The organism is Marinomonas sp. PE14-40 (assembly GCF_051623805.1).
Taxonomy (GTDB): Bacteria; Pseudomonadota; Gammaproteobacteria; order Pseudomonadales; family Marinomonadaceae; genus Marinomonas.
Genome location: NZ_CP130700.1, coordinates 3,945,686 through 4,003,356, shown reverse-complemented (window position 1 = coordinate 4,003,356; position 57,671 = coordinate 3,945,686). Strand labels below are relative to the sequence as shown.

Sequence of the window (57,671 nt, the reverse complement as noted above, 5' to 3'; positions counted from 1 at the left end):
ATTTATGGCGGCTTTTTTGGTGCAGGCATGGGCATTATCATGTTTTCGTTATTACGCATTATGGGTTATAGCGATTTCCACCAAGCCAATGCCATTAAGAACTTGATGATTACACTCATGTCCTTGATCAGTGTGGCTATCTTCATAGTCGGCGACTTAATTGCCTGGCCCGAAGCGTTAATCATAATGTTAGGCTCAGGCATTGGCGGCTATCAAATGGTGAAATATGCCCATAAAGTCCCTCAGAAATTGCTGAGTTATTTCATCATTATGCTAGGGCTAAGCTTCTCTTTATATTATTTTTTACAGCCTCTTTAACATGCAAAAAAAGTAAGAGGGTTAGAATAACAACCCGCTTACTTTCATTTGCCACGTTAAATAAAATTGCTCTGACTCAGCTTATTTCCAAGGCTTATCAGGGTCTATTTTAAATAGATACTCCATAAAGATACGTGTGACTGGCGCAACGGTCTCAGAGCGAGCATGATCCCTTTGTAATTCAGCAGGTACCACATTCCAAGTAATACGTTCAACACCCGCTCTTTCCATACGTTTCATACCATTTTCATGGCTAAGTTCGGTAATGCTCCCCACGGCATCTTCAGGTACATATACATCATAACCATTGTTTTCCGCTTCAATAGCAGGGTAAGCCAAACAGACATCTGTCCATAGGCCGCCCATAATTAACTTCTTACGACCCGTCGCTTCGACAGCTTTTACAAACTCGGGTTCTTCCCAAGCATTAACATTGGTTCTATCAACAAACACGGCATTAGGAGCAAGCTTTATCAGCGCTTCCATCATAGGCTTAGAATCATTCAAACCCACACCCACATGAGAGAAAATGATAGGTAGATCGTACATAACAGCCGTTTTAATTAAGCCAGTTAAGTTATTCATTAAATCTTTATGATCAATATTACGCACTCCCATAAGAATGTGTGGCTGATAATCAATCAAGATAAGTGCTGAATTTTCTGGAGATAAAAATGGATCTTCGCCAACCGCTCTTTTCGGTGTGCCTTGATAGCCAGCTGGGTAGTTTGCAACACCATTGACTGTGTTAATTTCTGGAAGTGACTGACTGGCAAAAGACAAGTTTGCCAGAAGCGAAAACGCAATAGGAAAAAGCAATTTCATGGGTTTCATAGTAGCCTCGATATCATCATATTATGAGCGTTCAGGAGTTTGGTTGATCGACAATATAAAGCTTAAATTGTTTCCAAAATTAAATTAATAAGGCAAAAGGAAAGAAATTAGTTCTATATCGATAGGTAATAATAAGATCTAAAATACGTTATTTTTATCGGACTACCCTGATTAAAAACGGGCTAATTAGGGTTATATTCACCCTAATTAGCCCATTTAAAGCAGATTAAAACCTATGAGTACCTTGCTCTATTTCTGCCTGTAACTCTTGTGTCAAAGGCACATAAGCTTCTGTATTTGGTAAGCGAACATACAAAGGTTCTTGGACTTTATTAAGACAAAAACCATCTTCTTTAAGAGGGACTTTTTTATGCTTAAAGGTGCCTGTCATTTCCACCCCTTTACTAATACGAAGGAACAGAGGAATGGCATAATTTGGCATGTCTTTTTTCAGTTCATTCAACATGTTATTGAAGTCAAATTCCTCTAACTGACAATCAAGGCGAATAGATGCCATGCCAGCACGGCCATTAGTATTAGGTATTTCAACTCCGTAAACGACTGTCTCACTGACATTATCAACCGCATCAATGAGCATCTCTACTTCGGTAGTCGAGACATTCTCCCCCTTCCAGCGGAAAGTATCCCCAGTGCGATCCACAAATTGGGCGTGACGAAAACCAATATCACGCATTAAATCGCCTGTATTAAACCAAGCATCTCCCTCTTTGAAGACATTACGCATGATACATTTTTCGCTTTTCTCAGTATCTGTGTAGCCATGAAAAGGGCTTTTGGCAGTGATTTCGCCGATCAATAAACCCACTTCGCCTCGCTTCACTTTTCGTAACTTGCCATTGGCATCGGTCAAGGCTTTATCATTTTCTTTATCGTACTCAACAAGGGCGTAAGGGTAAGGCGAGAAACCCACTGTACGATCAAAGTTCAGTACATTGGTAAAACCAATATTACCTTCACTTGAAGCGTAGAATTCCATGATTTTTGGGATATCAAAGCGCTGTTTAAATTCATCCCAGATAGAGGCTCGCATACCGTTACCAACAATAATTCGTATGCTATTTTCTGCTTCGTGGGGCATAGGCGCTTGCTCCACTAAATAACGACATAACTCTCCCACATAACCAAAGGAGGTTGCCTGATACTTTTTCACATCAGACCAAAAGCCACTGGCACTGAATTTCTTAGTCATCACCAAACAGGCATTACCGGCAAGCACTGAGCTCCAGCAAATCGCCATGGCGGTGGCATGATAAAAAGGTAAAGGCACATACATACGGTCCGACGCTTTTAAACGCACAGAAGCAAAGCCAAATGAGCCATAGGCTTTCATGTAACGGCCATGGTTAAAAACAACCGCTTTTGGCATCCCAGTGGTACCTGAGGTATAGATATAAAAGCAGGGATCATCTGGGTAAATAGACTGGCACTGACTGGGGTTATTATCGCTCTGACCTTGAACCAATTCAGCCAGATTCTGCCAACCTTCTGGTGCTTGGCTTGGCGTCGTTAAGGTATTTTGATCGGCAAGGTAATAATGTTTATCTTCAGGAACATGGCTCTCTTCCCTAATAGCTTGATATGCCTCTAAACACTCTTGTCCCACCAGCATCATCTTAGGTTCAACCAAGTTAATGCTATAGGATAAAACCTTACCCTTTTGAGCCGTATTCACCATAGCCGCAATCGCACCAATTTTGGCACAGGCTCCAACGGCTGCAAGTAACTCAGGACGGTTATCTATCATGATCGCAATACAATCCCCTTTTTGGATTCCTTGCGCCAAGAAGTAATGAGCTAAACGATTAATCCAGCGATTGAATTCTAAATAAGTAAGCTGCCTGTCTTGGTATAAAATGGCCAAACCATCAGGGTTCTCGTTAACACATTTTTCAATGCAGAGCCCTAACCCTACACTTTTCGATTTGTCAGAGGTGTTGGCAATTTTTAATCCTTTAACCAAACTAGGTAAACCCGCCAAAATACTTGGGACCTTGCTAATCATGTTCCTTTTGCTGATCAGTGTCTGTGTACTCATTACCGACTCCTAAGCTTTTTACGCACTTTTTATTGTTATTTTCTAACGAGACCCAGCTAAACCTCAGGCCCGCTTTATCAGGAATTATCATTACTTAGAGTATAAAAATTGCTCAGCATGACTTATGTCATTATGTTGCAAGATACTGGCAATTTGTCTCACTGCGCTTGCAGAGATGGCAAAAAGTAACAAAAGCCGGAAGAGAATCTAGGGCGAATTCTAGGTTCCCAAAGGCTTAATATTTGAAAGTTAAAGAAGAGATAAGATGAAAAGAGGCAAGAGGGTTTTAACTTAACGCTTCCCTAACCCCGAAAAGAAAGAGAAGAAATAAGCGAGCGCTGTTTCATCAATTGACGGTATTTATTTGGTGTCATATTAAACCAAGATTTGAAGGCGCGATAAAAAGCACTGGGTTCTTTAAAACCTAATGCCTCACTAATTTCATCGAACACATGTTGGTCAGAAATGAGAAAGTGCACCACCTTTTCCTTTCTCACTTCTGCTAAAATCGCTCTAAAATTCGTGCCTTCCTGTGCCAGTTTTCTATGCAAAGTCTGTCTGCTCATATTAAGTTTAATTGCCACTTCATGAGAGTTAAAACGGCCAGTCTTAATGCCTTCAGCGATAAGGTGCTTTACTTGACTGTGTAAACTGGATTCCGTTTGGTTTACGCCATCCATATTCCTATCTATATAACCTAACAGAGCATCTTTAATAAATTCATTCGCCGTTTTTATCGGCAGCGCTAGCATGTCATTGGCGATATCAATAAAGGCAAACTCTTGATCAAAATTAACTTGAGGACCAAAAATCTCATGATATTGCATCGCATAATCAGGCTTGGCGTAGGGAAAGCCCACCCGTATAGGCAGAACTTTTGTATCAGACAAACGGCTTGCCCAAGTAATGGCAGCACTTAAGCTTCGCTCTATTTCGCTAACCCTTATGCCCTTTGGATAGGTATTTTTATACAGAAGACGGCAACCCCATTTATAGGTTTGTAACTGTACTTTTTCACACTGATTCATCAATGCGATGTTATCAACAAAGTTTTGCAGAGCTTCTCTTAAGTTTGCAGAGTGTATTAATAACTGAGACAAAACACCCACTAACTTAGTATTGATTTGAGTGCCAACTATCAAGCCAATATTAGGTTTCACCCCATCTGTCATCGCCAAATCCCAAAGCCTTTCTTGTAGCTGAACAGGCACACGCAATGACACGTCATTTAGCTGTTCTCGGCTATAACCTAATAAGGATTCAATATCAGATGAGACTATGCCCTCTTTATTGAGCACTTCATAAAGGTCTAATAAGGCGGCTGATGATGTGGTGGCTTGCAACTAAATTCTCCCTGATCAAGCTGTCATAAATCTGGCAGCCCATCTAGTAAAGCAAAAATAAGAAGCTTAAAAGTACCCTACAAACCAAGGAATGTTAACGGTCAGAAAAAGTGTCATGACTGTAAGACATATGAGGAGAATCAAAATTTAAGCTAAAACAGCACTTTCAAACACCTTCACGCCCAAGATTACAATCAGAAAAGAACCCAGCATTAGCTCCACACTCACTCCACATAGGGGCTAGTTTTTAACATTTAGCTGATACAAAGCCTCACATAAGCCCAAGGATTGAGGAATTTTCTGCGCTTTCAATAAAAGAATGAAATAAGACTGATAGGGTAAATAGCATAGTAAGTAAGTTCGATTTCAAACCTTCAATTAATAACGTTTTATTAAGGATGATACTCCATGATTATTTCTGCCGAAAAATTTAAAGCACATGTGAAAAGAGGTAAATGGCATACTAAAAGTAGTCGCCTTAATACTGTGATTACCAAGCTAACAACTTACCATACAAGCAAAAGTGACCTTAACTTAAGAGCCTTGCAAGCCAGTGTCGTTGACTGGGCTAAACAAGACCCTAAAGAGTTTCTCGCCACTAATTTAAACTCAAAAAATGCCGTTTATGACTTTTATGCCGAAGTAAATTGCCAGTTTTATTTAAAGAAACTTGGCCCCTTTCAAGGCAAGGCTCAGCCTAAAGGCTTAGTCTTTATTCCCTTTACAGGGCAAAACTCAAAAGAGTTTAAAGTAAAATCAGAACAGTGGAATGAAGCTGAAACAGTAAACCTTTCAGGTGGTATAGATGCTAAAAAATATCGCCAATTTGATATCGTGATTTGGGAAGATAAAATTGTCAGTGACGAGATTAAAGACCTACCAACGACAAACTCAGAAATTTTTATCCGAGCACACGGCTCTATTGGTGCCACTCATGTCAGCACACGTAATACACCAGTAGAGAACGAAGCAAGCATCACCACGGCAGTTAGTGTGACAGAAGTGTGTGATAGGTTAATCAGCAGTGGCTTGAAAACCAGTTACGCCGGTAATATTCATTTCTACTCTTGTTACAGTGGCGTCGATATCATCCCTCAAAAAATGAAAGAGACCCAAGCAAAGCAAAAAACAAAAACCGAAAATGGCCAAACAGTCAAAAAAGAGCACCTAGTAGGGCCAGATTGCATCGCCCGTATTGGTGCTAAGTACTTAAAGTCTAAGGGGTATGTCAACGCTAAATTCTTTGGCTACTTGGGTCCCTTAAAATCTGAATACTCTAAGCCTGAGTTCGAAGAGGACAATATCAGAACCCCAGTTATCAAAGAGGAGATTGATGATTTCATGCACAGATATGTCCAGATTTGCCCCCAAGGTTATAACATCTTAGGCGCTACTGGGGTGTATATGGGTTCAGGCGATGTGGCAAAAACCTATCGAGCAAGAGCCGGAAGACGGGAGTTTTAATCCGTTACCCTACTCACATTGATCAAGCGTTTTAAGCAACCTTAAAACGTTTCACCAAGGCTAATAACTCATCAGACAAACTTAACAGGCCATCACCTTGAGCGCTGGCCTGTTCTGCGCCTTCTTTGCTTTCCAGCATGATGAGATTGATCTGACTAAGGCTCTGGCTGATATCAGCCACTGTGAGTTTCTGCTCATCGGTCGCATTGGCCACCTGAGCATTCATGTCTCGCATCTGGCTAACAGACGTTAAAACCTGTACCAACTGTTGCGTATTCTGTGACAGGTTCTGGCTGCAGGATTGCGACTGTTCGGTACAGAACACCATGCTTTTTGCTGTTTTTTCTGCCCCTAATTGCAAACTTGCCACCCGAGCTTCGATATCACTAATCGAACCTTGGGTGCGGTTAGCGAGGCTTCTTACTTCATCGGCAACCACAGAGAAACCTCGTCCACTTTCTCCCGCTCGTGCCGCTTCTATGGCAGCATTTAAGGCTAACAAGTTAGTTTGTTCGGCTATTTCTTTAATCACATGAATAATATTACTAATGGCATCACTGTTTTGTTTTAGGCTGGTCACCTCTGCCATCGCCATATCCACTTGATTCGCTAAGGTCTGAATTTGTTCACTGTTTGCAATCAAGCTTTGATGGCTATTTTGCAAAATTGATTGGGCTTTTTCGGCTTCTTCTAAGGTAGTTTTAGCATGCTGAGCCACATCTAAAGCACTGGCTTCCATCTGTGTTGCCGTAGCAGCTAATCGCGCACTTTGCATACTCTGTTGCTCTACACCTGTCAGGCTTGTATGGCTTATATCACGACTAGTATTGGCACTGGTATGAACGGCGGTAACTGTATCTAGAATCTGCTTAACAAGGCTACGCCATTCACGGGACAAGGCATTACTACTTTGCGTTAACTGGGTTAGCTCATCATGGCCTTTTTCTTCTACCTGACTGACTAGATCCCCTTCACGCATATGAGACATACCTAAAACCACACGCTTTAGCGAAGTTTGTATATAACGCACTAAGGTAAAACCAAGTAACAAGGATAACACCGCCGCCAGTACAGCCCCTAAAATGAGTAAAAGTTTACCTTGGCTGACACTGGTTGCTGTCTCATTCGCTAAGGTATCCGCATGGATAGCTGCGCCATTAGAGAAATCTGCTATTTTCACACTATTCTGCGCAACCAGACCTTCTATTTTTACTAACAGTGAACTTGATTCTGCCAAGGCTTGCTGGGCTTTAAGCTGCGACATTAGGGTTAAATTTGGTTCAAAAAGCTGGGCTTCAAACGGCTGCCAAATTTCAATCACAGACTCATAAGCGTCAGTGTCCAGCGCCTTTAATTCTTGGATTTTGGCATTAATGCGTTCGGCATATTTTTTCACCTCTGCCATACGCTCAACATCCGTCAGCTCAGACTCAAGCACTGCCATGACTTTATTGATCAAAAACGCCATATCATTATGTATCGGCTTTAGTAGCTGTAAATAATTAAGGCGGTATTCTTCATGCAGTAAGTCTTCTATGGTGAAAGGCAGTTCATCCACTAAATAGCGAAACTCTTCATCCTGTTCCGCCATGATGGCTTTGGCCTGATTAAATTTTTGACGCTCATTTATCATGCTCTGAGCATGTTGGAACATGGTATGAGTTAAGGCTTTAATCTCATTGATCTGCTCCCCATCGGTTAGGTTTGCCAAGCTGTCAAAATTAGCGGTGAACTTGTCGTTTAAATTCTGCAGTTGCTGAGCCACATTCTGCGTTTCGTCCGTTTCGGTATCCTGATGCAAAAAGGCCAATAATAAGTACTTGGTTTGGGCTAAATTGGTTTCTAGATTGGCACTCATATACATGCGTGGCGAACTGTCATTCACCACGGCATTCACCGTTTCACTCACTTGATTGAAGCTTTTAAATGACACAAAAGACGTCACGAGAAATAAAAATAGGACACTTCCCATAGTGATAATAATGCGCTGGCTGACACTCATTTTCATCTGTGACTCCTGCCTTTTTGGGCATTTTAAGCGGCCGTATCCCTAACCAAGGAAATACTGGTCCTAATTAAGCTGAAGGTTTATCTGGGGATTGGTACGAGAGTCAGACTAAATAGATGAGTTAAGCTATTTAGTCTGTTGGTTTATACGGCTAGCTCGCTCGCAGTCGTAAAAAGTCAGCCATCCAATGGGCAATCATGACGGAGTCCGTTGCGGCCCCTTTCTCACGAACTTGGGTCAAACCGACTTCACACACGTCTAGCGGAATGACGTCACCTTTTCTTAGGTCGATCAGCTCATCTTCATACTCAAGGTTGAATTCTGGATGAGCTTGAAACGTTAAGATTTGATCATCATAGACGAGACCCGCATAAGGACAGAATTCGGACTCAGCGAAGACCTTGGCATTTTTAGGCAACGCTAAAACTTGATCCTGATGCATGGCGCTAATGGCAAAAGACTCTGGCGCACCTTGAATAAAGTCAGCCCCAGACGTTAATTGATAAGCATGTAAGCCAACACCCCAACCATCAGGGTGTTTATCAACCACGCCACCAAACGCATCGGCAATGATTTGATGACCGAAACAGATACCAACCATAGGGCGACCTGTCACTGAGATTTCAAGAATCAAACTCTTAAGACGCAACATCCATGGGGTGTTTTGATAAACATTAAACTTAGAGCCAGTAATCACCCAAGCATCACATTGCATAGCATCATCCGGGAAATGATCTTCTCGAACATCAAATACCTGATACTCAAAATCAGTCGCCACTTGATCAAATAAAGCCACAAACATGTCTGCATAAGAACCATGTTTTTCTAATAACTCATCCGGTGTGATGCCTGTTGCCAAAATACCGATTTTTATTTGCTTAACCATTTGGGAAGTACCTGTCTTAAAACCTATTTTTCATTACTTTTTCGCACTGGGTTAACCTAACCCTATGCTATTTTTCATCTAGCTTAACGGTGAGTGTTGCCTGTCGACGCATCTGGTAAATCGCACCTAATACACCAATGGCCACAACCGCTATCATCAAGGTCGCTAACGCATTAACCTCAGGTGTTACCCCTAATCTCACTTTCGAGAAGATAACCATAGGCAAGGTGCTGTTACCTGGACCTGATACGAAGCTAGCGATAACCAGATCGTCCAAAGACAAGGTAAAAGACAACAGCCAACCTGAAATAATGGCAGGCATGATCAAAGGCAAGGTCACCAAGAAAAAGAGTGAACCAGGTTTCGCCCCTAAGTCCATCGCCGCTTCTTCTAAGGTTTCATCCATAGAAGCTAAACGTGACTGCACTATCACAGCCACATAGGCTAAACAGAAAGTCGTGTGGGCAATAATGATGGTCAGCGTGCCACGACCTGATGGCCAGCCAAACAAACCTTCCATTGCCACAAATAATAAGAGTAATGATAAACCTGTGATGACCTCAGGCATGACCAAAGGCGCGGTTACCCAACCAGAAAGAATCATCTTGCCTTTAAAAGGACCAAAGCGGCTTAAAACAAAACCAGCCATGGTGCCAAGTACTACCGCCAAGGTAGCGCTGATAAAGGCGATTTTCAGGCTTAATAGAGCCGCATTAATGATCTGTTCATTTTCAAACAGCTCGCTATACCATTTTAATGACCAGCCACCCCAGACAGTTACCAGCTTAGATTTGTTAAAGCTGTAGATAATCAAAGAGAAGATAGGTGCATATAAAAACAGATAACCTAAACCTGCCGTTACGGTTAAAAAGCGTGATTTAGTTTGCATTAGACTGCCTCCCCTTTGCCCTGAGAATTACGAATCAACATTATGGGTAAGACCAAGACCACCAGCATCACAATGGCAACTGCCGACGCCATAGGCCAATCACGGTTGAGGAAGAACTCATCCCAAAGCACACGACCTATCATCAAGGTATCCGCACCACCAAGCAGTGCAGGAATAACAAACTCACCCACCGCAGGGATAAAGACCAAGACACAGCCGGCAATCACACCTGGCATCGCCAAAGGTAAGGTGACTAAGAAGAAGCTTTGAGTCGGCTTACTTCCCAAATCTTGCGCGGCTTCTAACAAGGTGCCATCCATTTTTTCCAAGGCGCTGTATAAGGGCAGAACCATGAAAGGCAGGTAGGTATAAACAATACCGATATAAACAGCAAAGTCAGTCTGCAACATGATAAGTGGTTCATCTATGATGCCGATTGTCAGTAAGAATTCGTTCACTATGCCGTTCTTTTTCAAGAACTCCATCCAGGCGTAAACCCTTAAAAGGAAAGAGGTCCAAAAAGGCAAAATCACTAAAGCCAATAACAAAACACGTGTAGAGCCATCTGATTTTGCGATGGCATACGCAATAGGAAAAGCCACTAACAAGGTAAAGAAAGTCGATAACACAGCGATTTTTACCGAACTTAAATACGCATCAAGATAAAAGTCATCCTCGAATAAAAACAGGTAATTACCTAAGTTTATCTTGATGGAGATATAGGCTTCTTCCAGATCCCAATCTAATAATTCGGAGTAAGGCGGAATCGCAATCGCCGCTTCTGTTAGCGAGATTTTAAAGACGACAAGAAAAGGCACAAAGAAGAAGAGACCTAGCCAAAAAGTCGGGATACCAGCAACAACGACTCGCCCCCAGTTCACCTTCTTCACGAAGTTATATTTTTGCAACTTGGCTGCCATGCGGTCCATCACAGCCGAACCTAAGGACATGCTCATGATGTAAGTACCACGCTGCTATCTTCATCCCAGTGTAAAAAGACTGCATCATTCCAAGTAAATCTGTCGCCCATACTGCGAGTGAAGTTAGGCTGAGTCACCCTGACTTCTTTACCTGATGCTAATCGCACTCTAAAGACAGAAAGGCTGCCCATATAAGCGATTTCTTCTATGATACCTTGTATGCAATTTACACCTTCTTCTGGCTCTTTCTTCGTAATTCGAATCTTTTCAGGACGAATCGCCACATTAACAATCTGATCAGGTGCACAGCTAATACCGTGATTCACAAACAAGGTAGTGCCCGCTTCTTTCGAATCTATCTGCACGCTGTCTGGCTCGTCTTGAATCACCTTACCTTCAAACATGTTAACCGAACCGATAAAGTCCGCCACAAACTTACTGTTTGGATACTCATACACATCATGCGGTTCATCGGTTTGAACTATGATGCCCTGATTCATTACGCCAATGCGGGTCGCAAGCGTCATGGCTTCTTCTTGGTCGTGGGTTACCACCACAAAGGTGACGCCTAACTCTTCTTGTATATTGATTAACTCAAACTGCGTTTCTTCTCTCAGCTTTTTATCCAAGGCACCAAGGGGTTCATCAAGCAATAAAAGCTTAGGGCGTTTTATCAAAGCTCGGGCAAGTGCCACACGTTGTCTTTGACCACCCGATAACTGATGCGGTTTACGCTTACCAAGGTGGCCAAGCTGGACCATGCCTAGCATTTCTTCCACACGTTTTTTGATTTCTGCTTTTGCAACGCCTTCACGCTTAAGACCAAAGGCCACATTGTCAGCAACAGAAAGGTGAGGGAATAACGCATAGGATTGGAACATCATGTTAACGGGACGCTCCCATGGCTGAATACCTGCCATGTCCACACCATCAATCAGGATACGACCACTTGTCGGCGTTTCGAACCCAGCCAACATACGTAATAAAGTACTCTTTCCAGAACCTGAGCCGCCTAATAAACAAAAAAGCTCTTTTTTATAGATATCCAGTGAAATATTATCCACTGCTTTGAACTCACCAAAGTTTTTGGTGATATTTTCTATCCGTAAAAATGGCTCAGCACCCTCTTGTTTCCAAAGTGGTAGCTGTTCAGCTGACGTTGAACTGGGCACAATCTGCTCAGAGAAAGACATGGCAAACCCTCGATTAATCTTTTTATATTTATGGCTCTAACAGCATTCACACTGGCTTGAACAACAGCCTGTCGAAGATGAAATACTGCTTACGGAATCTCTAACTAAATATTTACGGATAAACACTTAGCTAGTCATTCAGTGACGCTTGCTCGTTATAAAGTTAACAAACTTTTTATTTCCAAGACAATTAGTTATCTCAATGTTTAGGAAAAATAAGGGAGGCTATTTCGCCTCCCTCCTGATTTACTAATTACGTGCTGTTTTAATGTTAGTCCAAGCACGAGTTAATAAACGGTCAAACTTCACAGAGTGTGCTTTTTGAGTGAAAAGCTTTTCTTTAACTTCATCCGTTGGGTAGATGGATGGGTCATTTTTCACTTCTTCTAATAAGTAAGGCTCAACCTTGTTATTAGGTACCGCATAGAAAGCATAGTTAGACACGCCTGCTGCGTTTTCTGGCTGCAGGATAAAATCAATAAACTTATGGGCTGCTTCTTTATGTGGTGCATCCGCTGGAATCGCCATCAAGTCAAACCATACCAAAGAGCCTTCTTTTGGGATGATGTAGCTAATATTAATACCTTGGTCAGCTTCAACCGCACGGCTTTGAGATTGCAGCACATCACCGTTGTAGCCCATAGAGACACACAGTTCGCCATTAGCTAGATCAGAAATATATTGTGAAGAAGAGAACTTGGTGAAGCTTCCGCGCGATGCTGCGATTAGCTTAGACGCTTTTTTAAGATCAGATTTTTTCTCAGAGTTCGGATCAAGCCCTAGATAATTTAATGCGACTGAAACCACTTCAGCAGGTGAATCTAAAACACTGATACCACAATCAGACAGTTTTGCTGCAATAGTAGGGTCAAACACTAGGTCCCAGCTATTCACTGGCATGTCACCTAAACGTGCCTTAACCATATCGACATTGTAACCAAGACCAATCGTCCCCCAAGTGTAAGGCACATTATGCTTGTTACCTGCATCGTGTAATGCCACTTTGCCCGCCATTTCGACATCTAGGTTGCCAATGTTTTTTAACTGGCTTCGATCAATTTCAGCATATACGCCAGCAAGTGCTTGGCGCTCTAAAAAAGATCCTGTTGGCATAACAACATCATAACCTGTCGAACCAGACATCAACTTAGCTTCAAGCACTTCGTTAGAGTCATACACATCATAGTTAATTTTGATGCCGGTTTGAGTTTCGAATTTTTCTAGAATGGCTGGGTCAATATAATCAGACCAGTTGTAGATGTTCACAACCGTATCTTTAGCCATTGTCATTGGCGCTGTCAGCGTTAAAGTAAGAGCGGCAGCTAAGCCAAGTTTCTTATGATGCATGTTAATTTCTCCAATTAGTGTAGCCTTAGCTACGCAATTTATATGATGATTTAAAAGCAACAATGAGGCCAAGAAAGGCTCAGGCTTCTCCTTCCATATCTAGCTCATCAAAACATCGATTTTTTTTATTTTTTTATAAGAAGAGAAACTTTATTGCCTCTCTTCTTTAACACTCTTCATCTGCAGTATTAAATTTACGCCAGCCCTATCTGTATCTATATACCCCTTTAAGGGTATTTTGAAAAGCCATTATATTTCAACAAGTTAAATAGAATAAATAGCTATTCAGGGCGTTTTTTATAAATATCCTAGGTAAGACTCGTACTCGATATCTGAAATCTGTTCATGTAGTTTTCTCTGCTCCTGACGTTTAGCAGCCGTAAAAACACGGACAAACTCTTCACCTAAATATTCTCTTAGTACATCACTCTTAAAGAAGCTCTCTGTGGCATCGTCCCACTTATTAGGCAGCACCAGCGCTGGGTTCACTTCGGTGTAGGCATCACCCGTGATAGGAGAAGGTGGCATCAGCTTATTCTCGATACCATAAAGAGCACCAGCAAGAATGGTTGCCAGCACAAGGTAAGGGTTAGCATCCGCACCTGACACCCTGTGTTCGATACGACGAGCCACATTTGGGCTATCTGGAATACGAATCGCGACAGTGCGGTTTTCATAACCCCAGCTGGCACATGTTGGTGCATGAGCACCTACCATAAAGCGACGATATGAGTTCATATGGGGCGCAAACGCTAGCATGCTATCAGCCATGGTATGCATCAAACCTGCAACAGCATGCTTAAGAACATCAGTGCCCTCTTCGCCACCATTATCAAACACATTATCACCGGCTTCATTTAACAGACTGAAATGCACATGGAAGCCGTTACCACTCTTCTTGGCATAAGGTTTCGCCATAAAGGTAGCAAGATGGCCATGTTTACGCGCTAGGCCTTTGACAAGACGTTTAAACATAATCGCCTGATCACCTGCTAGCATAGGATTATCAACATGCTCTAGATTAATCTCAAACTGACCCGGTCCAAGTTCAGATATGATGGTGTCAGCCGGTACGCCTTGCTCTTCACAGACTTTTCTTACTTCAGTAAAGAAAGAGGATAAGCCATCCATTTCATCAATAGAGTAGCAGTCAGTTTCGATTAAACGACGGCCATGACCTTCTACGAGAACCGGAGGCTGAGGGCGTTGAGTTTCTTCGGATTTTGCATCCATCAAATAAAATTCAAGCTCAGTCGCCACCACTGGCGTTAAACCAAGCGCTTTAAACTTATCAACAACACCTGCTAATACCTGCCTTGGATCAGCGCCAAAAGGGGTTCCATCTGGGTTAAACATGGTGGCCAGTATTTGTGCTCGCGGGGACTCTGCCCAAGAAACAGGAATAGGCTCTTCATGAACTGGCATACAAATACCATCACTGTCACCGGTTTCAAATACCAAACCATTGTCCAGCACATCATCGCCCCAAAAATCAAAACCGATCACAGATCGAGGTAGCTTAACCCCCTCTTCCATCACCTTATTGATTGAATTGGCAGGCATGCGCTTACCACGTAAGTTACCGTTTAAATCAGTAATAAACAGATCGAATTCTTTTTCGCTATGAACAGGCATTTTAGATTCTCTCTAATAATCTTTGTCGCAGCATGAGTGCGCAAATTTATGTCATTTTGTAATGTTATAATTCACACTACTACTTTCGTGATCACAAATACACTAAGCAAAAGCTTTTATGTAATATTGGACATCATCTGTTATTTATTCAAAATAAAGATTCAACCAATAGCATGATCGTTTTAGAATATGATGAAATTTAGCCAGAAATATAAAAACCATGGATAAGAAATCACCGATAAAATTTACCTTAACTGAACGAGATGAGAGTGTAACTATCTCTAAATGGGTATATGAAACATTACGCCATGCCGTAATGAATGGGCAGATCTTACCTGGGCGTGCACTCACCATCCGAGAACTCGCTGGCATATTAGGGGTTAGCCCTATGCCTGTACGTGAAGCACTGCGTCAATTAGCAACGGAGAATGCATTAGAGATAAAAGATAATCGTCGTGTCATGGTACCTAACATGACGGCAATGAAGTTCACTGAACTTTGTGAAGCCAGAATGGCACTCGAATCTCATGCAGCTTCTCGCGCCTTACCTTATATAGACAGCCCTAAATTAAAGGAATTGAGAGAATTAGATCGACTTATTGATGCGGCTCAAGAAGAAGGTAACTTAGAAAGGATCAACCTATTAAACCAAGACTTTCATCGTGCGCTTTACACTGCTAACCCACATCAAATTAGCATGCCTCTCATCGAGAGCCTTTGGTTACAGCTTGGACCATTTTTAAGTTTGGCTAGCCGTCATCTAGAGGAGCACTATGTGATAGACCGCCATGACGAAGCAATGAAAGCCATAGAAAACAAAGATGCCGTTGCATTACAGCTCGCTATCAATGCCGATATTCGTGAAGGGATTGCCTTTGTTTCCACCCCAGAAAGGCTTCACCACTTTATTGAAGAATGTGCCTACGCAGGCCGTAATTAACGCCTCTTTTACGGCTTTGTTTTCTTTATTTTCATCTACCTAAACCCTCCCTCTATTCTCCACTTCCTCTCTTTATTTAGTGTAAAAACAGCATGAGACCGATTCAGTTTTTCTATATTTTTGTTTGACTTTTAAATATTGTGATCACAAAATGAAAATGGATTAGATTAAATAATCATCAAAAATTTTCAATAGTTACCAAGCACCAGACTGACTTTTGCCTGATAACAGAATAAAACAACAACAGCCTTTGTGCGGCTTTGCCCAAGGAGTAAGTGATGCTAGACCTCAATGATCAAACAACTTTTAGCAGACAAGATGTGCAGGAAATGGATGCCACACACCACCTTCACCCCTTTACCAATAGCCAAGCACTCAATGACAAGGGCGCTCGTGTTATCGATAAAGCCCAAGGCATTTATGTGTGGGATCAAGATGGCAATAAGATGCTAGATGGTATGGCTGGACTTTGGTGCGTCAACATGGGTTATGGTCGCCAAGAGTTAGTGGATGCTGCCACTAAGCAAATGCAGCAACTACCTTTTTACAATACCTTCTTCCAAACTACCCACTTACCTGTTGCGAAACTAGCGAAAGAAATTGCCAGCATTACACCTGAAGGCTTGGATCACATCTTTTTTGCCAACTCAGGTTCAGAAGCGATCGATACCATTTTACGCCTAGTAAGGCACCATTGGGTGCTAAAAGAACAGCCTGAAAAAAGCATTATCATCAGCCGTGAAAATGCCTATCACGGCAGTACACTCGCTGGCACAAGCTTAGGCGGCATGAGTGGCATGCATAAACAAGGTGCGCCTTTAGTACCTGATATCGAACGTATCTGCCAACCTTACTGGTATGGCGAAGCGGGCGATATGAGCCCAGAAGAGTTTGGCCTTGTCTGTGCTCAAGCACTAGAAGAAAAGATTATCGCCCTTGGCGTCAATCGCGTTGCCGCTTTTATTGCAGAACCTATCCAAGGGGCTGGCGGAGTCATAGTACCACCAGCAAGTTACTGGCCTGAGATTCAAAGAATTTGTCAAAAGTACGATATTTTATTGGCAGTCGATGAAGTTATCTGTGGTTTTGGCCGCACCGGCGGTTGGTTTGGTAGCGATACCTTTAATATCAAGCCAGACATTATTTCCATGGCAAAAGGCCTGTCTTCTGGCTATCTTCCGATTGCGGCTGTGGCAGTAGGAAAACGTATTAGCCAAACACTGCTCGCCCATGATGATGATTTCAACCATGGTTATACTTATTCAGGCCACCCTGTTGCTGCGGCTGTCGCATTGGAAAATATCCGCCTGATGAAGCAAGAGAATATCGTGCAATATGTGAAAGACGACATAGGCCCTTACTTTCAAAAGCAGCTTAGAAATGTCTTAGAAAACCACCCGCTTGTTGGTCATATTGAAGGGGTTGGGCTCGTTGCAGGTATTGCCCTAGTAAAAGATAAAGACAGTAAAACCTTCTTCGGCGATGATGTGGATGTTGGCTTAATTTGCCGTGATCACTGCTTTGAAAACGGCTTAATTATGCGTGCCGTAGGCAGCCGTATGGTGCTATCACCACCCCTTGTCATTAGCCATGAAGAAGTCGACGAGTTATGCGAAAAAGCACGCCATTGCTTTAACCTAACCTTGTCGGATGTAAGAGATCGCTAAACTTACTCGTTATCAGAAGTATCATAGAAGATGAATGGCAGGACGCCATTCACGGAGAACACCCATTTTGTAAAAAGCCGTTATAGTAAAGGGAGGACTTAACGGCTTATACACTCAAAGTCATAACGAGAAACTTGCCATGCATAACAGATACGCTCAAGACAATGACTCCCTACATAAGGATCTTGCCGCACTCATTGACCATATCCGCCTGCGTAGTTTCCCTAAAGCCCTAGCCGATTTTTTAGAGACCCAATGCCACTTTAACAGTGCCCTCATGGTGACTTATAAAAAGTCTTTTAAGCCGATTATGCTCTTCCCTACTGACCCGGCTGAGCAAAGCCCAACCTTGCACCAATATATTAATAAAGCCTTTATCTTGGACCCGCTTTTCAACAAGATACAAAGCGGTGCGAATGAAGGCGTGAGCCGACTGGCCGAAATCGCCCCAGACTCCTTTGATCAAACAGAGTATTACCAAACCTGTTATAAGAATTTTGACCTAGTGGATGAGGTCAATCTCATCATACATCTCGACGAAAAAGTCACCTTTGCTATCTCCCTAAATCGCAAAACCAGCCTAGGCACAATTACACGTAATGAGATGCACCACCTACAGGATATCTTCCCTGTTATTGCCTCCCTAGTGAGACAATTCTGGTTATCTCAATCCCATGAATATGTGCAGTACGAAAAGTCCGACAGCGTCATGAAACAAGCCCTCAGCAGCTTTGGTCGAGGCATACTCACAAAGCGCGAACAAGAGATATCAGGCCTTATATTACAAGGCCACTCATCGAAAGTGATCGCTAACCAACTAAATATTAGTTTAGGCACAGTTAAAGTACATAGGAAGAATATACATACTCGACTCGATACCTCGACGCAGTCGGAGATCTTTACCCTCTTCCTCGCACATCTTAACGAGCTTGACTCTCATTGATTTGGGGGAAAACGCCTGATCATCGGCCATGCTGCGTTAAGTTACTTCTCAAAATGCTCACTTATCACGATAAGCTCCGCTTTTTCGTCGCAACTTGCCTTGCCTGACCTTCGCTCAGATCGCTTTTGGAAGCACCGAGGAAAAGAACAAAGAAAACAACCTCAAAAATCACCGCGAATTCAACTCATAAGATACGACAAGCTTTTCAGCCAAACATACGTACCTCAAGAAGATAGTCTATTAAAACTCTAGCCCTAGCCGGAACCTGTCGCCTGGACGGATAAACTAGGGTAAAAACAGCACTAAAAGCACTCATCCCCAATCCAATCGGCACAAGTAGCCCCGCCTTACATTCTTCCTTCACTGTCAGAGGTAAAAGCACACCTATACCATGGCCAGCCAGTGTCATGCTTTGGGCGACTAAAGGTGAGTTAGTTTGATGATAATGGCTTGGGGTGAAGTGATAATGCTGCTCTTCATGTTGTAAGTTTTGCTCGCCGTTTTGGCTCATTTGAGTCAAAGATATCCATTTATGCTGAGCAAGTTCCTCTATGCTTTTAGGCATACCATGCTCTTTAAGATAAGTAGGGCTTGCATATAAGGTAGAGCGTTCTTCATACATGACGCGGCCAATCAAGGAATCGTCATTCGGCAAGCCAATACGTATCGCCATGTCGATTTGTTCGGCGATAAGGTCCATCTTCTGATCCGAAATAATCAGATCAACTTGTACTTTAGGATAGCGTCGCTGAAATTCATTCAACACAGGGATCAGATGCTTAATCGCAATATCATGGGTAGTACTAATCGCCACGCGGCCGCTTGGCTCGGCGGGGGACGCAACGGCTTCTATTTCATGGATAAGTTGAGGCAGCATTTTCGCCTTGGCATACACCTTCTCCCCTTCTGAGGTTAAAGCCAGTTGGCGTGTTGACCTATGTAATAAGCGCATACCAGCAGCGGCTTCAAACTGAGCAACCTGTTCGCTCACTCTAGATCGGCTGGAATGAAGCTTACGAGCGGCTGCAGCAAAGCTGCCTGCTTCGACTACTGTGACAAAGATCGCCATATGCTTAAGATGTGAAAAATCAATTGTACTCAAAACCCGAACACTCCATTAGGTTTTAACCCTCTATTCGACACAATCATTATTCCCCATACTTTGCTGCATTACTAGGGCGAGCCCAAAAGCATCAGCCTTAACACTTTAAATAAAATATTGCGGAGAAAATTATGATTGCTGTAACAGGTGCAAATGGACAACTAGGCCAATTGGTTATTGCTGAACTACTTAAGCGCGTTTCTGCGGATCAGGTTATTGCGTTAGTACGTAGCCCAGAAAAAGCAGAGGCACTTAAAGCACAAGGGGTTCAGGTACGTAAAGCGGATTATAACCAAGCTGATACGCTAGCAACTGCGTTACAAGGCGTAGACAAGCTATTATTGATTTCTGGCAGTGAAGTAGGCCAAAGAGCGCCGCAACACCAAGCAGTTATCGATGCAGCAAAAGAAGCGAAAGTGAGCTTTTTGGCTTACACCAGCCTGCTAAAAGCCGACACATCAAAAATGATTTTAGCTCAAGAGCACAAGGTCACAGAGCAAGCGATTACAGACTCAGGTATCCCTGCGACTGTTCTGCGCAATGGCTGGTACAACGAGAACTACACAGGCAACATTGCGGCTGTGCTAGAGCACAAAGCCGTTGTGGGTGCCGGTGGTGAAGGTAAAATCACCCCAGCATCTCGCCTTGATTATGCCGAAGCCGCTGCAGTTGTACTCACCGACTCACAAACTCATATTGGCAAGGTATATGAACTAGCAGGTGATCAAGCCTTTACTCAAGCAGACTACGCCGCTGAGATTGCTAAGCAGACAGGTCAAGCTATTGCTTATCAAGGTTTAAGTGAAGCAGACTATACCGCTATGTTAGTAGAAATTGGTTTACCTGAAGGCTTTGCAGCGGTATTGGCAGACTCTGATGCGCTAATGCTAGAAGGGGCTTTGTTCGACGATAGCCACACTCTAAGCCAGCTAATTGGCCGTCCAACCATCATGATTCAGGATTCGATTAAAGCCGCTCTTTAAAGACTCTTAAGGCTTTTATCCTAAAAAAACGCCACGCTTTTGGGTAAAAAAGCGTGGCGTAAACCTAACTAAAATTCATTAGGATGCTTAACCTAAATTCAAATAAATTTGTTCTCTACTATCTCGCTTTCCCATTGCTTAATAATGTCCCTTGGGCGAGTTGATCCATAGAGAGCTTCTTCTTTGCCTGTTCGATAGGCCCATAACTGATTACCAAAATCATAATGCCACCATTCACTGGGCAGGTTAGTAAACCCCACCTCTAACATGGCGTGATACAGGATGCGTCGATTTTCTTTTGCCCTGCTTTTATCACCCTCTTCGGTTTCAAGGGCATCAGTCCAAGAGCGTTCATTGGCTTCATCGAAATGAGTGCCCATCTCTAAAAAACGCCCCATTTCATCACACAAGGTCACATCTACCGAACCTCCCGTAAGGTGGGGGCTAGGTGATTTAACATCTGCACTGGGTGGCGAAACGAGCCGCTTTGCTTTTTCATGCAAATGGCTTTCAGAGTGATCTGGGAAACTCTTCTTCAGAATATTCATCAGGGTGTCATACAAGTACTGCTGTACCGAATAAGGACGCCAGCCATCTAACACCACTATCTTAACGTTCGACGGGATAAGCTTGGTTGCCTGATGTAACTTTTCGAATACCCCTTCTCGCACAAAGCATTCTGGCATGGCGGTGGCTATGCCCATTTTTGCGTAAAAAGGATAAGTCACGAGTCGATCCGATGTGCTTAAGGGGATTAAATCCTCTCCCGTATCAAGTATCGGAATCTCTTTATAAAGCTCCCAAGAAAACTCTGAGGTACTCGGGATTGGCGTCTCTATTAAATGCTTCATATCAATTAAAAACACCTGGTAAGAACAAGGTTAAACTAGGTAAAGATATCACCAGAATTTGGGCACAAATTGCCACTAACACAAAGGGCCAAATACTCTTAAACATTTCAAGAATATCCAGTTTGCTGACCGCTGCTGCCACAAAGACACAAGCTCCCATAGGTGGCGTGATCAAGGCGATAGTGATATTCACGGTTATCACGACACCAAAATGGATAGGATCGATACCCGAGGCAATTGCCACAGGAAAGAAAACGGGGGTCAGCAGCATGAGTGCGGAAACCTCTTCCATCAACATGCCAATAAAGAAAGTCATCAAGCTAATAATGAGCAACACTGTGGTTGGGTTTTCTTTAAAGGGCGCTAATAAAAGTGCTAACTCTGAAGGTAACTGAGCATAGGCTAATAACCAACTCACCACAGAAGATGCCGCAATAATGACAAAGATACTGCCAGTTAAAATCGCGGTATCTGCGATCGCCTCACCAATCTTTTTCAAAGATAGACTTCGGTTTAGCAAGCCTAACAAAAGCGCATAGGCCACAATCAGTGCACCTGATTCAGTGGGTGTCACAAACCCAAATACGATACTGGCAACTATGATAAAAGGCGCCAGCAATGCTGGGGCAGAATACCAAAGCGCAATTAAGACGCCTTTCAGACTGGATCTATCTGTTTGGCTTTTAAGACCTACCTTTCTCACATAGAGATAGTTCATCACAATAAAGGCGCCGCCTAACAATAGGCCGGGAATCACACCTGCTAAAAACAAATCCCCCACGGATGTATTTGTTAATGACGCATAGAGAATCATAAAAATACTCGGCGGAATGATAGGCCCAATTAAGGAACTAGCGGCGGTTAACCCTGCCGCATAACTGGTGGCATAACCTTCTTTTTTCATGGCAGGCACTAACAAAGAACCTAAGGCAGAAGTATCAGCCACTGCTGAGCCATTTACGCCAGCAAAGAAGACACTGGAAACCACATTCACATAACCTAGACCGCCACGTAAATGTCCAACCAAAGAATTAGCCAAGCGGATGAGCTGAGAGGTTAAGCCTGAAGAGTTCATCAGGTTACCCGCCAAAATAAAGAGCGGGATCGCCATGAGCGCAAAAGAGTCTATGCCGCCAAAAAATTGCTGAGGCACCATGCGATATGCAAGAGAGAAATCGACAAAATAAAAGCCAACTAACGAGGCGAGAATCAGACAAATATAAAGCGGAATACCCAGCAGGATATTAATTAAAAAAGTAATAATAATGGCGGTTAACATGCCTCATCCTCTTTTTTCTTAGTTGGAAAAGGTCCTTGTAATAACACCATTAAAAATAAAGCGGCAAAACCAATCGGCATACTCAGAAGAGGTAAGGTTTTACTGACGCCTAAGCCCATACTGGTGAAACGCCCCATGGATAAAGAGTACTTAGTGCTAATAAAGGTAAAGAATAAAGCGACCGCTAACACGACAAACCACTGATAATATTTAATCAAACGGCGGGTAAAATCATTGACCATTTCTTCCAGAAAGGACACCTTCATATGCCTTGCGTCCACATAGGCACAAGACATAATCAGCATGACACTGGCAATAATGGCGTACCTTGACAGCTCATCCGACCAGATAGGTGCAGAGTTTAAAATATAGCGGGTAAACACGCTGTAGAGTATCAGTAACACATTTAAAGCGAGTATCGTCTTGGATAAAGACATTAACAGGCGATAAATACCTGAACGGATAATATCTAAGGTCATAACAGCCTCAAAGGCGCCGAAGCGCCTAACCAAATAAATTACTGATTAAAACCAACATCTTTTAGAGCAAGATCAACCCATTTCTGGTCTATGCCCTCATCTTTCAACCACTGGAAGTAAGACGGTTGGCCAACTTGGCGAAACTCTTCTAGTTCAGCAGCGGTTGGCCTATAAACCTGCATGCCCTTTTCTTCTAGGTAAGCAATACGCTCATTTACCTTACTTTCAACTGACTTACGGTTCATGTCGTTAGCTTCTTTTACCGCCTCTAATAAAGCCGCTTTTTCAGATGAAGACAAGCTATTAAGAAGCTCATCATTACCCACCAAGAACTGATCAGAATACTGAATATTAGCCAGCGTTAGGTATTTTTGTACTTCGTATAGGCTACCTAAAATGATGTACATAGGTGGGTTCATTTGCCCATCAGCGACCCCCATTTTTAGCCCCATATAAACATCAGTCCATGGAATCGGTGTACCGGATGCACCAAATGCGTTGTAAAGCGCAACTTGGCTTTTATCCATGGCACGAAACCTTAGACCATCAAAATCTTTAGGGGACTTAATTGGCTTTTTGTTATTCGTAAAAGCCAGTAACCCACCCTCTTCGACTACCGCTAAAAGGTGTCCTCCTGTACGAGCGTAAAAGTCTTTCTCCACCGCTTTCCAATAGTCACCCTTATCAAAAAATTCACGGGCTTTATCAAAGTCGCTGAACATAAAAGGAATCGCACTGACAAAAATCTCAGGGAATAAAGGTGAGATGCCGCCAAAAGAAGCAATGTTCAAACTCGGTATATTTAATACCTGCTCCATACGTTGCTCTTCATTTCCTAACATGCTGTTTGGGTATAGTTTTAGCTCTAACTCGCCCTGTGTTTTTTCTGACACTAGGGTTTTCAAGTTTTCAGCAAAAAGGTGTACCGCATTTTTATTCGCATCTGGTGCGCCGTTGTAACTCAAGTTGATGGTTTGAGCACTAACCGCAAGAGATAGGGTTGAAAGTGCGGCGCCTAAAGCTAGGGATTTGAACACGCTAGTTGCACCAAACACTTTTTTTATAATCGTCATTTTAGATTCCTCTAAGCATTTTTATTAGTTTGATAGTTCTGTGTATTTTTGATCATTTTGTAGCCCACCTTTTACAAACTAAACTTGAGCTGTTGACACCACAAGCCCCAAACTGTTGCATTTTAAGCAACAGACAAAACCAAGGCATTACAAAGCCTCTTTCAGTATTAGGTATCAGACAAAAAACGCATCGTTTCTGACAGGTGATCAAGTAGGGCTTGGGCAGCAAGCGTCAGCTCTCGGCCCTCTAAACTCAGCACACAAACCTTGGCTTTTGCAAAAACAGGGTTATCCATAGGCACAACGTCTATCTTGCCTTGCTCTATCTCTTCCCAAATCGTCAGTCTTGGCATAAAGGAAATGCCTAGGCCAGACATGACATAATTTTTCAGGGCGGAAACAGAGTTAGTCCGTAAACTTGGCGTTAATTTAAAGTGATTCAATTCTTCTGCCAAGGTGACTAAGCGGCCCATTCCCGTAGATTTATCAATCAAAGCAATGGGATATTTTACCACTGACTTAAAGGTCGCTGGGCCTGCCAACTGAGTCAGTTCATGGCCTGGTGGCACGATTAACTCTAACGGATGTTGGGTCTCTAAATGGCAATGTAATTTAGGATGGTTCGCAGAGGCATAGGTTAAAGCGAAATCAATATGCTCTTCTTCGAGTAAGCTAACAGCATCCTGTGCGCCAGCCATTTCCACAGTGAGCTGGATATCCTTATGTTTCTTTAAGAAGGATTGCAGTGGAGAAGAGATTAAATCCCCTATGATTCCCTCACCCACAGCAATTCTCACCTCGCCTGAACGCAAATTAAGCATGTCATCTAAGCGGGACAAGGTGGCTTGTTCACTGGCACACATCTTTCGATAGTATTGCAGCAGCTCTTCGCCAGCTGGGGTAATAGGATTACGACTATTGGTTCTATCCCAAAGAGGGAGCAATAAACTCTCTTCCAATTGAGAGAGCAAACGACTCACGGCTGACGGGTTTACATTGAGCCTAGCGGCCGCTTTTCTAAGGGTTTTATAACGTGCGATGGCATTGAGATACTCAAGTGCACGAGGCGGAAGTTTATGCATAAATCACCTTAGAAACTAAAAACTGAACCGAATTAGAGAGAGGAGTTTAGATCGAACTATAGCCTAAAGAGAACTAAATTCGATTGAATTTAACATTCAATGAAAGACTTTATAGGTCTTTATCTTCGTAAATAAGAGCCTAACCTTAGCTATTAGTGAGTGTCTAAACGGCTCTCTTGTCGAAAGGTTTTAGGTGTTTTTTCAAAGGCTAATTTAAACTTTTTGGCGAAATAAGCAGGGCAATTAAACCCTGTATCGTAGGCGACCTTGGTTATAGGTTTATCGCTTTCTACCAGCAGATGTGCCGCCATTCTGAGACGATAGTTCAGTAAGTAATTATTCGGTGTGCTTTTTAGAGCATTGCGGAATAGCCGATAACATTCACTCTCACTGATATTGGCAGCATGGCTGATATCAGCAATTGAAATACTGTCACTGTGATGCTCATGAATGTAATTTAGCAAAGTATGTAGGCGTTTTTCATTGGTACTTGAAACATGGGTATCAGACAAAATATCAGGTTTATTATCAATAAATAAATGCCAAAATTTCATCAATGCCATAGTCATCACAAATTCATAATCCTCACGTTCATCCTGCCAAACTTGGAACGCTTGTTTAAGTTCATTAATCGCGGCTTGCTGCCAAATGACCTGATTAGAAAACTTAACACTCAGTAGCTGTTTATTCTTTAATACAGGTAAAACATGCTTTTTATAAATACGGCTAAAGTTCATTCCTCCCAACATTTGCGGATTAAATACCGCATTGAGAATACGACAATCTTCCTCTCCAACATCGGTTAATTTATGCAAGGCACCCGCATTCACAAAGATCATTTCCCCTGCTTCTAAGGTTTCACTTTTGCCAATGCATTCCACCTTAGTTCGACCTCTCACCACCAGCACAATTTCCACTTCATCATGCCAATGCCAAGGGACTTCGCCCCCATAAAAAGCGGAAAACACTTCATCATAGGAGGAACAAGGAAAGTCACTGGCGCCATGAGTGGTTAACTCTCTGCCATTTTCATCGGTTTCAATTTTATAAATTTGCATATAGACAAAACCTTTGAGCAAAACATTTAATTTGGAAGAATCGTTATATTTTAGACTAGTATTTATATATTTTTAAATAGGTACTGGCAGTATTGTTATCACATCATTAAACGAACTTATATTTTGATTGACCTATAAGGGAGCGCCAACTTGCTACTATTGCTTGTCATTATCTATTTAGCTTTTATTAGCCTTGGCTTGCCTGACGCCATCTTAGGGTCAGCTTGGCCGATCATGAGCAAAAACCTCAATGCAAGTCTTGAATTTGCAGGGGCGGTTTCTCTGGTTATTAGCTTAGGCACTGTCATCTCGAGTCTGATGACAGCCAAGCTTATTAATCAGTTTGGTATCGGCAAGGTGGTTGCTTTTAGCGTGCTATTAACGGCAAGCGCACTACTGGGCTTTAGCATGGCGAACTTTGCCTTAGCATTAATGCTACTGGCAATTCCTTTAGGCATAGGTGCGGGCGCAGTGGATGCTGCCTTGAATAATTATGTGGCGCAAAACTACGAGTCTAAGCACATGAATTACCTGCACTCTTTCTGGGGTGTGGGTGCAACGGCTGGCCCCCTCATTATGGCTAACTATCTCATGCTAAATGAAGGCTGGCGACAAGGTTATATGGCCATTACGTTAATTCAATTTGCCTTGGTCATCATACTCTTTGCAAGCTTGCCTCTTTGGAAAAAAGCGCTCTCAGCCAAGCAAGAAGAAGCCGGCTCTACCCCTTTTATTTCTAATAGAAAGGCTCTTGGTATTTTTGGGGTCAAGATTCAACTTGTCATGTTCTTTTGTTACTGCGCCCTTGAAGCAGGCACAGGTCTTTGGACTGCCAGTTATTTAAGTATCGAAAAAGGTCTAAGCCCAAAAGATGCTGCCTTTTGGACCGCTATGTTCTACCTTGGCATCACCGCCGGTCGTTTTTTATGTGGCTTTGTCTCGGGAAAAGTTTCAGGAAGATTCGCAGATAAACTCAATGAAGAGAGCCTTATTCGCCTAGGCGTTATCACCATCATATTAGGCGTGATTGTACTTATCTCTCCACTCCCTATTTTGCTATCTCCCATTGGATTGATGCTGATCGGTTTAGGTTGTGCGCCTATTTACCCAAATACGATACACCTAACACCAAAACGCTTTGGCGCATCAGCATCACAAGCTGTTATAGGTTTATCCATGGCATGTGCTTATATTGGTACAACCTTGGTTCCACCCATTATTGGGGCTTTAGTGTCTTATTTCTCTTTCGCTTTATACCCTGCTCTCTTGTTACTTTTGGCACTTGGTTTGCTTATCACCACAGAGAAACTGAAACGCTTATGTAAATCAGCGAATATGGAAACGGCTTACAACAGCAATAACGAGCACCTTTAACAGGCGACTATGCCAAGGAGTTTGCTATGAATAACAGCCATGATCACAACCAACGGCTGCAAAAAATTCTGTTCTTGATAGCACTAAAAGGCAAGGTATCCAGTGCGGAATTATGTCAGCGATTCCAGCTAACGGATAAAGAGGTGCAGCAGGATTTTAAATTATTAGAAAAAGCGCATTTACTTAAAATATCCCAAGGAAGTGCCTATCAAGCCAAGCTTAAGGAATAGCGCTTATTTCTTAAACAAGGTAATTACATCATGTTCTAACAGAGACTCCATCACCACAAAGGTCACGTACTTACAATCTGGATGAGCTTCCAATAAAGCATCTATGGTGCTGGCAATGTACTCCACCGAACTTGCCACAATTTTCACAATAATATCGTCTTGTCCAGCAAGGCGAATACACTCGGTAATTTCGGGGATTTGCTTTAACGAATCCACCACGGATTTAAACTTGGTTTGGTTTACAGACACTGTCAAATAGGCAGAAATTGGGTAACCCAAGGCCTTCAAATTAATATTGGCGCTATAGCCGGTAATGATATTGGCTTCTTCTAAACGCTTTACCCTTTCAGCAACTGCAGGCCTTGAAAGCGATACCTTTTCACTTAGTTCAGAAAAGGACATTCTAGCGTCCTTTTGCAGCTCACTTAAGATCTTCCAATCAAGGGCATCCGGCTCTTTTTTTAAATGGTAAGTCATACTCGGGTTTCACCTTCACTTTGTCGGTAAATCACAGATTAAAACAGCAATGCGTCATGTAAGGCATCAAACCCTCAAATTATACTTTAATCAAGCTTAAGAGATGCCTTAATGATGATAACAAGGTCTTTCAAAAAGCTAAATTGAAACCCTATAAAAGGCTTACTTTTCAACAAACAAGTCAATGAGTAAGTCAACAATAAAGAAAGAATTCTAAACCAATTAATTGATAAATTAGAAAGGTGAAAGACAATGACAACAGCGCAAAAGACGACCCTTGATGTCACATTCGCAAGACAGCAGTTTCCTTTTTTCCAGCTAGATAAGCCCGCTATCCAAGGCTTTTTTGACAATGCTGCTGGCACCTTTACCGCTAAAGCTGTGATAGAAAGGCTCAATCACTTTTACCTGAATAATAAAGTACAGCCATACTCTAACAACCCAATAGGCAAGGCCGCTGGCGAACAAATGGATGCGGGTCGAAAAGCCATTGCCGACCTCCTAGGCCTAGACGAAGACACGATTACAATAGGTGCATCTTCTACTCAAAACTTTAATACCCTAAGCCAAGCTTGTGCTGGATTCATCCATGAAGGGGATGAAATTATCGTTACCCAACAAGATCACGAATCTAATATTGGCGGTTGGGAAAGATTAGCCAAAGCAAAAAATATCAGTCTTAAACTTTTGCCTATCAACCCAGAAACAGGCGAACTTGAGCTTGATGTATTTAAACGCCTACTGAGCCATAAAACCAAACTGGTTAGTGTGACTCACTCTTCCAATATTATTGGTACTGAAAACCCTATCAATGAGATCGCCGATCTCGCTCATAAAGTGGGAGCCAAAGTGGTTGTTGATGGGGTGTCTTTTGCCCCTCATGCCTGGCCTGACATTCCCTCTTACAAGGTTGATGCCTACTGCTTTAGCACCTATAAAACCTTCGGGACACACCATGGCATCATGTATGTTGCACCTGATTTCATGTCACTACTGACTCCCCAATGCCACTTTTTTAACGAGCAAACCAAAAACTGGCGTTTACTCGATTCAGCAGGCCCTGATCATGGTTCGATTGCCGCCCTTGCTGGGTTAGAAAGCTTCTTCTTAAGCATGCACCAACATCACTTTGATCAGACCGAAGCGCAAGATAAAAGCAGTTATGAAAAAGCACAAGAGATAGCCAAACTCATGCAAGACCATGAAGACAAACTTGGCAGTATTTTCTTAGAAGGGATAAAGAATCTACCCATTAAACTGCTAGGTAAAAATACCATGCAAGGGCGAGAAGCGAACTTTGCGCTTGAGATTCTAGAGCATTGCCCTACCAGTATCACAGCCCATTTGGGAGAGGCAGGCATTGCAGTAGCTAACAGCCATTTTTATGCTTATCGTTTACTTGAAGCCATGGGGATTCAAGACCTAAGCAAAGGGGTTATTCGCATCAGTATGGCTCACTACAATAGGGTTGAAGAAGTAGAGCAATTAATTAGTTTATTACAAGAATACTTTGCTAAAAATTAGACTAGCTAGCCGTTTAATTAACCTATATCTCCACGCTCAATCGATCTTTAATGTGGAGATATAGGCTTTTAAGCTTAGCTAATAATGAAAGATACTAACTAAGCCTTATGAATAGCCCTTTCCAGTAATTTAAAGAGCTGATCAAAGTCTTCATAGATATGTTCGTGAGTCCACTCAGGCGCATGCAAAGGGTGATGATAACGAACCGTCGCAAAGAATAAGCAACGAGCAGTAACCTCACTTTCTTCAAACTCAAACTCATCCGCTTCTTTACCGTCCTCTAAAATTGCTTGGATCATTTTGAGCATGGCATTAATGTGAATCGCCTTTTTCTCTTCTGGCATAGTCTGGGCAAGTGCAGAATATGACTCAAACATTTCAACTTCGTTTATCACTAGGTCGTGCTTAAGTTTCATCAAGGCCTCAAACCACTCACGTAATCTTGCTTTAGGGCTGGATTTCTTTGTAGAGATTGCAAGTAACGGTTGAGACACTCTTTGCAGCCAACGGCTAGTAATCGCTTCGTGAAGATCTACCTTGGTTGCAAAATGGCGATATACGGTGCCATGGCTGACATCTAATGAGCGCGCGACATCGACGACGGTAATTTTTCTTGGTCCATATTTACGTAAGACCTCTTCGGCAGCATCAAGAATTTTATCTGTCGTTAACACACATTCTCCCTAGTTCAAAAATAGCTTTAGATTCTATTTTACAACGAATGACACTCGACATTTTCTGTTATTCGTACAATTTTTTTAGATGCTACCGCCATGATAAAACCCTGTCAAACAGAGCGTTTTCACCACTCATCCAGTAAAAACGATGCTAGCGCTTAGGTTTCATTGCGTTGACAAACTGACAAATGACATTTATCGTAAAATGTCATTTGTCAGTTTTGGAGATACATATGCCCTTTCAGCACCCTCATAAAGCACCGTTGAAGAATAAATACTTTCGCGTTTTTAACTGTATTTTAGGCCAGAAAGGGAAAACCATTAGCTGCCCGAAAGAACCTCGCCTTGATGGTAAACGAGTACTGGTAACGGGTGGTGCTGCAGGGGTCGGCGAGTTTATTTCTCGTGATCTCATTGCACGAGGAGCCAAAGTAACAGCCATGGCAAGAGGAATATCTCAAGGCACGAATACGATTGAGGGCCTTAAAACAATACAAGCAGACCTAACAAATTCTGCCAGCATAGTGACAGCCGTAAACTCACATATCAATGAGCCATTCGATATTGTCATTTGTAATGCAGGTCTAGTCTCCAGAGAGGCAGAAGTGACTTCAGACGGTGTAGAAAGAACCTTCGCTGCTAACGTTTTAGGACACCATATCCTTTATCGACTTTTAATTGATCGAAACCTATTAGCCACAGATGCTCGAATTATCATGACAAGTGGCGATATTTACATCATGGAAGACGAATGCAATGCAAACGCAAGCTTTGATCAGATGCAAAAAGCCTATTCGAGAAGCAAACTAGGTAACCTTTGGCAATCACTAGAGCTAACAAGCCGCTATCCAAGCCTTCACCCTATTTCGGTTCACCCTGGGGTCGTTGCAAGTGGTTTTTCGGGTGCCAAAGTAGGCTTTGCCGCTTGGCTTAGAAACCGTTTACTCATTTCAGAACAAGCTGGCGCTCAGTCAGCTCTAATTGCTGCGACACAAACCTTACCCAGAGGCAGTTATTGGCATAACAAAATGGGGTTAGTGAACCTGCCCAAAAGTGACCCTGCACTAGACCAAGAAAAGTCTGCGCGCCTATGGCAGCAATTAGAGTCACTTGCAGCGCCTTACCTTTAATTTTCCCTTACTTACTACTTCAGGTTTTTGATTATGAAAATGCCCTTAATTCTACTCTTCTGTATTTTGTCTGTTGCTTGTGCAATTAACAAAACAGATAACCGTAACAACTCAAAAAACTTTAAAGATGGCGCCTTTCACAATAGCACCAATGTTAAAACAAGTTCATTTTGGGATATCGTCTGGGGAGGATTAACCAGCGATATAGAACAGGCTGAATGGCCAGAATGGATAACCACAGAAGAAGATAAAAATCCATTAGAGCGTGTACAGGGCGACAATACACGGATCACATTTATCAACCATGCGAGCTTTTTGATTCAAGGCGCTAACCTAAATATTTTAACGGACCCCGTCTTTTCAGAACGTACCAGCCCAGTTTCTTTTGCTGGCCCTAAACGCATCCACAAGCCTGGTATAGAGCTTGAAAACTTACCTCAAATTGATGTCATCATTATCAGTCACGACCATTATGACCACCTAGATTTAAGTTCAATTAACCAACTTATTGAGCGTGATAATCCAAAAATTTACATGGGCCTTGGCGTCGCAAGCCGTTTAAAAAGATCAGAAAACACCTTAGAAATGGACTGGGGTGACAGCGCACAAATTGGTGATAACTTTAAACTCTGGTTCTTAGAAGTTCAGCACTTTTCAGGTCGTACACTATTAGATAGAGACAGCACTCTTTGGGGTGGTTTCTACATGCAACTCGCCGGCAAGAAAATATATTTTGGCGGCGATAGCGGCTATGCCGATCACTATAAGAAAGCCTTTCAGCAATTTGGGGCCATGGATATTTCACTCATTCCTATTGGCGCTTATGCTCCAAGGCAATTCTTTAAACCTGTCCATTTAGACCCGTTTGAAGCAGTACAAGCTCACCAAGATTTACACTCTGGTGTTTCGATTGGCATGCACTATGGCACCTTTCAATTAAGCGCCGAATCACGAACAGATCCAGTCACATTATTGGATCAAGCAAAGATAGAAGCCGGTGTCGCCTTGTCTGACTTCATCACCTTGGAGATCGGCAAGCCTGTCACCTTCTCAGTAAAAAGTAGTCAATAAAGAAAGCAATCTAAGCGTTCACCTCTTATAAAAAGTACGCCTAACTCACATTAATCAGGCTTTGTAAAAAGACCATCTTATAAACTCCCTCTAAAGAGTTTATAAGATGGAAAATAAACATTACCCTATTTGATAATTATTAATCTCTGGGTAAGCAAGCATGTGGATTCAAAAAGAAATAACCATTAAAGCCAAGTCACGAGGCTTTCACCTGATTACGGATGAGCTGCTAGCTCAATTACCTGAACTTAGAAAACTCAACATAGGTTTGATGAACCTCTTCATCAAACACACCTCAGCATCTCTTACCATCAACGAAAATGCTGACCCAAGTGTGCGCACGGACATGGAATCACACTTCAATGTGATAGCGCCTGAAAATGCCCCCTATTACGAGCATATTTACGAAGGCCCAGACGACATGCCGGCCCATATCAAAGCCAGCTTATTAGGGGCAAGCCAAAGCCTGCCTATCTCTAATGGCAAACTCAACATAGGTATTTGGCAAGGAGTGTATTTATGTGAACACAGGGACCATGGGGGCCCAAGAAAAATAGTAGTAACGCTGCAAGGGGAGTAATGCTTTTAAGTCATGCCTTTGAATAACTCAAAGGCATGTTCATAATAAGAACTCGCTGAAATGAGGCAAATACGACCTTATGAAGTCATGAGTTTTCGGCACAGTTTTATCATTTGTTCCGCTTCCGCTTTATCTAATCCAGTATTACAAAAAGCCTGCTCTGTGATGGATTCACTTTGTAAGGATAACTCTCGTCCTGCACTCGTTAGTACGATACTTTTTTGGCGGTCATTTCCTTCTATCGCATCTCTGCGTATCAAGTCTTTTTGCTCTAAGCGCTTTAACAAAGGCGTCATGGTGGCCTTACTCAATCCAGTCCTCTTTGCTAACAAACTAATTGAAATCTGATCTTCCTGCCAAAGCGACATAAGCACTAAAAATTGCGTATATGTGAGTTCTAACGGCTCCAATAACGGCCTATAAATACTCGTTAGGTAATTAGAGGCTGAATAAACGGCAAAACAGAGCTGGTTATCTAATTGAGCAACGGACAAAAAATCACCTTTTACGAATAGTTTATATAAAAACATTTTGCCGTTTAATTATTAACAACACAATATTTAGTTGACGAATAGTTAGCGCACGAATAGTATTCACACAAATAGTTTGATCATAAATAAAAACATGAGGTGATCTTTATGCGTAAGTTAGCTTATATCGGTGCGGTATTAGTCGCGGTACAAACCTTGCCAGCAATGGCTGATAAGACGGCACTTTCGACAGTAAACTCTTTCGAGAAGCTCTTTGGCGTAACCGAAGGCGAACGCCGAAACCATAGTAAAGGTTTCTGTTTTACAGGGACGCTACAACCTATGGATAAAAGGATGGCTCTCTACTCGACCAGCCCCTTGTTTAAATATGAGTCACAGGTCATTGGTCGACTATCCCATAAAGGGGGCAACTTTCATGCCGCCGACAACAATCCAGCAGAATATGGCATGGGGTTATCAATCAAACCTGCTACAGGCAAACCCCATATGATGTCGATGAATACCCTCGACTTCTTTCCTGTTTCAACTCCAGAAGCCTTTGCTGAGCTAATGAAAGCAAAAGCAGAAGGCAAAGCAGCGGTTAAAGCCTTTAAAAAATCAAGCAAAGAACTGCAAAATTTTAAAGCTCACAATGCCACTAAAACCAAAACACTCACCCCTTACGAAGGCACTCAATTTAATAGCATTAACAGCTTTTATCTTGAGAATGATCTTGGAAAAAAGACAGCCATTAGATGGTCATTTAAACCTGTGAATGAACAAGGTGTCGTGTTGGAGCCTACTCATAATTTTTTCTATCAGAACATGCAAAAAAACCTTGCAGCAGGGGAAGTTAGCTGGGATATGGTCATAACCTTAGCCAATAAAGAGGATGCAATTGATAACGCGGCAATGCCATGGGAAGGAGAACATACTCAAATTATTGGCGCTAGGTTAAAAGTGACGTCTATTAGCCAGCAAGAAACCGGCGCCTGTAGGAACCTTAATTTTGATCCATTGGTTTTATCCAGCGGATTCCAGCCTTCTGACGACCCTTTGTTACAAGCAAGACGTAATGCCTATGCAATTTCGTTTGGTCGCCGTTTAAGTGAGCAATAACCCATCCACCAAACAGAACCTTCTAGCAAAAAAAGAGGAATACAAAATGAGCGATCAATGGTTAACCAGTTTATTAACAGATGACCCACAAACAGGCTATGAGTTAGCCATCAAACTATCCAGAATGGGCGTAAAGTACACTCAACCAAGCGATGATGTGCGTAAAAAACTACGTCCTGTTTATGAGCAAGATGCCGATAGTCTTATTGCCTCTTCACAGGTAATAGCGACTAATTTTCAAACTGTTGCCCAAGCGAACAACTTCTGGCAGAAATAATAGTCTAGCGACTCAAAAAAGAGGTTTAAACTCGGCTTAAACCTCTTTTTATATCTATTTTTGGAAAGCTGGCTATTTCAAACCACTCAGTAAGGCATCAAATACAGCGTCCATGACTTTTTGCACTTTCGCTTTGGCGGCCACCTGTAAAGTCAGTAATTCAGCTTCTTGGATCTGCTTCTCCCGTTCAAGCTCTTCTTGGAATTCCTCTAGAGTCAGCTCCCCTTCTTCTCGCGCTTGAATCAGCTCGTCTAGCGAGACACTATTTTTAGCAAAGCTTGCTTCTATTGCACTTGATAACTCACTCGTTAAGTCTTCTTTAGCAAGTGTTTGCTTTATACTCGCTAACGCATTTTCTAATTGATGACTCATGCTTTAAACCTCCATGATTAGTCCGTTATTTTTTTCGCCATTTCAGCTTCAAGCATGCTGGAAATTAAACGCTGATATTGGGCTTTCCTACGCTTAATCATAAAGTCGCTGAGCGTAGTTTTTTGCTTATGAGTTTGCATGTCTTGTTGCCACAAGCTTGCAAGAATGGCGGCTTGTTTAATGCTTTCTTCATTCTTTTCGCGCATTTGTTGACGCCTTTCATAAGCTCTAATATCCACATCAATATCTACATAGTTTTGTTGAAAATGAGAATAAGTGCGCTGAACTTCAGGCTGCATTTTCATCGTTAAATACAGTCGGTCTATTTTTTTATTTATGAGCTCTAATTGATTCAAACTTTGTGGGTCATAATTGGCAACCAACTTCATGCTACATCCTGTGAGAAATACAACAAAAAGTAACAGCAGAAAGAAGGTTGAATAGGACTTAGTCAATGTGTTCTTCATTTTCGATTTGTTCCTTAAATTAATGTTCAAAGAGCATATCAAAAAAACAAAAATAAAATCGGCAATAAAAAGGTTAAACACCTGTTTTTAAAGGTTATTAAATACTAAACCAGTATCAATTATCACCCTCTCAATAAACTTAAAATCAGGCCTTAAAAGTCACTGTATTAAAATCTATCCAACCGTTAGCGAGTAGTTCCATAGGGTTTAACGTATCCGCTTGGTTAAGCTGTTGCTGCACATGAAAAAGAGGTAAATAAATACCTTTCTCCACCAGCTCTGATTCCATTTTCTCGAACAAAACAGAGCGTTCTGTTTCATTTTCTTGTTGGAATATCTGCTCTAACTCATTATCGCGCCATGCTCTTTGTGCTGAATTAAAGCACTCTTCAAGCGCGGAACAGCCTTTAAACCAACCGATCCAATTCATATCCATGATGTTTTCGCTAAAGACCTCACCTGAAATAATGATATCTGCTTTTCGCTGGGTTTCATTACGACTAAAAATGGGGAATTCTTCTACCCTATAATCACAGGCTAGCCCCAGATTATTAAGTTGTTCATAGTAATGTTTGGCAATGGCAATATGCTGTGGCAGTGGATAAGTGAGTATCTGTAGACGACTATCGTCTTGATTGGCTGTTTTTCGATCGTTATCATCTCCAGCATCTCTATCGTGAATTATATTCTTTAACAGTGTTTTTGCGATTTTCTTAGCTGTCTCTTTTTGTATTTTTGGTAAGGAGTAAGGCGGTGCTTGAGGGATGGATAACATACCTGTGGCGAAGCTGACTAACTCACCTTTATCTTCTAAAATATTCTGCGGAACACCTAAGGCCTGTAGTAGGGTTTGCAATAAAAGCCTGTTCTCTTCAGTCTCTAAAAAGTAACTTTTATTGGCATTGATCAAGACATATTCACAGCCTTTTTCCCATTGGACCTTTTGTTCAAAGTCAGGCCTTTGATTCATTGAAATTTCGGCAAGTGGGTGCGGGTGTACTAGGTCACAATGAAGTTTAAAGTCCTTTGCTTTGTCACCAATATTCCAAATCTCAATACCATCCATCCAAGGCCGAAAGCCATGAAAATGTTCAAAAGCAGTGAGTCTGGTTAACCAGTTATTTTGCTCAGTTAAGACAAAACTACCGCTGCCGATAATGTTTGTTTTCTCGCCATCCAAGACTTCTTTCGAAATGCCTGCTGGGGTATTTGTGAGTAACGCAGGCAAATGCCCAGACAGTGATTGCATGTGAAACACTAATCGTAACGGATCTAGCACTTCCACCTTTTTGATACAGCTAAACAATTGGCTATTTTGGTGATCTGCCGCTGTTAGCCGATCAAAATGAGCTTTAACATCTTGCGCTTTAAGCGGACTAGCATCATGAAATTTAAGCCCTTTTCTAAGGGTGAAAAACCAAGTATTGCCATCTCGATTCCAATCAATAGCAAGGTCACCTTCAATGGTGCTTTTTCGTGGATCAAACGTTAATAGATTGCTATATAAATAGCGTGTGATATGGCTTTCTGTACGCCTTGCAACATAGATAGGGTCAAGGCTATGAGTGCCGCGATAAAAAGGTATTTGCAGTATATCCCGATCACTATTTATACCTAGATTTTCACTCTGAAAACGCTCTATGTAAGATACTAAAAATGCGTCCCTTTGATCTGCTTCAATTAATAACAAAGCTTGATCTAGCTTATTATCGCGAATCAAAACATCCGCTTGATCCTGTAGAACCTTATGCAAAGGTTTTATCAGTTTAATACGCGGTAAGTTGCCACGGCCAATGCCTGCTTGCCATTCAATCCAACCCTCTTTTTCTAGCTTTTTGATGATGAGTTGGGCGTTACGACGTGTACAGCCTAGGGCTTGAGTCAATTCATCTAACGAGAGTGGAGTGACTTGGTTCAAAATTAATCGAGACCTTAAAAATGCCAGCGCTTTCCAATAATGCATAAAAGGTGAAATCCTTATCTTATCTTTTTATTTTTCTTCATCTTTTAATTTCGATAATAGAAGAAACCGCCAAATTTGAAAAGGAAGATAACAATGGCAGCAAGTAGCCACACTCAAGACAAGACTCAAAACCATGAAGGTCAGAATAAGAACCAAGCTAATATTTGGCAAAATAGCCGTTTTTTGATTTTGTTCTCTAGTGCTTTTTTTGTTGCTTTTGGGGCAAAAATCTATGATCTCGCCCTGCCCTTACTTGTCTATGAACTGACTCAATCAGCCCAAATGATGGGCTGGATGCGAGCAGTGGAGTTCTTACCTAATCTATTGTTAGCACTCTTTATTGGTGTCTGGGTTGATAGGTTCAATAAGAAGCGCTGGTCCCAATGTATGCTGATAGGCCAGATAGCCATGCTCGTCACCTCTTACTCGGCCGTACGCTGGCTTGATAATCCACTCATCGCCCTTTTTCCCTGTGCTTTTTTGATGATGGCGTTTAACTATGGCTATCACAATGCCCGTATGGGAATGATGAAAAACGCGCTACCACAGTCATTACAAAACACGGCCACTGCCCGCATGAGCTCTCTCTACAGTTTGCTTGAGACCATAGGGCCTGTTTTATCTGGTGCTTTGCTACTTATGTCTGCGCTACATAACGTCTTTTTGCTAGTTTGTCTTTTTTACCTAATCGCCTACTTTCAACTTAATCGCCTTCAAGTAACGCCTTTAAAAATACAGGTTAAAGCCTCCATTTGGGCATCTTTAAAAGAAGGTTTTATCATCCTCTATCGCAATAAAAACATGTGGTATATCACCTTAGCTGTGATGGTCATCAATACCACTGGTGCTATTTTTTGGATACAGGCAATCTACTATGCCAAAGCGACGCTGGCGCTATCACATCTAGATATAGGTTACCTAGCTGCAGCGTCAGGAATAGGCGGATTGATTGGTTCTTTTACGGCAGATAGAGTACGCAAACATATGGGCATAGGCTTATTGCTGATTGTGTCTATTTTTCTAGAATCGATTGGCTTTATTATGCCGCTTATCTATACCAATACTTGGGCGCTTCTATTCGCCTTCTTCTGGATCAGCGCCATTGGGCTTTATGGCAACATTTGCATTTGGAGTTACCGACAAGAAGCTTTTGATGAGCATCAATTAGGACGTGTGACAGGAATCACAGGCTCTCTCTTTAAACTTTTGATGCCAGCAGGACTTGCAAGCTCTGGTTACCTAGTTACTGCGTACGGTATTGATACCATCTTTATTCTTTGTTTTATTATCCAAGCCTTTACCGCGGGTGTGTTATTTATGACAAGGGTGAGTTATTTGGAATAGGGTGAGTGCTTTAAACTTAAGTGCTTAGAATGAAAGTACTTTTAGAGAAATTAGCTCCCATCCAATTTGATGAGAGCAAGGCAGATATTTAACCTTTTAATCTTGCCTAATACCCGAATAGCGAAAGGCTTCTTTGGTATAGGCATCAAGCTCAAAATGGGTCATTTCATCATGTACTACCAGAATTCTGCCTAGGTAACGTTCTGGTATATCGCCTTCTCTTTTTTGGATATGCAGTTTAATCGACTCGGCCGTTGCGACACCTAAGTCATCACTCATTCTCATGGGCGTTGCACTGAGTTCACCCAGTTTTATTTTCTCAATTTCTTTTGCTGTTCCGCCCCAGCCTGTCACAAACATATCAGCCAGTTTGTTCGCTTCTCCCAATGTATCAACCGCACCCATTGTCATTGCCGTGTTGGCGTTATGAATCATTTCTATTTCTGGGAAGTTATCAAGAAAGAGTTTAACCCCATCTGAGCCACCCAATTTTTGATACTGACCAAAATGTTCGTAGTTGTTTATCCAGTTTGCTTTTTCCTCAACACAATCGATAAAACCCTGAGATCGTTGCGTATCGGTAATACCAGGAATCCCTCGATTAGCAGCAAATTCAATACCATTTCCTAGGCGCGCAACCACATAGTTGCACAACACTTCTGCCCCCATTGCACTTGAGAAATCAAACCAAGCATCGGGTTGATGTTCCCAGCTTGGGTTTGGCGTATGAAAAGCCCAAATAAAGGTTTTAAATTTGTCGGATGCTGCTAGCTTTTGAATATTGTTAGATTGCAGTTCTAACTCAGAAGGGCCAAAAATAACAAAGTCATACGTATTTGTATTATTTAACACTGTGCGGGTATGTTGTGTTTGTAAAGAGTGCTCTATTTGCCTAGACGTATATTGATCAATTACGAAAGGCAGCTCTAACTCCATCAAACGTTTCGTCATCGCTGTGTAATTTCTCACCCAAAAATCAGAAATATCTGCGCTTGGATATATGATGGCAATACGAACTGGGTCTTTCAGTTTTACATCTATTGGTGCCGCTTCTGCAGTAACCGTTAATTGGAACGCTTTTAGTTTCTCTTGCTCATCTTGGGCCTTTTCCAATCGAGTTTGATTGGTGTCGTAAGCGCTAAGAAAAGTCGGAAATGTGAGGAAAGTCAGTAAAAAAACATTACAAAAGTAGCTAAGAGTACGTATATACATGGTTTACACCAACTAAACAGATTGTGGAATATTCTTATCTTATACTATTAAAATTGATAAATTAAGCTTATATAAGAAGATGCTAATTAAAAGATTCTTAACTATTATAGCCATTATTTTGGGCAGCTACGCTTCGTATTCTCACGCCAATAATTCGTCAGAAAGTTATTTAGATTATGCGATTAAGAAGGTTGAGCAAGCCACCAAAAGTAGCCAAGTTTGGGATGGCCCAAAGGAAGGCCCTAAGCTGGTTAATAACAAGAAAATTATCTTCGTCGCATCCGACCTTCGAAATGGTGGTGTATATGGCGTTGCCAAAGGAATATCAGAAGCCATCTCAAACCTTGATTGGCAATTGAAATTTATTGATAGTCGAGGTTCAGAGATTCGCCAAGGCGCAGGATTAAGAGAAGCGATTAGTTTTAAGCCTGATGCCATTATTTTAGGTGGCATAGATGCTCTCAGACATAAGGCAATTTTAGCCCAAGCAAAGCAACAGGGTATCGTAGTGGTTGGTTGGCACGCGGCGGAGTTAGCTGGGGGGAATGACGAACTTGGGTTGTATACCAACATTACCACAGACCCTTTAGAGGTCGCCGAGGTAGCAGCATTATTAGCCGTAGTTAATTCAAAAGCCAAAGCCAAAGCCATCGTCTTTAGTGACCCTAATTATAAAATCGCCTCCATCAAGGCAAGAGTCATGGTGGATACCTTAAAGCAGTGTAGCACTTGCCAAGTGTTAGAATTAAAACCGTTAGCTTTAGATCAAATCGCTGAGAAAATGCCAAATACCTTAAATACACTTTGGCATTCATATGGCGAAGACATCACCCATTTCCTAACCATTAATGACCTCTACATTGATTATGCAATCCCTTCTTTTGAATCCAGATTAGAAGAAAGAAAAGGCATTCCTCTCAATATTTCCGCAGGTGATGGTAGTAAAGCGGCTTATAAGCGTATCAGCCAGCAGCAGTTTCAACTTGCCACCGTACCAGAGCCATTATATTTACAAGGCTGGCAAATTATCGATGAGCTTAACCGGGCCTTTAGCAACCACCCTCCCAGTGGTTACTCAACGCCGATTCACTTAGTTATTCCGGATAATGTTGATGATCTAATCACAAGTGAGAGCTCAGGTATTTATGACCCGAAAAATGGTTATCGTGATGTTTATTTGAAAATTTGGGGCGGTGAATGAAATTAAGAGAAGTTACGATTACACAGCGTCTTATCTTTTCTAATTTACTGTCATTAATGATAGTGAGCTTTGCCATTCTGATCGTTATACGCTCTCTCTACTATGTTGAATCAACATTAAAAACCCAAGCCCATGAACATATCACCGTACTTTCTGAACACTCTGATATTAGTCGTCGGGTTTTCAAACTTACCTCTCGAGTTAAGCTGCTTGAACAAACTTTCTTGTTTAGTGAAAGCACCCTATCAGAAGAAGCTTTTCATATTGATTTAGAGTTGCAAACACTGCGCGAATTATCGACAAACCGAGTCCTATCGCAAAAAATGGACTCTTTTATTGATAACTTTCACCGTTTCTTAGGCAGTTCCTTATCTCTCAATCGAATACTTAAGAAAACCCAACAAATAGATGGTTTGCTTGCCGAGCAGATCGATGAACTTGAGTTCTATATTTCTGATCAAAAACGAGTGAAAGCGCAAGATGCAGAAAATTGGAGTTACTTTAATAAGCTAGATCTCGTTTCCATGTTACGTGAATCATTTTTAATGACAGGTAAAATGGTCGGCAATATCCATAGCCGAATTACACCAGAGACAGAGCAAGTATTGATCATAGAGGTTGAAAAAGAGCTAGATATTCTGCTTTTACACTTAGAAAATGTTGATATAAAAACCCCTAAACTTACGGCACAACAGCAAAAAATGAAGCAGACACTTCATAAATACAATGCAGCACTAAGACGTATAAAGGCGAACTTAAAGCAGCGCTGGTTAGTAATGGATGCCTTGGTTACCTCTCAGAACGAGCTGTTGTCCATGGTTGAGCTAACCGAGTCGAAAGTGCAAACGGATGCTTTGGCCCTAGCAGAAAGTTTGAAAAAGGAAATTGGCCGATCAAGACTTAATGCCATTTTAATTAGTGTATTCGCTTTTTTACTGTCCATTTTACTCGTAAGTTTAGTGGTTAAACGGCATATCCAAAAACCACTAAAAGACCTAAGTGAAGGCTTCGATCGGATAGAGTCAGACGGTGTTAATAAGCCGATTAACTTAAACCGTACGGATGAATGGAGCCACATCGAAAACACATTCAACAAAATGGCACTGAGACTGACTGATGCGTACTCGGAGTTAAACGAAGAAAAGAAAAATTTCGACTTTTTAGCACACCATGATCCACTTACAGGCTTAGCCAATCGTCTTTTAGGAACAAAAAAGCTCAATGAAAAAATCACTAAGGCGAAAGAGCAAGATTCATCTTTCTTATTAATCTATCTAGATATCGATGAGTTTAAAACCATCAATGATTCTCTAGGGCACACCTCTGGCGATAACTTACTTATCAATGTCTCAAAAGTACTAGAGGAGTTAGTACAAGGTATTGGTTTCGTTTCTCGCATGGGTGGCGACGAGTTTATGATTGTGGTGGACGATGAAGAAACCGTGAAGCATGGTGAAATCATTTTAGAGCGCATCAATAAATCTCTGCGTAAAGCCTATTATATCGATGATAAGAGCGTCTTTGTATCAGCTAGTATTGGCGTTTGTCAGTTCCCAAGTCACGGTAATGACGACGAAACCTTGATTAGAAATGCCGATACCGCCATGTACCATGCGAAGCGAAATGGCAAAGATCAGTACCGCATTTATGTGGATAAAATGACGTTAGAAGTCACAGATATTATTGAGACAAATGTAGGCCTACGCCAAGCGATTAAAAACGATGAATTGGTTGTTTTCTTCCAACCCAAAGTCGATCTTCACAGCAAACGTGTCACAGGAGCAGAAGCCCTAGTAAGATGGGAACATCCAAAATTAGGTCTGCTACAACCTGTCGACTTCTTAGAGATTGCAGAGAAAACGGATCTTATCGTCGATATCGATAAATGGGTATTTAGAAAAGTAGCTACCTTGATCAGCCAATGGCAAGAAGAAGGCGTTAACCTAGAAGGGATTCTTTTCTCCCTGAATTTTTCTGCTCGTATGTTTTATATGCCAGACCTAGCAGAGCAACTTAAGAGCATCCTTGATCAAACCAGTTGTCAGCCTCATCAACTCATTCTGGAAATCACCGAAAGAGATATGATGCGAGATTTCGTAACCTGCGTCAGAACCATAGAAACACTGAGATCTCAAGGTTATAAAATCGCCATTGATGACTTTGGAACAGGTTATTCATCACTTTCTGTAGTGAAAAACTTATCCGCAGATTATCTAAAATTGGATCGCAGCTTCATCCAAGATTTAGACACATCACAGTTAGACTGCGAGATCACTAGCGCCGTTCTAAAGCTTGCTAAGATATTAAACTTATCTGTCATTGCAGAAGGTGTTGAAACACATAAACACTTAGAGAAGCTCATACAATTAGGCTGTAAACGTGCCCAAGGCTATTACTTCTCCAAACCTCTACCTGTGCCAAATTGGTTGGAATACTTTGAGGCAAATAAGGGTGATCAACAATAAAAGCTAGGCTATTAACGCTTTATATAAAGAACCAAAAAAGTGCACCTAAAAATCTTCAGGCTATTAATGAGATAAAAAGGTGCGCTTATCACTTTGCGTCATTCTCAAGCAAACCTATATATTAGAAATTACTCACTTACCCTACTCGATTACGCTACTAATTTATTAAATTCACTTACTTTTTAAGATCTTAAGTTAATTTTCAAAACCTCATTCCATTTTTCTTTTTATCGGCATCAAACCTGCATTAAGTCACTTTAAATATCACATTAAAGCTGTCTTTTTCAGCAGTTTCATCCGTTCAATAAAAACAAAGGCCGAACAATAATGGAAGAGATTCAACCAACACTCGATATCATCTGGATCATGATTTCTGCTGCACTCGTCATGTTCATGCAAACAGGCTTCACTGCATTTGAAGCTGGCCTGACCAGAGCCAAAAACTCAATCAATGTCGCAATGAAAAACATGACAGATTTTGTCGTCGCTATTTTTGCTTTTTGGTTTATTGGCTATGGCTTAATGTTTGGTAGCGATGCTTTAGGCTTGTGGGGAACAAATGCATTTATGCTAAACGGATTAAGTGAGCCTAGCGATATTGCCTCTTTCGTCTTTCAGGCAACCTTTGCAGGTACCGCTGCGACTATCGTCAGTGGCGCTGTGGCGGAAAGAATGCAATTTATGTCCTATGTCGTTGTATCTCTCATTTTAACCGCGGTTATTTACCCTATTTCAGGCCATTGGATCTGGGAAAGTGGTGGCTGGTTAGCAGAAAAAGGCATGATAGATTTCGCAGGCTCTACCGTTGTGCATTCTGTTGGGGCTTGGGTTGGTCTCGCTGGCGTTATCATGCTTGGACCTCGTATTGGTCGTTTTGATGCTGACGGTAAAGCAAAGAAGATTCATGGCCATAGCCTTATTCTGGCCGTTATTGGTACCTTCATTCTTTTCTTTGGTTGGTTCGGTTTTAACGGTGGCAGTACCCTTGCAGCAACCAAAGACATTGCCGGTATTATGGCGAATACCATGTTGGCGGCATCAGCATCTGCCATCATGTGCTTTATCATTGCTGTCTCGACAAAAGACAAGACAATCGACATTGAAAAGATTTTAAGTGGTGTCATTGGCGGCTTGGTCGGTATTACCGCAGGCTGTGCGGTCGTTACTCCCAGTGGTGCCATTATTATTGGCTTAGTGACTGGTGCGATTGTCTACTTTAGCGAAGAAATTATGCTACATGTGTTCAAGTTGGATGATCCTGTTAATGCCATTACGGTTCATGGGGTAGCAGGGGTTGTCGGTACCTTAATGCTAGCATTTGTCGCCCCTATCGAGAACTTAAACAACGCCAGTCGTTTTGATCAGTTCAGCATTCAATTAACCGGTGTATTAGCGGTCTTTGCTTGGTCATTCTCCACTGGCTTAATTATGTTTTGGGGATTAAAAACCTTTAATAAACTTAGAGTGGATCCAGAGCACGAAAAAGAAGGCCTAAATATCGTTGAGCATGGCGCAAGCAGTGGCATTATTGAAACCCTAAGTGCGATGCAAGAGTTCGTCAATGCCCATAGCAACCCTGATGCGATTGCCGATTTAACCAAGCGCCTTGAGGTTGAGAATGGCACAGAAAATGGCGACATTGCTGTGATGTTTAACAGACTCCTTAGCCAAGTGGAACAGACTTATGCAAACTTTTCTCATGGCGTTGATAACCTAAAACATCATACGAATAATATGAACCTAGACTCGTCTGATATTAGTTCGGCCGTTAAAAAGCAATTAACAGACATTGCAAATATCACCAAATCAACGGCTGAATTACATGAGTCATTACACAATTTTGCCAATCTCACTATGGATATCACACAAAGATCAAACCATGTAAAAAGCAGCTCTTCAGCATCTCTAAAGATGATAGAAGCAATGAAAGCGACTATGCTTGAAATGCAGTCTAAAGCAGATGAAGCCTACGATATTATGCAGGCTCTAAGACAAGACAGTGGTCAAATCGTCAGTATTCTATCTGGCGTACAAGAAATTTCAGAGCAAACAAACTTACTTGCTCTTAATGCTGCGATTGAAGCTGCACGCGCGGGTGAGAGTGGTCGAGGGTTTGCAGTCGTTGCCGATGAAGTACGTCAGCTATCAAGTAAAACGAGCCATGCGACACAAGAAATCGGTGTTGTCATTGATAATCTGCAAAGCAGAACCACACACGCTAACCACTTAATGGATGATAACAGGCTCAAAGTAAGAGAAAGTAACGATCTTATGAGCCAAGCCATCGAACGTTTGTCTCGAAGCAATGAAGAAATAATCAAGGTACAAAGCGCGAACAGTATCATTAACGAAATGGCGCAAAGTGAAAAAGAGAATATTTCTCAACAACTCAGCGCCGTGGAAGATATCGAAAATGCCTGTACGACTAATTTAAGCAAAATATCCTCTATTGAGAGCTCAAGCCTAGCCCTGACAAATGTGTCTCAATCGTTTGAGGAAGTAACCTCTAGCTTTAAAACCAGTACAAGGCTTCATTAAACCTTACCTAGGCCAGCATCGATGAAGATACTGGTCTAGATACGCTATCTTCTCATAAGGCACTAAGATTAAATCTAAGCCTCTAGGATGGAAAAATGATCAAGATATTCGTATTTGGCACTCTCAAAGAAGGCTTTCCTAACTTTAATGCCAACAAAGGGATTCGCTTTCGAGGAGACTTTGTCACTAAAGAGGCCTTTCCTCTTGTGTTAGTTGGCGAACGCTTTTCTCCTTGGCTGATTTTGCCTGAGACTAAACTTTCTGAAGAAATAGACAAAGGCTTTGATACTCACCCCATTAAGAGTCAGGTATTCGAAGTGGATCAAGAAGCCCTTAGTGAGATGGATAAGCTAGAGCGTATTCATGAAGCAGACGGCTATCATCGTGTTGAAATAGATGTCTTCTGTGAATCCAGTGCCGAGCTTTATACCGTATTCGTTTACGGCAAGCCTAACGAGCAATGCAGCAGTTCTGCCTTTGAAACATCTGTGCGACAAGTACTTAAGGGAGAGTATTTGTTAGAGCACTCCAAGCTCTACTCTAGCCGCCACAACCCCTAACCGAATCTCACTCTTACCAAACTCAATAAAAAAAGCCTGCTCTGGGAGCAGGCTCTGATCATGTTTACTCTAGCTTAAATTAAGCTGTTTTTTCCAAGACTAGCACATCAATTTTGCCAAATAGTGCTTGGCTTGAGGCTTCCATTTTGCGGATATTTTCAACGATATGATTACGTACATTCATATCCGCTTGCCAATTTTCATCTCTGTGATTAAGTGCTTGGCGAATCGATTCATGTACATTTTGATAAGGGGATTCGATCGCACTAAAACTGGCTCTATTATTAAAGTGCTCGCCTTGTTCTCCGTAATACCATTGGCCAAACTGACACTCATGATAATCAAGACTAACCAGTTCGCGACTCTCTATCGCATCATCATTAGACACAGCACGATAAGCGTTTTGCTTGTACACCATGAGGTCCGCTTTCACTAAGGAGCCTGAAGCTTGGTCTTTCGCGGTATTCACACACTCTGTTGTCTCTATTGCAGAGGCTAACAAGGCTTCTATGTTCTCATCCACATTACCCATTAAATCATTAGCTGAGGTCGTCAAGTGAACCGATTGCTCCGCTTGCGTGGTGATTTCTCCCACTCTCTGTGAGAAAGAGTGCAGAATACTTGAGATGCCATCAGCGATCTCTTTAGTATTGGAAGACAGGGCTTTTACTTCATCTGCGACCACAGCAAAACCTCGTCCGTTTTCTCCCGCTCGGGCTGCTTCTATCGACGCGTTAAGCGCTAATAAATTAGTCTGATCCGCAATGGCTGTGATTGAGGATAAAGCAGTGGCTATCTTTTGGCTGTCTTGATTTAGGCCATTCACCACTTCCACTACAGAAGCTGCATTATCATTAATATTCTTTAACGAGGTGTTTATTTCTTTTACTGCTGCTCGGCTGGTTTGTGTATTGGCAACATTGTCTTTTGCTAACTTATCCACTTGAGACACTTCTTTCGTGATTTTGGTAAAATCTTCCTGAGTGCTGTGTAAATCATTGATTAGGTTATTAATATTAAGCTCATACAAGTCACTGTTGAGGGCATTTTGAGAAATGTATTCAACATTTTTGCTCATAGCATCGAGAGACTTATTGATATGTTCAAGAGAGAGTTTTAACAGCCCAGGTAAGGCAATTGGAAAAGTAGGTCTTGAAAAGTTGTTTTCTACGGCATAGCTAAAACAGGTATCTACTTCGTTAAAGTAGTTTTCTAAAATATCGAAAAACTCGTTTAGCTCCCACGCAACTTTGCCTACTTCACCCTGCCCTTTTATTCTGGTAATACGTTGATTAAATTGCCCTTTATTGGCGTTAATCAATATCTCGTTGATGTTATTTAACGTGATCAGATAAGAACGAAAGCCTGTGTACATTTTGGCTGATATCACAGAGACAACTAAGGCTGTGGCAATTAAAAACCAATCTAACCCATGTAAAAAAAACACATAGATATACATACTAAGCGCTAGGATGGCGAGTATGGCTGAGTAAATTTTTACTTTGGTTCTCAATAGAGGAATATTGGCAGATACTTTGGCTGCTTTACTGATTTTGGCTGAATAGGTATTAGACATCTTGCTTACGACTTCCTGTGAAACAAGTTAATAACAAAGTCCTGATAATCTAGGTTCTGGCTTTTTAGCTCTTCTTGTAAAAATGCGAGAGACCTTTCTGCTGCATCTTTATTTGAATTGGCTTGCCTTTCTATACTCAACATCTGTTGGTAAATAGGCTCTATTACTTTAATGGCAGACGCTGGCGGCTTGCGTCTTACCGAAAGGTAACCCAGTAGATTACCCTGTTGATCGTATTCAGGGGTGATATTGGCAAACACCCAATAATAACGGCCATCGCTACGTAGATTTTTTACATAACCAAAAAACTCTTGGCCTTTTTTAATGGTTGACCAAACATACTTAAACACCCCTTTTGGCATATCAGGATGGCGAATAATATTATGGTTAAGGTTAATCAGTTGATCTTCGCTCAGTAGGGATATTTCCATAAAGACCCGGTTAGCATAAATAATATGACCACGGACATTGGTTTTACTGACGATAAACTCTTCATCTCCTATAGAGACTTCTTCATTTACCAGAGGGAGTTGCTTCATTAGCCCTTTCTTCTTTGGCATATACTCGACCTTTTTTAAGCGCAAATTGAGATAGGTTTGCACATATTCCGTTACCCTAGATTGGATATGTTTAGGGTATTTAGGTGCTAGAAGTAAGTGGCGCTCTCACACTTACCTAAGATAAATATGATATAGATTTGACTGGGGTCATGGATTGACATTAGACAGGGATATTCGTCATAAACTGAGCTTTTCTATAACAAAGCTCAGACAATTAGATTGAATAAAGTGAGTATGCGGGTGATTCTAGGAGACTTAAACAGGAGAAGGAAACAGACCTAAACAAGCGCCTGCTCCCTTCGATTCAAGTGATACAAATTATAAACAACAAGAATCAATATCAGTGCGGCATAAGCGGCAATACGCCATGAATCCAAGGGTTCACGGTAGAGGTATATACCTAAAATCATACCTAATACGGGAGAGATAAATTGATATAAGGGTAAGATTTTAAAGTTAACCCTCTTGGCACCACTGACGAATAAGGCAAGAGGGGTCACGGTTAAAATACCAAGTAAAAATAAAGCAGAAAGTGACTCTATCCCTAGAACTGTCAGCCCTTTGTCGTTAAAGATAGTATTGTCATACATAAAGCAGATGCCAATGGATACGGGCAGCATAAGTAAGGTTTCATGCAATAGACTTTTAATAGGGTTTAATTGGTATTTAGTGTGCCAGAGTGCGTACCCTAAAAATGAAAGTGAAATACCAAGGCCAATTAGGGGAAAGACACCGCTTAAAAAACACTCTATCACGAGAATAATCAAAGTCAGGGTGACACAAAGTTTGGTGCTGAACTGCCTGTCTTTCCCTAAAACAAGGTTAACTGACAAGAGCAAAATAGGCAGGATTAAATAGGCATAACTTGCTTCTATCACAAAGCCTGATTTAACCGCAAAAGCATAACCTCCCCAGTTAATCGAAAGCAATAAGGCAGGTACGAGACTTAATCTCAAATCCTTAAGTTTGATGCGGATTGAGGTAAAAAAGTAAGTCAAAAAATACAGCGCAACAAAAGCACTGCTGATCTGCACTGTTAATAAAAATAAAGGCGTGTACTCTCCAATAAAGAAGAAATAGAGCGGTAAAGAACCCCAAATAAGGTTCGAAGCGAGAATTTTAAGGTGATATTGGAACATAGATCTCTGAGCCTGTCATAGTCATCACACAAGGTTTAACACTGTGCGAAATTGAAGCTTGAACACGTGCTTTTATGCACAGGTTCATTAGCCATCAAGACTACAGACTCGCTATATCAATTACTCAGACAGCAGATGTCAGAAAATAGGACAACTGGTTTCTAGACCTTAAAGAGCAGGCATATGCTGGACAAGAAATTCGACAAAAGTTTTAACTCGCAAAGGAGTCTTGTCTCTCCTTTGATAAAGCGCACTTAAAGGGATGTTATAAGTCCAACCTTCGAGGCAGGTTTCAAGCTTGCCCTCAGCGATATATTCACGACAGGTGAAATCCAATAAGGTTGTGACACCAGAACCATCTAGGGCAAAAGAAAGCAGCATTTCATCAGAATGGCACATATGAGATAGACCAATATCTACTAAGAACCTTTCACCTTGGTCACTAAAACTCCACTTATTACCGGTTCTACAATGACGGTAATTAATACAAGGTAGGTTTTTTAGTTCATTAGGATGAGAAGGCTTTTGTCTGTTTTCCCAAAAGCTTGGGCTAGACACAACATGGGAGCCAACACTGAGTAACTCACGGCTGATATAATTCGTATCTTCAAGGTCGCCCAATACTAAGGCCACATCAATATTATCTTCTACCAAGTCACCAAGTTCTTGCCTCACCACGATATCAAGTACCACTTGAGGATAAGCTTGCTTGTATAAGCTGAGTATTTGATGGAAGTTTTTAGTATCGAGTACACTGTGGATTTGAAGACGTAACAGGCCTTCGTGGTTATCTGAGAAGCTGGATAACAAAGCATGGCTATCAAATAAAACCTTGTTTAGCTTTTGGCAATGTATTAAAAGAGCGTCCCCTTCTTGGCTTAAAGCAAAACTGCGTGTCGTACGGTTTATTAGGCTAACAGAGTAAAGCGATTCTAATTCAGCAATATGATTCGTTAAGGTGCTACGTGATTGTCCTAGCGCTTTCGCTGCCTTTGAAAAGCTACCTATGCTGGCTATATGATAAAAACTTTGCAGCCAAATACTCAGCTTGGCTTGTTTATCATATAGATTATTTCGCATTTAAAACGCTCCTGTTAAACCAAATTAGCAGCACTCCATTTTAATCTTTTTAACGCTGTTAAAAGATGCTGCGCTTGTCATGGCCAACTTTATATTTTAAATACGCATTTATCCATTAAACAAATTAGAATTGATTTCTGATACTAAAATTTATATCCGAATTGGATGGAAGGAAAAAGCTGAATCTCATCGGTTTCGTAGGTATCACCTTGGCTTTCGACCTTGTCACCGTCATAAAGCAGGATATCCAACGCTAACCAGGGAGTGATGGTAAAATTATTATTTTTAACAAAGCGATAGCCAATTCTTGGTGCGGTCGTGATGACAGTGCGATCAAATACTTCATTGCTCTTGGTATGGGTATAAGTCACATCTGCAAAGTTTAACTCCCAGCCGATAAAGACACCTTCATAATGATTAAAAAGGTGATCATACTTAATACCAAAGCCTTCAAACTCCATATCGAAGTTATCATTACCGTGGATATCATCGTCAGCTTCTAGCCCGAAAATTCCAATTTCAAAGCGCTTATCACCAAAGTTTTGTGCCAAGCTCAAAGAGTAACCCTTTAAAAGAAAAGGCACAGGGTCAACAGCGACCTCAAAACTGTGGGCAGAATTAGCCAGTAAAGCGGATATCAATAAACCTAGCATTATTATGTGTTTCATTATTCTTCACTCAGTGTGTTGCTCATGAATACAAGACGAATACCTTCTGATTCTCCTTCATGGGCAATTCATTTTATCGAGCTATGATATTGAACAAAGAATAAGTTGAATAGTTGATTTAGTTGCAATCTAATTAACCAAATCACAAGAGGAATTTAAGCCTTAAAATTCATTTACTATGAATTTTAAGGCCGTTGAAAAGAAATATTAAAAAGAGAGTTTATCCGAATCGGCTTATACAAGTGTTAGTACTTGTTCTGTTGGTCTACGAAGTTTTTGTGGCCAGTTCCCTTCAGCTGGGTATCCAACTGTAACCAGCATTACTGGCACACTTGCATCATGAATTGAGAAAGCCGCTTTTACCGCATCGGGATCAAAACCGCCCATAGCGCCAGAGACTAAACCTAGCTCTTGTGCTGCAACCATTAAGCTCATTGATGCTAATGACCCTGAACGCATGGCTTCATCCCGCCTTACTTGAGCATCATTTTCATGAGATTGTGTGACCATATCAACCCAAGTTTGCTGTACACCCGAGTTAATAATACCCGCATCGACAGACGCTTGAAGAACCTCGCCTAACTCTTTATAACCTTCGGTTTTACCACACACGATAAATGTTACTGCCGCATCCAGAACTTGAGGCTGATTAAAAGCAAGTGGGAATAAGGTTTGTTTTGCTTCATTTGAATGGACTGCAACAAACTCCCAATTTTGAAGATTAAACGCACTTGGTGCTAAGCAAGCTAATCTCACTAACTCCGACACTAACTTGGCATCAATGCTGCGAGACTTGTCATATTTACCCACTGATGTGCGCTTTTCTAGTACTGATTCTGTACCAGTTTGCATAAGGTTTGTGTCTTTAAATTCGGCTAAATTTGTCATCGTATTCCCTACCTTAAATTTTGGTTTTTAGCGTGATTTTCATTCCTAATTTAAATGTCTAAATGACATATAATGGAAAGCTCTTGCTAGATAATTAAATTTATCTTGAAGTTAAGATATATTTAGGATGACAGCTTTTTATCTTGATATCAAGATAAAATTCCAATTAATATTCTTGCGTTAATTTTTTAATTGAATCTTCAACTTTATTGATTACATCAGCCATTGCGACTTCTGCCTCATTGTCTAACCCCTGAAACTTTGCAGTAGATAGCTTCAAAGATTCGAGCACGTCTATGTAGGATTTAATTAATTCTTTATTCCTGACCGAAAACTCGATTAATTGGTTTTTACTCATATCAAGCGCTTGATAAGCCTTTAGATAGGATGAGGTAACTATAAGAAGGTCGTTATACACTGTGTCGTTATCTTGTTTTGGTGCAGGGATCTTTTCAAAATCAAATTTTTGAAAGCAGCTAATCACTCGCTTGAACTCCTCTATCTGTGCACCGTATTTTTCGCGATAGAATTTATGCAGCCTTTTTTCCATCAAGCTAACTAACGAGTAGATAAACAAAAGGTTTAACAAGACTAATAAAACAGCATCAAGCATGGCCATATCACCAAGTATTTAAAAATGAAAAACTAAATTGGCAGTACTGACTCCACCAATTTAGCCCCTTCTTACCTTGAATTAAGCGCTCGCCTTTATAAGAATTCCTGCCAATCGCTTAAGCCATATTTCGCCATAATATTTTTAATTTCACCGGATGCTTTAAGCGATTTCATTCCCTGATCAAAGTAATCCATCATTTCTTTAACATCTGAGGTTTGCCCTGCATCGGGTGTAAAGGCCATATAAATTTTTGCTGTGGTGGTGCAGCCAGCTTCTTTAAACTCAGCATCAAGGTTTCGCTTAATTAGCTCATATTGAGTGGAGTTATAAGTGAATAGAAATGTGTCTATCCTATCGAACTTGGTTTTCTTGAAGCTGATATCCAAATAACTGTCGCTATAGGGGATAAAATCGAACTGATCTGGATTATCAGCAATAAAGGAGTTTAGTTCTTCTATCGAGGTGTCTTGAGCGAGACCCACTTTTAAGCCAGCTAGAGACTCAGGCCCGGTGTATTCCCAGTCAGAGTGTGACTTAGTAAAGAAACACATTCTTTGAATTCCCACTTCTTGTGTAGGAAACATAAGATTAGGTGCTTCTTGCTTTGCTGGCGCTAATAGGGCCTGAGCTTGGCCTTTCTCAACAGACTTAATCGCACGGGACCAAGGAAAGGTTTGCACATCAACTTGATAAGGGCTGTCTTTAAAAATCGCCTTTACCGTGTCCATTACATATCCTTCTTTATCACCTGTACCACAAAGCTGAGGGCACCAATCGATTGAACTAACCAATAAGGGTTCTGCTGCATACGTTTGCTGAGAAAGCAGTATGAAAGATGACGCAAATATCATTGACTTAGACTTTAAATTAAACATGAATACACCTTTTAATTTACACGGAATTGGGAAGTGTTTTTCTCTAATTGTTTAGAAGAAGTAAGAATATTTTCTGATCTATTATTGATATCGTAGAGTTGTTCTAAACTTTCTTTCCCTGCCTCTACAATTTTCGAAATGTTATTAGCAAGGTCATCCGAGACCATATTTTGCTCTTCTGTCGCGGAAGAGATGTTGTCTGTCATTGAACTAATTTGCGACGTTGCACTGAGGATACTTTCAATCAAGCTATCTGCATTTTGTGCTGCATCAACTGATTCTTCACTCACACCATGAGATAACGCGATTATCTCAATAACGGAGTTTGTTCCTTGCTCAAGTTTTTCTATTGTTCTTTGAATCTCTGTTGTGCTTTCTTGAGTTCGGTTAGCCAAAGCCCTCACCTCATCAGCGACAACCGCAAAACCTCGACCTTGCTCTCCTGCTCTTGCCGCTTCAATCGCTGCATTCAAAGCCAGTAAATTTGTTTGTTCTGCGATAGCACGGATCACATCTAATAAGGCACTGATACCTTGCACATCATTTTCAAGCACACTCACCGCTTGAGTCGCACTGTTTAAATGCTCGGATAAGGTTTGATTAGCAACAACGCTAGATTGAATCACGAGAGCAATGGCTTTCGTTTCTTTACTTGCAAGCTGGGCTTCATCTGCCGTCTGCTTCACATTAACGGCAATTTCACGAGATGAGAGACTGAATTGTTTGGTGGCACTCACCAGATTATCTGTTTCTTCCTGTTGGAACTCTAACAGTGACTTACCCTTGGTTGAGACCTCTTGAAGCTCATTAGACAGCGTGTTTGTCCCCGCTGCACTGACCTGTATTTGTGCTACAAGCTTTTGAATTTGATCAACAAAACTATTAAAAGAAATCGCAAGCTGACCTATTTCATCTTGATTTAAATGCGCAATACGCTGAGTAAGATCACCTTCACCTGAGGCAATATCTTCAAGTTTATTGGCGATTAGCTTAATGGGTTTAATCACCATATAAGACAGTAGAAAATGTACGAGCAGGACAAGAATACTGATTAAGAAGATCGCTTTAATAAACTCAGTAATGAGTAGCTGCTTAAGCTTTTCTTTAATACTGGTATCATCTTTGGTGATATTGACGCTACCTACCACGGAATTCTTACCTGAATTCTGGTAAGTCAAAATAAAGGTATATTCTGCTGAATTTTCACCTTTTAGCTCATCTCCTCCTTCTGTAAAGGTGATGTCTGAGATGAATTCGAGGTTTTTCTCTGAATTTAAAATAGATTGAGTAAGGTCTTCATTAAAGTTCCAAATAGAGCTTGGTAAACTAAGCTGTAATCTTTGCCCAGAATTTAAAATTTCTTGATGTTGCCTTTCTTTTAACTCGGATTCTTGTTTTTTATAATCATAGATTGAGAACATTATAATTAAAACAGATATTGCTAACCATATAGATACAATTAGTTTTAGAGAAATTGATTTATTCATCCTTAATACCTAAACAAATATAATTTTAATTAAGCCAATAAAGTTCCGCATCTAAACTTTTTGTTTAAACGTTAAATATGGCTGTTTGAAATCATCTCGAGTGCATTAACAGAAAAATTTATTTCATAATAAAAATATTATCCATTCATTTTTGCATAGGGTTTATTCATATTTTTATATATATTATTTATGTATGAATATGTATTATTCGAATTCGAATATTAGTTTTCAAAATTTATAATAAACTAAAAACTGAACTCTTCTATAGTATTTGGTATCTCTCAGTTTGCTATTTGGTTACGAGGGGTTATATCGCAACAAAAAAGCAATTTTTTTATTGATCAGGGGAATTTAATGCAAAAATATGAGAATACGGTTTCTTCTGCATCGGTTCTTAGTTTGATGGAGTCTGCAGCCACTCTGTCCCTTATTTCTGAGAGTGACTACACTCTGGATAAGCAAAATTTCATCAATACTGAAGGCAGATCAAATGAGCAAATACTCATTGATTTATGGCAGTTTATTGACCAAACCACTCCCATTAAAGGTTACGGTTTAATATTAGGATCCTATATAAACCCAGCATTTAGAGGTTTATTGGCGAGCCTTATTAGTCAATGTGAGACCATCAAAGAGTCCTTAGACAATTATATTAAACACCTTGATTGGGTGAGTTCTTCTGAGCATTGGGAAATGAGAAGTTATGATAATTTAGTAGAACTACACTTCTCTATAGATCCAAATAAAGGATACCCAGATGCTCTCATAGAGAAAAATCTCAGCTCACTTGTCCACTGGGCCAGAAAGTTGTCCCGCCAAGATGTGCAACTTGTAGCAGCTCAGTTCACTTTTGCAGAGCCTGCTTATGTGGATATGTACCCTGATACTTTTGGTGGCAATATTAGTTTTTCTGCACCATCAAACATGATTACGTTTAATAAAGATATATTAGAAAGAAAAGTGGTCAGTTTTAACCCTTATTTAAAATCTTTATTAGAAAGCCGTCTAGCAGAGACTAAAAAAAGATATAAAGAAGAAAGTAATATAAAAGTAATCAATAAAGAGAGTGTAGAAAATTTAATATTAGATTTATTACCTCTTAAAAAAGCAAATATAGATGAAGTTTGTCATCATTTATTTGTGAGCAGACAAACCCTTTACCGCCATTTACAAAAAGAAAACACAAGTTTTAAAGAGATATTAAATCAAGTCAGAAAAAGGCAATCCGCAAAACTATTAGCTAATACAGACATTAGTATTTTAGAAGTGAGCGAGACCTTGGGCTATACCGAAGTCAGTAGTTTTTATACTGCTTTTAATAAATGGTATGACTTAAGCGTGAGCCAATTTAGAAAGCAGCTCATCCACAGCAAAGTTTAAG

The 57,671-nt window shown here is 41.2% G+C and carries 53 protein-coding genes (1 of these 53 cut by a window edge); 20 read left to right on the top strand and 33 right to left on the bottom strand.

Annotated features, from left to right (window positions below):
* Positions 1-318: the final stretch of a sulfite exporter TauE/SafE family protein gene (locus tag Q0A08_RS18495; RefSeq protein ID WP_438462941.1), read on the top strand. The gene continues 444 nt to the left of window position 1, outside the view; the window shows 318 of its 762 coding nt (coding positions 445-762); its start codon lies off the left edge, out of view; its stop codon occupies positions 316-318.
* 81 nt (positions 319-399) lie between these two features.
* On the opposite strand, the gene Q0A08_RS18490 is transcribed toward Q0A08_RS18495, so the two are convergent.
* The 3 genes from Q0A08_RS18490 to Q0A08_RS18480 all read right to left on the bottom strand — a co-directional run bounded on the left by Q0A08_RS18490 (position 400) and on the right by Q0A08_RS18480 (position 4,551).
* Positions 400-1,152: an isochorismatase family protein gene (locus Q0A08_RS18490; RefSeq protein WP_438462940.1), complete on the bottom strand. Its 753-nt coding sequence runs from the start codon at positions 1,150-1,152 to the stop codon at positions 400-402.
* A 226-nt stretch (positions 1,153-1,378) separates the two neighbouring features.
* On the bottom strand, positions 1,379-3,208 hold the full coding sequence (locus Q0A08_RS18485) for a long-chain-acyl-CoA synthetase (protein WP_438462939.1): 1,830 nt from the start codon (positions 3,206-3,208) through the stop codon (positions 1,379-1,381).
* 302 nt (positions 3,209-3,510) lie between these two features.
* The gene (locus tag Q0A08_RS18480) at positions 3,511-4,551 is read right to left on the bottom strand and encodes an AraC family transcriptional regulator ligand-binding domain-containing protein (RefSeq protein WP_438462938.1); all 1,041 of its coding nucleotides are present in this window, start codon (positions 4,549-4,551) and stop codon (positions 3,511-3,513) included.
* 408 nt (positions 4,552-4,959) lie between these two features.
* Here Q0A08_RS18480 and Q0A08_RS18475 point away from each other — a divergent pair, with 408 nt between their 5' ends.
* Positions 4,960-6,015 (top strand): hypothetical protein, encoded by a 1,056-nt coding sequence (locus Q0A08_RS18475; protein WP_438462937.1) that lies wholly within the window; start codon positions 4,960-4,962, stop codon positions 6,013-6,015.
* A gap of 31 nt (positions 6,016-6,046) precedes the next feature.
* Here Q0A08_RS18475 and Q0A08_RS18470 read toward each other — a convergent pair whose 3' ends face one another.
* The 7 genes from Q0A08_RS18470 to Q0A08_RS18440 all read right to left on the bottom strand — a co-directional run bounded on the left by Q0A08_RS18470 (position 6,047) and on the right by Q0A08_RS18440 (position 14,893).
* Entirely contained in the window at positions 6,047-8,023 is a 1,977-nt protein-coding gene (locus Q0A08_RS18470) for a HAMP domain-containing methyl-accepting chemotaxis protein (protein ID WP_438462936.1), read from the bottom strand.
* Between the two features lie 151 nt (positions 8,024-8,174).
* On the bottom strand, positions 8,175-8,909 hold the full coding sequence (locus Q0A08_RS18465) for a glutamine amidotransferase-related protein (RefSeq protein WP_438462935.1): 735 nt from the start codon (positions 8,907-8,909) through the stop codon (positions 8,175-8,177).
* Positions 8,910-8,976: 67 nt separating this feature from the next.
* Complete coding sequence (locus Q0A08_RS18460; RefSeq protein WP_438462934.1) at positions 8,977-9,798, bottom strand: ABC transporter permease subunit; 822 nt, start codon at positions 9,796-9,798, stop codon at positions 8,977-8,979.
* Entirely contained in the window at positions 9,798-10,754 is a 957-nt protein-coding gene (locus Q0A08_RS18455) for an ABC transporter permease subunit (RefSeq protein WP_438462933.1), read from the bottom strand. The genes Q0A08_RS18460 and Q0A08_RS18455 overlap by 1 nt, the downstream gene beginning before the upstream one ends.
* Positions 10,751-11,911: an ABC transporter ATP-binding protein gene (locus Q0A08_RS18450; protein ID WP_438462932.1), complete on the bottom strand. Its 1,161-nt coding sequence runs from the start codon at positions 11,909-11,911 to the stop codon at positions 10,751-10,753. Before Q0A08_RS18450 ends, Q0A08_RS18455 begins: the two co-directional genes overlap by 4 nt.
* A 249-nt stretch (positions 11,912-12,160) precedes the next feature.
* Positions 12,161-13,258: a polyamine ABC transporter substrate-binding protein gene (locus Q0A08_RS18445; RefSeq protein ID WP_438462931.1), complete on the bottom strand. Its 1,098-nt coding sequence runs from the start codon at positions 13,256-13,258 to the stop codon at positions 12,161-12,163.
* A 297-nt stretch (positions 13,259-13,555) separates the two neighbouring features.
* A complete protein-coding gene (locus Q0A08_RS18440) occupies positions 13,556-14,893 on the bottom strand; it encodes a glutamine synthetase family protein (protein ID WP_438462930.1) in 1,338 nt (445 codons plus the stop codon).
* Positions 14,894-15,113: 220 nt separating this feature from the next.
* Here Q0A08_RS18440 and Q0A08_RS18435 point away from each other — a divergent pair, with 220 nt between their 5' ends.
* The 3 genes from Q0A08_RS18435 (at position 15,114) to Q0A08_RS18425 (ending at position 18,443) form a co-directional block, all read left to right on the top strand.
* Positions 15,114-15,833: a GntR family transcriptional regulator gene (locus tag Q0A08_RS18435; RefSeq protein WP_438462929.1), complete on the top strand. Its 720-nt coding sequence runs from the start codon at positions 15,114-15,116 to the stop codon at positions 15,831-15,833.
* A gap of 278 nt (positions 15,834-16,111) precedes the next feature.
* A complete protein-coding gene (locus tag Q0A08_RS18430) occupies positions 16,112-17,500 on the top strand; it encodes an aspartate aminotransferase family protein (RefSeq protein WP_438462928.1) in 1,389 nt (462 codons plus the stop codon).
* A 139-nt stretch (positions 17,501-17,639) separates the two neighbouring features.
* Positions 17,640-18,443, top strand: a complete 804-nt coding sequence (locus tag Q0A08_RS18425; protein WP_046018723.1) for a LuxR C-terminal-related transcriptional regulator — start codon at positions 17,640-17,642, stop codon at positions 18,441-18,443.
* 205 nt (positions 18,444-18,648) lie between these two features.
* Here the strand turns inward: Q0A08_RS18425 and Q0A08_RS18420 are convergent, their stop codons facing one another.
* The gene (locus Q0A08_RS18420) at positions 18,649-19,545 is read right to left on the bottom strand and encodes a LysR family transcriptional regulator (protein WP_438462927.1); all 897 of its coding nucleotides are present in this window, start codon (positions 19,543-19,545) and stop codon (positions 18,649-18,651) included.
* A gap of 131 nt (positions 19,546-19,676) precedes the next feature.
* On the opposite strand from Q0A08_RS18420, the gene Q0A08_RS18415 reads away from it, so the two are divergent.
* Complete coding sequence (locus Q0A08_RS18415; RefSeq protein ID WP_438462926.1) at positions 19,677-20,528, top strand: SDR family oxidoreductase; 852 nt, start codon at positions 19,677-19,679, stop codon at positions 20,526-20,528.
* Between the two features lie 98 nt (positions 20,529-20,626).
* On the opposite strand, the gene Q0A08_RS18410 is transcribed toward Q0A08_RS18415, so the two are convergent.
* From Q0A08_RS18410 to Q0A08_RS18385, 6 genes are all read right to left on the bottom strand, one after another.
* Positions 20,627-21,379 (bottom strand): M15 family metallopeptidase, encoded by a 753-nt coding sequence (locus Q0A08_RS18410; protein WP_438462925.1) that lies wholly within the window; start codon positions 21,377-21,379, stop codon positions 20,627-20,629.
* A 1-nt stretch (position 21,380) separates the two neighbouring features.
* Positions 21,381-22,658: a TRAP transporter large permease gene (locus tag Q0A08_RS18405; protein WP_438462924.1), complete on the bottom strand. Its 1,278-nt coding sequence runs from the start codon at positions 22,656-22,658 to the stop codon at positions 21,381-21,383.
* Positions 22,652-23,137 carry a TRAP transporter small permease gene (locus Q0A08_RS18400; RefSeq protein WP_009832950.1) on the bottom strand — a complete coding sequence of 162 codons (486 nt, stop codon included), beginning with the start codon at positions 23,135-23,137 and terminating at the stop codon, positions 22,652-22,654. The genes Q0A08_RS18405 and Q0A08_RS18400 overlap by 7 nt, the downstream gene beginning before the upstream one ends.
* Before the next feature lie 38 nt (positions 23,138-23,175).
* Positions 23,176-24,210, bottom strand: coding sequence for a TRAP transporter substrate-binding protein (locus Q0A08_RS18395; RefSeq protein WP_438462923.1), 1,035 nt, complete (start codon positions 24,208-24,210; stop codon positions 23,176-23,178).
* A 167-nt stretch (positions 24,211-24,377) separates the two neighbouring features.
* Entirely contained in the window at positions 24,378-25,292 is a 915-nt protein-coding gene (locus Q0A08_RS18390) for a LysR family transcriptional regulator (protein WP_438462922.1), read from the bottom strand.
* Between the two features lie 152 nt (positions 25,293-25,444).
* Positions 25,445-26,350, bottom strand: a complete 906-nt coding sequence (locus Q0A08_RS18385; protein ID WP_438462921.1) for an AraC family transcriptional regulator — start codon at positions 26,348-26,350, stop codon at positions 25,445-25,447.
* A gap of 150 nt (positions 26,351-26,500) precedes the next feature.
* Here Q0A08_RS18385 and Q0A08_RS18380 point away from each other — a divergent pair, with 150 nt between their 5' ends.
* Entirely contained in the window at positions 26,501-27,724 is a 1,224-nt protein-coding gene (locus Q0A08_RS18380; RefSeq protein ID WP_438462920.1) for an MFS transporter, read from the top strand.
* A 26-nt stretch (positions 27,725-27,750) separates the two neighbouring features.
* Positions 27,751-27,954: a DeoR family transcriptional regulator gene (locus Q0A08_RS18375; protein ID WP_438462919.1), complete on the top strand. Its 204-nt coding sequence runs from the start codon at positions 27,751-27,753 to the stop codon at positions 27,952-27,954.
* Positions 27,955-27,957: 3 nt separating this feature from the next.
* Here the strand turns inward: Q0A08_RS18375 and Q0A08_RS18370 are convergent, their stop codons facing one another.
* Complete coding sequence (locus Q0A08_RS18370) at positions 27,958-28,431, bottom strand: Lrp/AsnC family transcriptional regulator (RefSeq protein WP_438462918.1); 474 nt, start codon at positions 28,429-28,431, stop codon at positions 27,958-27,960.
* 252 nt (positions 28,432-28,683) lie between these two features.
* Here Q0A08_RS18370 and Q0A08_RS18365 point away from each other — a divergent pair, with 252 nt between their 5' ends.
* Positions 28,684-29,955 (top strand): aminotransferase class V-fold PLP-dependent enzyme, encoded by a 1,272-nt coding sequence (locus Q0A08_RS18365; protein WP_438462917.1) that lies wholly within the window; start codon positions 28,684-28,686, stop codon positions 29,953-29,955.
* Between the two features lie 98 nt (positions 29,956-30,053).
* On the opposite strand, the gene Q0A08_RS18360 is transcribed toward Q0A08_RS18365, so the two are convergent.
* A complete protein-coding gene (locus Q0A08_RS18360) occupies positions 30,054-30,629 on the bottom strand; it encodes a TetR/AcrR family transcriptional regulator (protein WP_438462916.1) in 576 nt (191 codons plus the stop codon).
* Between the two features lie 236 nt (positions 30,630-30,865).
* Between Q0A08_RS18360 and Q0A08_RS18355 the strand changes: the two genes are divergently transcribed.
* The 3 genes from Q0A08_RS18355 to Q0A08_RS18345 all read left to right on the top strand — a co-directional run bounded on the left by Q0A08_RS18355 (position 30,866) and on the right by Q0A08_RS18345 (position 33,413).
* Positions 30,866-31,762: an SDR family NAD(P)-dependent oxidoreductase gene (locus Q0A08_RS18355; protein ID WP_438462915.1), complete on the top strand. Its 897-nt coding sequence runs from the start codon at positions 30,866-30,868 to the stop codon at positions 31,760-31,762.
* A gap of 33 nt (positions 31,763-31,795) precedes the next feature.
* A complete protein-coding gene (locus Q0A08_RS18350) occupies positions 31,796-32,833 on the top strand; it encodes an MBL fold metallo-hydrolase (protein WP_438462914.1) in 1,038 nt (345 codons plus the stop codon).
* 160 nt (positions 32,834-32,993) lie between these two features.
* Positions 32,994-33,413, top strand: coding sequence for a secondary thiamine-phosphate synthase enzyme YjbQ (locus Q0A08_RS18345; protein ID WP_009832963.1), 420 nt, complete (start codon positions 32,994-32,996; stop codon positions 33,411-33,413).
* Positions 33,414-33,490: 77 nt separating this feature from the next.
* Here the strand turns inward: Q0A08_RS18345 and Q0A08_RS18340 are convergent, their stop codons facing one another.
* Positions 33,491-33,907 (bottom strand): MarR family winged helix-turn-helix transcriptional regulator, encoded by a 417-nt coding sequence (locus Q0A08_RS18340; RefSeq protein ID WP_438462913.1) that lies wholly within the window; start codon positions 33,905-33,907, stop codon positions 33,491-33,493.
* 144 nt (positions 33,908-34,051) lie between these two features.
* On the opposite strand from Q0A08_RS18340, the gene Q0A08_RS18335 reads away from it, so the two are divergent.
* Together Q0A08_RS18335 and Q0A08_RS18330 are read left to right on the top strand one after the other, a co-directional pair.
* Positions 34,052-35,002, top strand: a complete 951-nt coding sequence (locus Q0A08_RS18335) for a hypothetical protein (RefSeq protein ID WP_438462912.1) — start codon at positions 34,052-34,054, stop codon at positions 35,000-35,002.
* Between the two features lie 46 nt (positions 35,003-35,048).
* A complete protein-coding gene (locus Q0A08_RS18330; RefSeq protein ID WP_438462911.1) occupies positions 35,049-35,279 on the top strand; it encodes a hexameric tyrosine-coordinated heme protein in 231 nt (76 codons plus the stop codon).
* A gap of 72 nt (positions 35,280-35,351) precedes the next feature.
* Here Q0A08_RS18330 and Q0A08_RS18325 read toward each other — a convergent pair whose 3' ends face one another.
* The 3 genes from Q0A08_RS18325 to Q0A08_RS18315 all read right to left on the bottom strand — a co-directional run bounded on the left by Q0A08_RS18325 (position 35,352) and on the right by Q0A08_RS18315 (position 38,081).
* Positions 35,352-35,651 (bottom strand): hypothetical protein, encoded by a 300-nt coding sequence (locus tag Q0A08_RS18325; RefSeq protein ID WP_438462910.1) that lies wholly within the window; start codon positions 35,649-35,651, stop codon positions 35,352-35,354.
* A gap of 17 nt (positions 35,652-35,668) precedes the next feature.
* Positions 35,669-36,040, bottom strand: a complete 372-nt coding sequence (locus tag Q0A08_RS18320; protein WP_438462909.1) for a hypothetical protein — start codon at positions 36,038-36,040, stop codon at positions 35,669-35,671.
* A gap of 223 nt (positions 36,041-36,263) precedes the next feature.
* On the bottom strand, positions 36,264-38,081 hold the full coding sequence (locus Q0A08_RS18315; protein ID WP_438462908.1) for an ABC transporter substrate-binding protein: 1,818 nt from the start codon (positions 38,079-38,081) through the stop codon (positions 36,264-36,266).
* Positions 38,082-38,174: 93 nt separating this feature from the next.
* Between Q0A08_RS18315 and Q0A08_RS18310 the strand changes: the two genes are divergently transcribed.
* Positions 38,175-39,425, top strand: a complete 1,251-nt coding sequence (locus tag Q0A08_RS18310) for an MFS transporter (protein ID WP_438462907.1) — start codon at positions 38,175-38,177, stop codon at positions 39,423-39,425.
* Between the two features lie 96 nt (positions 39,426-39,521).
* Here Q0A08_RS18310 and Q0A08_RS18305 read toward each other — a convergent pair whose 3' ends face one another.
* Entirely contained in the window at positions 39,522-40,637 is a 1,116-nt protein-coding gene (locus Q0A08_RS18305) for a substrate-binding domain-containing protein (protein WP_438462906.1), read from the bottom strand.
* 79 nt (positions 40,638-40,716) lie between these two features.
* On the opposite strand from Q0A08_RS18305, the gene Q0A08_RS18300 reads away from it, so the two are divergent.
* From Q0A08_RS18300 to Q0A08_RS18285, 4 genes are all read left to right on the top strand, one after another.
* Positions 40,717-41,838: a substrate-binding domain-containing protein gene (locus tag Q0A08_RS18300; RefSeq protein ID WP_438462905.1), complete on the top strand. Its 1,122-nt coding sequence runs from the start codon at positions 40,717-40,719 to the stop codon at positions 41,836-41,838.
* Positions 41,835-44,303 carry an EAL domain-containing protein gene (locus Q0A08_RS18295; RefSeq protein ID WP_438462904.1) on the top strand — a complete coding sequence of 823 codons (2,469 nt, stop codon included), beginning with the start codon at positions 41,835-41,837 and terminating at the stop codon, positions 44,301-44,303. Before Q0A08_RS18300 ends, Q0A08_RS18295 begins: the two co-directional genes overlap by 4 nt.
* A gap of 327 nt (positions 44,304-44,630) precedes the next feature.
* Positions 44,631-46,841 (top strand): ammonium transporter, encoded by a 2,211-nt coding sequence (gene amt / locus Q0A08_RS18290; protein ID WP_438462903.1) that lies wholly within the window; start codon positions 44,631-44,633, stop codon positions 46,839-46,841.
* Positions 46,842-46,936: 95 nt separating this feature from the next.
* The gene (locus Q0A08_RS18285) at positions 46,937-47,401 is read left to right on the top strand and encodes a gamma-glutamylcyclotransferase family protein (RefSeq protein ID WP_438462902.1); all 465 of its coding nucleotides are present in this window, start codon (positions 46,937-46,939) and stop codon (positions 47,399-47,401) included.
* A gap of 79 nt (positions 47,402-47,480) precedes the next feature.
* On the opposite strand, the gene Q0A08_RS18280 is transcribed toward Q0A08_RS18285, so the two are convergent.
* The 9 genes from Q0A08_RS18280 to Q0A08_RS18240 form a co-directional block, all read right to left on the bottom strand.
* Complete coding sequence (locus Q0A08_RS18280; protein WP_438462901.1) at positions 47,481-48,977, bottom strand: methyl-accepting chemotaxis protein; 1,497 nt, start codon at positions 48,975-48,977, stop codon at positions 47,481-47,483.
* A 5-nt stretch (positions 48,978-48,982) separates the two neighbouring features.
* Positions 48,983-49,537 (bottom strand): PAS domain-containing protein, encoded by a 555-nt coding sequence (locus Q0A08_RS18275; protein WP_438462900.1) that lies wholly within the window; start codon positions 49,535-49,537, stop codon positions 48,983-48,985.
* Between the two features lie 278 nt (positions 49,538-49,815).
* The gene (locus tag Q0A08_RS18270) at positions 49,816-50,676 is read right to left on the bottom strand and encodes an EamA family transporter (RefSeq protein WP_438462899.1); all 861 of its coding nucleotides are present in this window, start codon (positions 50,674-50,676) and stop codon (positions 49,816-49,818) included.
* Positions 50,677-50,844: 168 nt separating this feature from the next.
* Positions 50,845-51,756, bottom strand: a complete 912-nt coding sequence (locus tag Q0A08_RS18265; RefSeq protein WP_438462898.1) for a LysR family transcriptional regulator — start codon at positions 51,754-51,756, stop codon at positions 50,845-50,847.
* Positions 51,757-51,899: 143 nt separating this feature from the next.
* Complete coding sequence (locus Q0A08_RS18260) at positions 51,900-52,424, bottom strand: hypothetical protein (protein WP_438462897.1); 525 nt, start codon at positions 52,422-52,424, stop codon at positions 51,900-51,902.
* Between the two features lie 234 nt (positions 52,425-52,658).
* Complete coding sequence (locus Q0A08_RS18255) at positions 52,659-53,312, bottom strand: nitroreductase family protein (RefSeq protein ID WP_438462896.1); 654 nt, start codon at positions 53,310-53,312, stop codon at positions 52,659-52,661.
* Between the two features lie 166 nt (positions 53,313-53,478).
* The gene (locus tag Q0A08_RS18250; RefSeq protein WP_438462895.1) at positions 53,479-53,925 is read right to left on the bottom strand and encodes a hypothetical protein; all 447 of its coding nucleotides are present in this window, start codon (positions 53,923-53,925) and stop codon (positions 53,479-53,481) included.
* A 95-nt stretch (positions 53,926-54,020) separates the two neighbouring features.
* Positions 54,021-54,803, bottom strand: coding sequence for a substrate-binding periplasmic protein (locus Q0A08_RS18245; protein ID WP_438462894.1), 783 nt, complete (start codon positions 54,801-54,803; stop codon positions 54,021-54,023).
* Positions 54,804-54,814: 11 nt separating this feature from the next.
* Entirely contained in the window at positions 54,815-56,290 is a 1,476-nt protein-coding gene (locus Q0A08_RS18240) for a methyl-accepting chemotaxis protein (RefSeq protein ID WP_438462893.1), read from the bottom strand.
* A 354-nt stretch (positions 56,291-56,644) separates the two neighbouring features.
* Here Q0A08_RS18240 and Q0A08_RS18235 point away from each other — a divergent pair, with 354 nt between their 5' ends.
* Positions 56,645-57,670 (top strand): AraC family transcriptional regulator ligand-binding domain-containing protein, encoded by a 1,026-nt coding sequence (locus tag Q0A08_RS18235; RefSeq protein ID WP_438462892.1) that lies wholly within the window; start codon positions 56,645-56,647, stop codon positions 57,668-57,670.
* Position 57,671 lies beyond the last annotated feature (1 nt).

Bases quoted from the DNA above. Each gene is read 5' to 3' on its own strand.
- Q0A08_RS18455 (WP_438462933.1), bottom strand. From the start codon at position 10,754: ATGAGCATGTCCTTAGGTTCGGCTGTGATGGACCGCATGGCAGCCAAG.
- Q0A08_RS18375 (WP_438462919.1), top strand. From the start codon at position 27,751: ATGAATAACAGCCATGATCACAACCAACGGCTGCAAAAAATTCTGTTC.
- Q0A08_RS18475 (WP_438462937.1), top strand. From the start codon at position 4,960: ATGATTATTTCTGCCGAAAAATTTAAAGCACATGTGAAAAGAGGTAAA.
- Q0A08_RS18395 (WP_438462923.1), bottom strand. From the start codon at position 24,210: ATGACGATTATAAAAAAAGTGTTTGGTGCAACTAGCGTGTTCAAATCC.
- amt (WP_438462903.1), top strand. From the start codon at position 44,631: ATGGAAGAGATTCAACCAACACTCGATATCATCTGGATCATGATTTCT.
- Q0A08_RS18355 (WP_438462915.1), top strand. From the start codon at position 30,866: ATGCCCTTTCAGCACCCTCATAAAGCACCGTTGAAGAATAAATACTTT.
- Q0A08_RS18245 (WP_438462894.1), bottom strand. From the start codon at position 54,803: ATGTTTAATTTAAAGTCTAAGTCAATGATATTTGCGTCATCTTTCATA.
- Q0A08_RS18485 (WP_438462939.1), bottom strand. From the start codon at position 3,208: ATGAGTACACAGACACTGATCAGCAAAAGGAACATGATTAGCAAGGTC.
- Q0A08_RS18315 (WP_438462908.1), bottom strand. From the start codon at position 38,081: ATGCATTATTGGAAAGCGCTGGCATTTTTAAGGTCTCGATTAATTTTG.
- Q0A08_RS18305 (WP_438462906.1), bottom strand. From the start codon at position 40,637: ATGTATATACGTACTCTTAGCTACTTTTGTAATGTTTTTTTACTGACT.
- Q0A08_RS18460 (WP_438462934.1), bottom strand. From the start codon at position 9,798: ATGCAAACTAAATCACGCTTTTTAACCGTAACGGCAGGTTTAGGTTAT.
- Q0A08_RS18335 (WP_438462912.1), top strand. From the start codon at position 34,052: ATGCGTAAGTTAGCTTATATCGGTGCGGTATTAGTCGCGGTACAAACC.
- Q0A08_RS18265 (WP_438462898.1), bottom strand. From the start codon at position 51,756: ATGCGAAATAATCTATATGATAAACAAGCCAAGCTGAGTATTTGGCTG.
- Q0A08_RS18250 (WP_438462895.1), bottom strand. From the start codon at position 53,925: ATGCTTGATGCTGTTTTATTAGTCTTGTTAAACCTTTTGTTTATCTAC.
- Q0A08_RS18255 (WP_438462896.1), bottom strand. From the start codon at position 53,312: ATGACAAATTTAGCCGAATTTAAAGACACAAACCTTATGCAAACTGGT.
- Q0A08_RS18310 (WP_438462907.1), top strand. From the start codon at position 38,175: ATGGCAGCAAGTAGCCACACTCAAGACAAGACTCAAAACCATGAAGGT.
- Q0A08_RS18285 (WP_438462902.1), top strand. From the start codon at position 46,937: ATGATCAAGATATTCGTATTTGGCACTCTCAAAGAAGGCTTTCCTAAC.
- Q0A08_RS18390 (WP_438462922.1), bottom strand. From the start codon at position 25,292: ATGCATAAACTTCCGCCTCGTGCACTTGAGTATCTCAATGCCATCGCA.
- Q0A08_RS18325 (WP_438462910.1), bottom strand. From the start codon at position 35,651: ATGAGTCATCAATTAGAAAATGCGTTAGCGAGTATAAAGCAAACACTT.
- Q0A08_RS18405 (WP_438462924.1), bottom strand. From the start codon at position 22,658: ATGTTAACCGCCATTATTATTACTTTTTTAATTAATATCCTGCTGGGT.
- Q0A08_RS18295 (WP_438462904.1), top strand. From the start codon at position 41,835: ATGAAATTAAGAGAAGTTACGATTACACAGCGTCTTATCTTTTCTAAT.
- Q0A08_RS18330 (WP_438462911.1), top strand. From the start codon at position 35,049: ATGAGCGATCAATGGTTAACCAGTTTATTAACAGATGACCCACAAACA.
- Q0A08_RS18320 (WP_438462909.1), bottom strand. From the start codon at position 36,040: ATGAAGTTGGTTGCCAATTATGACCCACAAAGTTTGAATCAATTAGAG.
- Q0A08_RS18345 (WP_009832963.1), top strand. From the start codon at position 32,994: ATGTGGATTCAAAAAGAAATAACCATTAAAGCCAAGTCACGAGGCTTT.
- Q0A08_RS18370 (WP_438462918.1), bottom strand. From the start codon at position 28,431: ATGACTTACCATTTAAAAAAAGAGCCGGATGCCCTTGATTGGAAGATC.
- Q0A08_RS18470 (WP_438462936.1), bottom strand. From the start codon at position 8,023: ATGAAAATGAGTGTCAGCCAGCGCATTATTATCACTATGGGAAGTGTC.
- Q0A08_RS18465 (WP_438462935.1), bottom strand. From the start codon at position 8,909: ATGGTTAAGCAAATAAAAATCGGTATTTTGGCAACAGGCATCACACCG.
- Q0A08_RS18430 (WP_438462928.1), top strand. From the start codon at position 16,112: ATGCTAGACCTCAATGATCAAACAACTTTTAGCAGACAAGATGTGCAG.
- Q0A08_RS18365 (WP_438462917.1), top strand. From the start codon at position 28,684: ATGACAACAGCGCAAAAGACGACCCTTGATGTCACATTCGCAAGACAG.
- Q0A08_RS18435 (WP_438462929.1), top strand. From the start codon at position 15,114: ATGGATAAGAAATCACCGATAAAATTTACCTTAACTGAACGAGATGAG.
- Q0A08_RS18490 (WP_438462940.1), bottom strand. From the start codon at position 1,152: ATGAAACCCATGAAATTGCTTTTTCCTATTGCGTTTTCGCTTCTGGCA.
- Q0A08_RS18260 (WP_438462897.1), bottom strand. From the start codon at position 52,424: ATGAAACACATAATAATGCTAGGTTTATTGATATCCGCTTTACTGGCT.
- Q0A08_RS18270 (WP_438462899.1), bottom strand. From the start codon at position 50,676: ATGTTCCAATATCACCTTAAAATTCTCGCTTCGAACCTTATTTGGGGT.
- Q0A08_RS18275 (WP_438462900.1), bottom strand. From the start codon at position 49,537: ATGCCAAAGAAGAAAGGGCTAATGAAGCAACTCCCTCTGGTAAATGAA.
- Q0A08_RS18350 (WP_438462914.1), top strand. From the start codon at position 31,796: ATGAAAATGCCCTTAATTCTACTCTTCTGTATTTTGTCTGTTGCTTGT.
- Q0A08_RS18440 (WP_438462930.1), bottom strand. From the start codon at position 14,893: ATGCCTGTTCATAGCGAAAAAGAATTCGATCTGTTTATTACTGATTTA.
- Q0A08_RS18240 (WP_438462893.1), bottom strand. From the start codon at position 56,290: ATGAATAAATCAATTTCTCTAAAACTAATTGTATCTATATGGTTAGCA.
- Q0A08_RS18280 (WP_438462901.1), bottom strand. From the start codon at position 48,977: ATGTCTAATACCTATTCAGCCAAAATCAGTAAAGCAGCCAAAGTATCT.
- Q0A08_RS18415 (WP_438462926.1), top strand. From the start codon at position 19,677: ATGATTGCTGTAACAGGTGCAAATGGACAACTAGGCCAATTGGTTATT.
- Q0A08_RS18235 (WP_438462892.1), top strand. From the start codon at position 56,645: ATGCAAAAATATGAGAATACGGTTTCTTCTGCATCGGTTCTTAGTTTG.
- Q0A08_RS18300 (WP_438462905.1), top strand. From the start codon at position 40,717: ATGCTAATTAAAAGATTCTTAACTATTATAGCCATTATTTTGGGCAGC.
- Q0A08_RS18425 (WP_046018723.1), top strand. From the start codon at position 17,640: ATGCATAACAGATACGCTCAAGACAATGACTCCCTACATAAGGATCTT.
- Q0A08_RS18385 (WP_438462921.1), bottom strand. From the start codon at position 26,350: ATGCAAATTTATAAAATTGAAACCGATGAAAATGGCAGAGAGTTAACC.
- Q0A08_RS18450 (WP_438462932.1), bottom strand. From the start codon at position 11,911: ATGTCTTTCTCTGAGCAGATTGTGCCCAGTTCAACGTCAGCTGAACAG.
- Q0A08_RS18400 (WP_009832950.1), bottom strand. From the start codon at position 23,137: ATGACCTTAGATATTATCCGTTCAGGTATTTATCGCCTGTTAATGTCT.
- Q0A08_RS18445 (WP_438462931.1), bottom strand. From the start codon at position 13,258: ATGCATCATAAGAAACTTGGCTTAGCTGCCGCTCTTACTTTAACGCTG.
- Q0A08_RS18410 (WP_438462925.1), bottom strand. From the start codon at position 21,379: ATGAAGCATTTAATAGAGACGCCAATCCCGAGTACCTCAGAGTTTTCT.